Source organism: Vibrio hangzhouensis (assembly GCF_900107935.1).
Taxonomy (GTDB): Bacteria; Pseudomonadota; Gammaproteobacteria; order Enterobacterales; family Vibrionaceae; genus Vibrio; species Vibrio hangzhouensis.
Genome location: NZ_FNVG01000002.1, coordinates 346029 through 403699 on the forward strand (window position 1 = coordinate 346029; position 57671 = coordinate 403699).

Sequence of the window (57671 nt, forward strand, 5' to 3'; positions counted from 1 at the left end):
TCCAACGATTAAGCTCAACAGGAATACACTAGTATTTATACTAGTTATACATTAACACTGAAAATAGGAAAATAACTGTCCTTTAAAACATACTTAAATAGCCTTTATGTCAATCATTAAATTAAACACTTTAAACTCAACTTACTAAATGGAGAGAATATGAATCCTCTTGATATATTTGCACTTATCGTTTTGATTATTCTCGCACTTAGCATAATAGCAGCTCTGATTATCGTTGCGATGATGCCGGGAAGAATAGCCATGCAACGCCTTCACCCTCAAAGCGAAGCCATTGCCGTTTGCGGCTGGATGGGGCTACTTACTATGGGGCTGCTATTGCCCGTTGCCTTTATTTGGGCCTATACATCAAAATCACCGGAGAAATCTCAATGATCGCTTTTCTAACCCTATGTTATATAGCGTTACTCTTTATTCTTTATAAACTGGGAATCATTCGTTTGACGCTATGGTGGAAACTTTCTCCTATTGCCTGGAAATTGCTGCTGGTGATAGCGCTGTTAATACCCATGCAGTGGGGAGCGCCATCTGGCACCGTCAACGTTTACCAGAAAGTATTGGAAGTCGTCCCTGAAGTAACGGGTAGAGTGAATACCATTAACGTTGCGCCCAATCAATTTGTCAGATCTGGTGACACACTGTTCTCTATAGATGATGAGCTTTACCGCTACCGACTAGCCTCATTAGAAGCGCAATTAGAACTCGCGAAATCAAACTTAGCGCGCAGCCAAGAGCTCATGTTGCATAAACACGCTTCGCAGGCGTCTGTTGACCAATATTCCAGTGAAGTAAAAACACTCACAGCTCAAATTGATGAAGCTCGATACAATCTGGAGCATACCAACGTCAAAGCCCCTACTGACGGATATGTGACTGGCTTATCATTGGTTGAAGGGCAGCGAGTGTCTAACCTACCGATGCGCTCGTGGATGAGTTTCGTTGCAGCGGATTCCCATCAGGTCGTTATGGGAGTAAACCAAAATACGCTTAGATATGTTGAACCGGGGCAATCGGTTGAAGCGACATTCAAGCTGTATCCTGGGGTGATTTTTGAGGGTAAGGTTGAATCTATCGTACCAATCACAAATCAAGGTCAGTTGTCGCCAAGCGGCTCCGTCCCGTTTGCTCCGAACGCCCAGTCAGTACCTCAACAGTATGGTGTCGTACTTACACTCGATACGGAACAACTCGCTATTTACAGCCTTGAACAAACCATTCCAAGCAATGCGTTTTCGGGTGCCATCGGTACAGCCAGTATTTATACGGAAACTGGGAAATTCACACATATAGTTAGAAAAGTCATGTTGCGAATGGATGCCTGGTTAAATTTTATATTACCTGCATAAATCGACATTCACTCATCTAACTCAAAACAGTTAGCCACCAAATTTAAATTTATAAAATAAATAACACATAGACAGTTTCTAACCAGACATTTATTTACCTAAAGACTAGTAATAACACTAGGAGATTTTAATAGACGTCAAAGTTACCATAGATAAACCAATTAAATAGAGAGCAACTATATTATGATTTTAAGAAAAATAACTTCACTTACTTTAGTGCTGAGTGTTTTGTCCTTTTCTGCAAATGCTGCAACCATTCACTTAAAAAATGGTCAGCAATTCTCTGGCGATATAAAAGAAAAAGCAGATGGATTCTTAGTTGTCGACATGAATGGTATTAAAACAACCATTCCTTTAGACAAAATTGACCGAATCGATGCTGGCAATACGGCTTCACCTCTCATCACTGAACCAGATCAAAATGTCAGCCAGAAAACAGACTCCGAGAGCAACGTCGCTGTCGTTCCTGAAGGGACCGTTCTTATGATTCGAATGAGTGATTCAATCAATACGCGTCATCACAAAGCTGGTCAACGATTTACGGGCACCCTTGAAACGAACTTAATGTCAGGCAGTCAATTGGTCGCCAAGAGCGGTACTAACGTTTATGGCTCGTTAAGCCAACTTGATAGCGCCGGCCGGGTAGCAGGATCGGCATCCATGACATTAGAGCTTCACTCTATTGCCATTGATGGTACTCCGTTGAACATCGCCACTTACCCTCTTGTTGCTGAGGGAGATAACACGGGTAAATCCAGTGCAGGTCGTACTGGGCGTACAACAGCAGTTGGAGCCATAGCAGGTGGCAGTGATGGTGCTAAGACGGGAGCTAAAGTGGGTCTGGCATCATCTATACTGACCAAAGGAGACGATATTGAGATCAAACAGGGAACATTATTGGATTTCACACTTAAAACGCCTCTTCATGTTCAACTGTGAACCGCTAACAAACCATGTTTAAATTGGGGAAAACATGATTCGTAAATAGGTTAGTGCGGCTACTACACCCAAAGTCCTTCCCCCCATCGCAGGGACAGTAGCCCAACCTTTACTGCAAACGACTTACTAGCCGATTTAAAATATGACACTGGCATATCACTCAGAGCTTCAATGGCTGACCTTGCTGTAAGAACAGAGTTATCAATCTCACCCGAAAGTACCAATTTTTGGATAATGGGAGAACAACCATCTTGAAGCATCGCGTTAGACTACTTCGACTCTGGCTCAAATCTGTCTGTCTGAATAAAGTTAAGTACCAACGACGTTACATAAGGGTCGCGGCGCAGTCGGTCGTGTTTGATATCTACTTCGACAAAGTCCCGCATACCTTCGAGCTTAGTCGACTCTACCGATACCAGGCCATCATTTGTTTTGGCAAACATTCCGCTGAATACAGGGTAAGTTTGGGTACCGGCGATGACACCGAAATCGTAGTTGGGCAAGGGTAAGCTATTCGGGAATGAGTTAGGGTTAGTGGTCAGTGATTCCGCCGTCCCACCCACCAGTGACAACATCCAGGTGTCGGAGAAGAAGTCGGCCACGTCACTGCCGTGATTAGGGGTGCCCACAAAGACCACTTTCCCCATCTCAGGCGAACCGACCAAGTCGGGGTGCTGCGCCAGATAGGAACGAATGACCAACCCCCCTAGAGAGTGCCCTACAAAGTGAATTTTGGGCTGATTGGTGATCTGAGTTTCGGAGGTTTCGAACTCGGTAATACAGCGAGACAACTCTCTGGCACTTTCATGCAGGGTATGATCAATAGACTGACGCAAAGTCGGGTAGTCTACGACGCAGACCTGATAGCCCTGATCCTCAATGCCTTTCGACATGTTCTTCATGGACCAGGCACTTCTTGCCAGTCCATGAACAATCACGACTTGCTCCCCTTTAGGCTGAATTTGCTCTCTATCAACCGTTTCCGCATCTGGTTTGCTGCAACCAGAAAGCGCCACAGCGGCCGTGAGGCCAAGGATCGCCGTCCACTTCATTTTGCTTCTCCGGTACCCAATCACTAATGACAGAATATCAAACTGAACGGACCAGTTCTATATCAACTGTGTAAGACTTTCATTCCATTTCTTCACTTTTGTTCAGTCGTTTTTTCTTTGTATGGCATTAGAAGTTTTATTAATAAAAATCAATAAAATAGCCATGAATATTGACTTTATAAACGTTTAAAAGCATTTAGCTGACAAAGATTGCAATAATAATGGCAAGTTTTGCGGCCTACCACGCATTAAGCCATATTAGACCATTCAATATTTCACTGCCTGCCACCTAAAAGTAATCCACGTTAGTCATCTTGATGCTGTTTCATGGATTACAGTTCAATATTCTTCAATTCGTCAAACAACCTCTTACTAACGACTTCATCCATTCACAATGTCAATATAAAACTTGTTTGATATAGGATTCAAAATTTCTATTGTGTCTAGGAGCGCTGTCAGTGCGTGCTCAAACCTGTTCGTCTATCTACAGGAGTCAACCTTCATTGGCTCCCTTGCTGCGACTCTAAGGAATCGAAATGACTACAAAATCCTTATCCGGACTATTGATATGGTCCACATTAATCAGTCCATCGGTACTGGCAACCACCGACACCGATGGTGACGGCGTCCCTGATGAAACGGATGTCTACCCCTGGGATGCGACAAAGTCTGCTCTCCCGGCTCACATTTTACCTACGATCATTCAAGCCGAAGACTTCGATTTAGGGGGGCAAAATATCGCCTACTTTGATAAGGAAGCTGAAAATCGTGGTGGTCAAAACTATCGTGACGAATACGTCGATTTTTCCAATCATGACGATGGTCAGTTTCACGTAGGCTGGTTCTCCAGAGATGAATGGATGAAGTATACCGTTCAGGTCCCGGAAGAGGGCTACTACGAGTTTTCAGCCTGGCTTGGGTCTACTGCTTCAACTACCAAAACAATCGAATTGCTTAAGGGAGCAGAAGTGGTTGTCACCCTGCCTTTTCTCTCCAGCACTCAAATCGCAAGGGAGTTCGAACAGACCACCCCTAGCACACTCTTCCTTACCAAAGGGGAGCATACGTTCACACTGCGCTCTGTTGATGGCTCAGTGAGGGTAGATAAACTGCAGTTCGACCTCTCACCGCTCTCTAAGGATTCCGATGGTGATGGTGTGGTCGATGCCGAGGATGCGTTTCCTTACGACCCAACGGAATCCGTTGATACCGATGGCGACGGCGTAGGCAACAATCAAGATCCTGATGACGATAATGATGGCTATCCTGACACAGAAGATGACTACCCGTTAGATCCGACACGTTGGGAGAACGTGGTGACGTCCGTTGTACCTGACACGTGTACGGGTTTCGAAGACCAGCAGTTACTTTGCGACGTACTCAGCAATGATGTTGACCCGGAAAACGATCCTCTCGACATCATTTTCACAGGGCAGCCACAGTATGGCTCTGTCGCGATCTCAGCAGGAAAAGTCCTATATACGCCCAATAGCGGATTTGTGGGGCTGGACAGTTTCAGTTATCAGGTTGATGATGGCTTCAATGTATCCGAGTCCACATGGGTAGATGTTCAGATAAACAGAACCACACCGATCGAAAATGCCGCACCTGTCTATACCGCCGGTTGGGAAAACGGCCAGAGTGATTCCGGACTACCGGGCGAGTTGACCCCATCTTTTTCGAGCAGTTACAACTCACTAACCCAAGAACCGACGAGTTATCACTTCTATGAAGTCGAGAATGTGCCATGGGCGAGAACAGGTCATCACGTGATGAAGTTTTATGGTGAACCACCGGCATACAGAAGTGAAACAGCCTTTATGAGCAGCGTTTATCGCTATTCGCCAGGTGATGATTTCTATTTTAGTGCCAGTATTCGTCCTGATGAATCATGGCAAACCATCACCAAATACTCGGTGATTGTAACGCAATGGAAGTCATTCAGTTCTGGCCCACATGCCGCCGTTCGCTTGAGCAATGACGGTCAGTTCAAACTCACCTACCATGCGCCAAACTATCCAGTGGTAGATTTGGGTGTTGCACCGCAAGATACCTGGACTGACATTCGAATCTATTTTAAAAAATCGCTTAATGAAGACGGTCAGGTAAAAGTGTGGGTCAATGGTGAACTCAAACTCGACAGAAGCGGCCCCACACTGTTAATCGGTAATGATGGTTACACCAAGATCGGTATGTACACTGAGATTCGAAGCCCCAAAACCCTCTACTTTGACAATGTCTCGGTGTCCAAAGCCATCAACCGTTCGCTGGATGAATGGGGACAGGCACCCGTCGATGGCATTTACAACGACAGCGATGAAGATGGGGTGAGTAACGGTCTTGACCCTTACCCATTCGATCCAAACCGCTAGCCGTAGTGACTGGATATAAAAAGTAAGGGGAGCAAGCTGTTACATACGGGAGAGTGAAAAATCCCGTCAACGCCTTGAAAAGAGGGTCTCATACTGCGCGCCTTAAAGCTGATTTACGTGACTTAGTCGTTTAATTTCAGTTAAATACGCGCTTTGGGAGACCCTCACTTTTGAGAGGATGACAGCGATTTAGGTAAGTGAACGCTCTGAAAGACCGCAACAAAACGCCCATAACGGAATGAATTAAAAACCCTATTAATCTAAAAACTTAGCCACATACCAACAATCAGCCTCAATGGTATATCCCTGCTCCTTTGCCCAGTTCAGCCCTGCTTCTACCAGTTGTTTGGCGATACCTTGTCCGCGCAACGCGTCTGGAACATAAGTACGCGTGAAGTTGATGTGATCATCCGTTTGACGATATTCCAACACACTTTCGGGTCCTAGGCCTGAAGCCACAAAGCGTTTTCTGTCAGGTTGATGTTCAATCATGCTATTTCCCGTCCTAGTTGATTCAAATATTGTTTCATAAACGCCACTCGCTGCTGTGCCTCCTGCTTCCCTGCCTCCGTCTGCATGGTATCGGCTATGGAAAACAACTTTGTATAAAAATGATCCAGCGTGAACTGAGAGTCGTCAGGTTCTCGATACACACAGAATGGGTCACACTCTGCATATAACTGACGATCTAAACTGGTTGCCACCTGTATACAACGAGTGACCCCTATCGCCCCCAAAGCATCCAACCGATCGGCATCTTGCACGATTTTCGCTTCCAGAGTCTCAGGCGTGACATTGGCAGAATAACTGTGGGCAACGATCGCATGATGTATCGCTTGCAGATGCTCAGATGGATAATTTACCTTGGTCAGGAATTGACACGCTTTCTCTGCGGCAATGTGTGAACTACTTGAACGCTCTGGATGACTTTTGGGAAAGGTAAAGCAGTCATGCAAATATGCAGCAGGCATCACGACCGCCAAATTGGCGCACTCATCCAATGCCAATGCTTCTGCACACTTTACCACTCGCACAACGTGGTTAAGATCGTGTGCGGCGTCGGTTTTCATTTCCTGTTGGATAAAATTAAGGAATGAGGGAGTCCATTGCGTATCAAACACTGATGGTACCTTTTATCAGCGTGACGGCCTGACCACACAATTCAATTCTGTCTTGCTTTAACATCATACCGACATAACCGCCCCGCTCTGAATCCTGATAACCCACAAGCGAACACTTACCTAATTTCTCGGCCCAATAAGGTGCCAAGGCACAGTAAGCAGAGCCCGTCACCGGATCCTCGTTTACCCCAACCCAAGGTGCGAAATAGCGAACAATAAAATCGACGTCGCTTCGGTCAGAACGTGCGGTCAACGCCATGGCTCGACCATCACATTGAATCAAAGCATGAAAGTTTGGAGTCAGGTGATGCAAGCGCTCCTCACTTTTTACCACCAGCAGATCTTTTCCCCCTTCAAACTCCCCCCAATAGTCGATGTCGTCTTCTTTCAACCCAAGGGCAGCGAGTATTTCCTTCGACTTGCGTGCGCTCTCGTTGGCTGGGTAAAGAGGAAAGTCCAATGAAATGCGTTCACCAACTTTGGTCGCGTGAAGCTCACCCGACAAAGTATGAAAACGGCACTGGCCATCGGCATCCAGCAATCCCATTTCATCCATCACTTTGACGGTTGCCAGAGTACCGTGCCCACAGAGCGCCACTTCAACCTGCGGGGTAAACCAACGAAGTCGGTTATCAGTAAGGGACAAAAATGCGGTTTCGGAAATCGCCATTTCCTTGGCAATCGAAAGCATTAATGAAGCGGGTAACGGATCTTGAGTAATGCAGACTCCAGCCGGGTTCCCCTTGAACGGCTCGCTGGTGAATGCATTAACCTGATAAATATCTAACTGCATGACAACTCCTTGTAATCCGCTACTACTTTAAAGGATAGATAATGTCAGCGCGAGTACAGTTTAAATTCTGTGGATGATGATCTCGTATCTCTGTTTATCGTACAGGTTCTCAACTATAAGAATTTATTGGACATTGTGTATGCATCAGAAGCGACACTTACCCCAAAAACACTGCCCTGTCTGTCAGAGACCTTTCACTTGGCGCAAGAAGTGGCGCCACAACTGGAATGAGGTTGTCTATTGCTCTAAACGTTGTGCATCCAGAAGGTCGCCGGCCTCTACCAGTCAATAACCGAACGGTCGTAGGCTAGAAAGTGCCCATTGTCTTCGGGGGTGAGGGATTGAATCACCTCAAACAACAGTCTGGCGGTTTTTGAAGGAGAGAAGAGTTGTTCACAAGGAACATTGGTCTGGAACGGTTGAGATAACGTCGTGTCCGTTGTCCCTGGGTGTAATGCCACAGTACACGATCGCGGCATCAGCCGCCCCCACTCTATGCTGATGTTTTTAAGCGCCATATTCAGTGCTGCTTTGGAGCAACGATAGCTGTACCACCCACCGAGTTGATTATCACCGATGCTGCCCACCCTGGCAGAAAGTGTGACAAAACGAGGTGCAGCAGAATTCCTGAGCGTTGATTGAAAATATTTAGCCAACAACAGTGTTGGTATTGTATTAAGTTGGATACTGTTCAAAACATTGCTCGCATCCACTGACCTCAGACTTTTTTCGGGTGTGTTGCTACCGAGATCAAGCGCACCAACGCAGTTTATCACCCAATCTACTCCGCCGTATTTAGCATCAATAAGCTGCAATAAAAGGCAATAATCCTGCTCTCTGGTTACATCCATCTTGACCCATTCCAGTCTGGGGTGAATCATGGGCACAGTCTCTCGATGATAGGTGGCAATGATGCTGGCCACGCTGTGGTCTAGGATATGACGGCAAAGTGCAGCACCAATGCCACCACTGCCTCCCACCAGAACTATCGTTGTTGGTGCCATGGTCGCCTCACAACTGGTTTATTCTTGCCAGATTCATTTCAGCGGTAGCCAGATGCTCGTCTTGTACATCGGGTGCCATTCGATCCCAGGTTCGGTATATCATGGCCGTTCGTGGGTTGTTCACCAATCGCTCTCGATGTTGGTGCATAAAGCGCCAGTAGAATCCATTGAAGGGGCAAGCTTGCTTACCAGCGCGCTCTTTGACATTGTAAAAGCAACCGCTGCAGTAATCGCTCATTTTGTTAATGTAACCACCACTGGAACCATAAGGTTTAGTCGCAATCAAACCGCCATCGGCGTAAAGTGCCATGCCCCGCGTATTGGGCAGCTCAACCCACTCAATCGCATCGATATAGATCCCCAGATACCATCGTTCTACCTGGTCCGGATCCAACCCTGTCAACAATGCAAAGTTTCCCGTCACCATTAACCTTTGAATATGATGCGCGTAAGCAAACTCCAATGACTGTGTTATCGCCAGTTTCATGCAACGCATTTGGGTCTTACCCGTCCAGTAAAATTCCGGGACAGCCCTGCTCGCATCAAGACGGTTAAGCTCTTTATATTCCGGCATGTTGCTCCAGTACATACCCCTTACATATTCCCGCCATCCTAAAATTTGTCTGACGAACCCCTCAATTTGAGCCAGTGATATCTCCCCTTTCGAGTTCGCGTAACTGTCGATAGCGGCATACAACACCTCTAATGGGCTCAACATCTTGCAATTGAGCGAAAAAGACAACCTACTGTGATATAGGCTCCACATACTCTGATGTTGGTCTGTCATTGCATCCTGAAAACGACCGAACAAAGGCAGGCAAACCTGGCAGAAGTGAGCAAGTAATGTCAGCGATTGAGCCCTGCTTGTGGGCCAGAGCAAGTGAGGGCCAATAGTGCCAATCGATGGGATGCCATGTGCGTTGAGACGTTCCAATACTCGCTCGGTGGGATTGGCGAACAACAGCGGCGAAGGTAGCTGTGCAATATCTTCTTTCTTGAGTTTCTTGCGATTGTCGGCATCATAACTCCACTTCCCTCCCAAGGGTTTGACTTCATTCTCCATTAACATGCCGTGCTTTTTGCGCATTTTGCGGTAGAAGTGATCCATCACTATCGCTTTTCTCGGCGGGAAATGGTGCTCAATTTCATCATAAGGCAACAGAAAGTGTTCCGTTTCTGCCATGGAGACGCAGACCCCAACCAAGTCTAGCGCCTGCAGTTGTACCACCAGGCGAAACTCGTCCGGACGCTGAAATTCGAAATGTGTCACCCCATACTGCTGACACAAAGCTCTAAGCAGTTCAGTCAGTGATGTGTAATTTTGGGTATCGTCGAGAGTAAGGAGAAGCACCTCATGGCCTTGTTGCCGAAGCGTCTTGGCAAAGCTCTCCATCGCCAGAAAAAAAGCCACTAGCTTTTGAACGTGATGGGTAACATATTCAGACTCCTGCTTTAATTCGGCAATCACATACAGGGTGTCGTCATTACTTACAGTAAACCACGAATGTTGTTCATTCAGCTGGTCACCCAAAATGAGTCGAAGTCGGCGGTATCCCATTTCTGTCTCCTAATCCTGAATTGGCCAATCCACCATATCCACAGTGTCCAACGACGCTGAGTCGGCGTTTCCCTTCCATTTACGAACAAAAATACCCTCAGGATCATAGAGTTGGGTCTGCTTACTAAGATCAAACTGACGATGCCCTCTGGGATCAGCACCAACTCCCGCCAGGTACTGCCAGTTGCCCCAATTGGAGCCGACATCATAATCAATCAACATATGCTGGAAGTAGCATGCACCAAAACGCCAGTCGAGACCGAGTTCATGCACAAAACAACTTGCGACAAGTTGTCGTCCACGATTGGACATATAGCCCGTGCGCTTCAATTGGTTCATGCACGCATTAACGACCGGATAGGGCGTCTTCCCCTCGACCCATTGGCGAAATCGAGAGGCGTAGAAGGTCGTCAACGGTGGTGTATCTTTGATCCCTTTGAAAGCAAACAATCGGGCTCCGTATTTGCAGCCGTACCAATAAAAGTATTCCCGCCACAGTAACTCGAACAGAATCCAGTAGGTCGACTCGTTGGCACCGTTTTTACGTTCAAATTTACGCAACTGTTGGACAATGGTTTTCGGCGATACATTTCCGTTGGCAAGCCACAGTGAAAACTTGGTTGAAGCTGTCCAGTCGTCCAGTCGGTTGCGCGTCAATTTGTAACTCAGTGCGGCATCGGTGGCAAAGTAATGGCGAACATGACGAAGTCCTGCCAGTTCCCCCCCTCGAATCCCCTCAAGGGCAAGAGTCGACTCAGCGGTCCCATAGGCCAGAGGAAGCGCGTCGCGGGTGTTCATTGGCGGCGGCAGTTGGGTTGTTGTTTCCGCTACGGAAGGGATGTCGACCTTCTCCATTTTCTTTCTAAAACCAGAGAAGCTCGACGGCAGTGCGTTAACGAGGAAAGGTAAATCATCACGTTGAAACAAAGTACCGTTGTTGCAACGATGTAAGTGCAGGCGTGGGTGCTTTACCTGCGTTTGCCTGACGACATATTCTACGTACCAACTGGAACTGAAACTGATGTACAGGTCCGTCGCCGCGTAATAGTTGACCATCTCAGACAAGGCATTCACCGCTTCATCTATGCTGTTGACCGAGACTTGGTGTAATGTCTGGCCGAGTTGCCAAAGTGACTGGTTCAGTTCTCCCACAGCCTGCATTCTGAACTCTTGCCTGGCATCATCATCAATTTCTATCGGTAAGAATCGGCGATCAAATAATGTTTTTAGCTCTGCAAAATAAAAACAATGAAGAGCTTCCATCTCGACACTGGCGCAACGCAATAATGCGTTGTCGTGTAGACGCAAATCATTGTAAAACCAATACAACCCTCTTTTCACCGACATGATTTCTCCACTCTTCTGTGCGCGGCCACATAATTAATACGCAGTTCATACTTCAATAGCTTAGTCAAAGAGTGGTCATTCTGAGAGCCCGCCTCGTAGGAAAAGAGTCAGCTAAAAAGAGGGTCACAATATGTCGCTCAAAAAGAATCTGGATAAACTGGCTCCCCATTTTGAAGCAGGGGGCAAATATCAAACTTTCTATCCGCTATACGAAGCGGTGGCCACGCTGTTTTACACGCCCGGCCATGTAACTCATGGACGCACTCACATTAGAGACAGTATCGACTTAAAGCGCATCATGATTATGGTTTGGCTCGCCGTGTTTCCAGCGATGTTTTGGGGGATGTACAATATTGGTAATCAAGCCACATTGGCACTCATGGCCAATTATTCTATTCCGGAAGTCACGCAACTCATGAACGACAACTGGCGTTTGGCTCTGGCATTTTCCGGTCTGAATGACTTAAATAGCGCCACTTGGCTCAGCAAGATGCTTTATGGTGCTTGCTACTTCCTTCCAGTGTACGTCACGGTGTTCGTTGTTGGTGGGTTCTGGGAGGTCCTGTTTTCCATTGTTCGCAAACACGAAGTTAACGAGGGCTTTTTCGTCAGCTCAATTCTGTTTTCGCTGATTCTCCCTCCAACCATTCCGTTATGGCAGGCCGCATTGGGCATTACCTTTGGCATTGTGGTGGCTAAGGAAGTGTTTGGCGGGACAGGCCGTAATTTTCTTAACCCCGCTCTGGCTGGCCGGGCCTTCCTCTATTTCGCCTATCCAGCGCATATGTCCGGCGGAGCCGTTTGGGTGGCCGCGGATGGCTACTCCGGTGCGACCCCGCTTAGCCAATGGTATGAAGGCGGCATCAGCAATTTAGTCAGTAATACGACCGGCGAGACCATTACTTGGGGGGATGCTTTTTTAGGTAATATCCCTGGTTCCATGGGTGAGGTCTCCACCCTGCTCATTGCACTAGCGGGCATCTTTCTGATCGCCATCGGCATCGCCTCATGGCGTATTGTTGTAGGTGTTTTGCTCGGACTCACTTTCGCCGCGACACTGTTTAATCTTATTGGCTCTGACAGTAATCCGATGTTCTCCATGCCTGTCTGGTGGCATTTTGTCATTGGCGGCGTCGCTTTTGGTACCTTCTTTATGGCTACCGACCCGGTATCAGCAGCTTTCACAGATACCGGAAAATGGGCTTACGGGATTCTAATTGGCTTAATGACGATTGGCATTCGAGTCCTCAACCCCGCCTATCCGGAAGGCATCATGCTGGCCATTCTGTTTGCTAATTTGTTTGCACCGCTTTTTGACCATATCGTTAAAGAATCGATGGTTAAGCGAAGAGGGCGCCGAATAGTGAAATAAAGTAGTGAAACATAATTCATATAATAGTCATATGGTTTTATAAAGTGCGATAATTTTGAAGCAGAATCACTATTTATTTTGAGTGTATTTTCAAAATCTGAACTTTCGAAAGTGACAAACTACTGAACTCGTTGGATAATTGTAGTTATTAATAACAGACCAGAAGAGTCTGCATAACTACAAGCTCTACCCAAGAAAATCAGAATGAGCCAAGGACAATAGTGAGATCATGAAGAGAAGCGATTTTCAAAAATCGGCGGCAAACTTAAAAAAAGCAGTGCCCTTGATGGTGAAGCATCATGTACCCGCGACTCCGGCCAACTACGCCTTGTGGTACACCTATGTTGATCAAACTATTCCAGAGTTGAATGCCGAAGTTGATGCGATATTAAAAGACTTCGACATTTTGCCTCCCGTCAATATTAACACCCTGTACCGCAACCACATTGCGGGCAAGGCTGAAGTAAGCTTGCACGAACTAAAACACAATATGGAAGCCCTCGTTACCGAAGTTTCCAGCTCTATGACCGATGCCATATCGGACACCTCTCAATTTTCAAAAGTACTCGAACAGAGCTTTGATGGACTGTCGTCCAGCCTGGGTTCCGAACGCAACCCAACCCTTGACGATGTAATGCCAATGATCAAACGACTTGTCGATGAAGCGAGTGACATCCGCCACTCCACCGACTTCATCCACGGTCAGCTGCAAAATGCCAGCGACGAAATCACCCGACTGAAAGCGCAACTTGCCAAAGTGCAATGCAATGCCATGTTTGATAGCCTGACATCGCTCTATAATCGAGGCGCCTTTGATGCCGACATGACAATGTTCTGTGACGCCAAGCAGCCAATGAGTTTAATCCTGCTTGATATCGATCACTTTAAGAAATTCAATGATGAGCTGGGACACCTGTTTGGTGACACCATACTCAAAGGCATTTCACAGCGATTAAAACAAGCGTGCCGCGGAGGCATTACCGCCTACCGATTCGGTGGTGAAGAGTTTGCACTGATTGTTCCAAACAAGTCCCTACGAGTGGCGCGACAAATGGCCGATGCACTGCGTCTGACCATAGAGAAAATGACCATTAAGGATCGTAAAAACGGCACAACGGTAGGCAACATCACCGCGTCGTTCGGTGTCGCAGAGTTTGTCACCGGTGATTCCTATACTTCTCTGGTCGATCGCGCAGACCAACAGTTGTATGACGCGAAACGAAGTGGTCGTAACCGCGTAATGCCATTCTAACTTATACCGTTGAGCTTCTATCTCTGAAAGCTGCAGGATTAAACTTGCAGCTACTGTCTTTTTGAACTCTATAAATACTTTTCTATATCGACGTCATCTAGCTGTTCAGAACTCAGGAAATGGTTGGCAAATTGCATATAGACACCGGACTGCAAAAACAGCCTGAACAGGCTTGAATCCAGATGACCGTCTTTGACCATAAAGCTCATAATCTTTATCGCTTCCGATAGAGTTTTTGCCTTTTTATAAGGACGATCACCGCTCGTCAAGGCTTCGAATACATCAGCAATGGCCATCGCGCGCGCAGGTATTGGCAACTCACTGGCCTTCAGCCCCAATGGATAACCGCTACCATCAGCCTTCTCATGATGGCTTCCCGCCAACATTGGGACATTCTTCATGTGTTTCGGAAACGGCAAACTCTCTAACATTCTTATCGTCTCTATCATATGACTGTTGATGATGTAACGCTCTTCAGCATTGAGCGTGCCTTTCTCTATCGACAAATTATACAGCTCACCCAAGTCGTTCTGATATTCACCCGCCTGCAAAACAAACCGGTCTTCTCTCACCGGTGCTTTATCCCAGGGGATCTTGTGCATCATACTGTCTGACAGCACTGGCACTTGCTCTTGTTGGTTAAATCGCGTGTCCGAACAACGGGACAGTTCTTGCCACGACATGCCCAACCCTGGATCTATCGTTGGTTGCCAGGTACGCCTAGCAATCGCCTTTAAACGTTCAAGCTGATCAGGTTCCAGACTTTCAGTGCCAAGATTGATCCTCGCTAAAAAGCTAAACTCATCATCCAGCGCTTGCTGCTGTTTGTGTACACTTTCCAAATCACTGGCACTGAGCTCACCTGTGTATTTAGTGCGGTAGAACTTCAGCTCCACATCACGCTTTAGCACCTCAAAACGTGTGCGAACTTCGTGTATACGATTATAAATCGTCTCTAGCTTGGTGGACTTATCGATCACATGCTCTGGTGTTGTCACCTTGCCACAGTCATGCAACCAGGCAGCGATATGAAGCTCCTGCCATTGCTCTTTTGACATGGAAAAGTCTGCGAAAGCCGAGTCTTTTGAGTCTTGCGCCGCCTGTGTCAGCATCTCCGTCAATACCGGAACACGCTGACAGTGGTTGCCCGTGTATGGCGATTTGGTGTCGATAGCACCTGCCATCACCTGAATAAACGAATCCAACAAAGCCCTTTGATCCGCTAACATCGTCTGGGTTTCAATGGTGACGGACGCATAGGATGCGAGAGTTTCCAGGTACTCTTTATCATCCATTAACACCTGGGTTTCATGCTCTTCATCAAACCCCAGCCCCAGACCACCGATGACATTTTGTTTACGATCCAGCAAAGGAATGAACAATAAATTGTCTGTGGCGTTTTCCTTGGTGACAAAAGGCCGCTCCTCATAATACTTCGAGTAAACGGGCTGTTTTTTCACAAAAAAGTCATGAACATCGTCAGCAAGTCGAGCGTCATCCAGAGGAATACGGGGCTCTTTTGCCACGTCCAACACCCCCTTTTTACTCAGTTTGACAAATTTGGGTTCCAGATACTTTTCATCACTGCTCAGCAGATAAAGGTAGGCACCATTTGCGCCAGTAGCGTCAACGGTTTCCTCGCACACTAACTCAAGCAGCTTTTCCAGATCATCCTCTTTCGCCATCGAGTTCGTTAGCGACAGAAAACGCCTGATGGTTGACTGCATCACCGACAACGAATCCGACATCGCCTTGATTTCACTCACTCTGGATGCTTCCTGAGAACCATTATGGAACTGGAAATGCTGTATCGAATCTGCTTTTTTTGTTGCCTGACGAATCGGTTTCGCCAGCAACTGCGACAAGAAATAGATACACGGTAAAGCAAACAACAGGGCAAAAAACGAACCGACAAGCGATCGTTTAGCCACCAGATTGGCATTTTTTAGCAATTGCTCCGACTTCACGGCCATCACCATATTGAAGGTTTGATCACGTGTCCCTCTCAGTCTATCGACTTTCACGACCCACTTTTCATCGTTATATGTGATTTCTTTGGCCTCATCACCAAACTCAACCATATTGGCCGTACTGGAAACCAACGGGTGGTCGATATCTCCGAGTTTAAGACTTACCGATTGCCGAAGAGCGTCACGAATCTCGAACAACTCGGGTCTGCTGTAGGCATAAACGTTGAAGCTGTCGTCATAAAGCACCCTCAACGCATCTCGGTTTTCATCACTGTCCTGTAACACCAGTGATACCTGGTCGAGCAATATATCTGCGCCAAAAACTGCACCATTAGTGGCCTTTCGAGAGATAGTGATGCCGGAGCGTGAGATGATCGGCATGTAATACGGCTCCGACACTTTAGCGGCACTGAGTGACGCACTGCGGTACCATTTGGCCTTGCGAGGATCGATGAAAAAATTATGAATCGTTTTTGACTGAAGGAGCCCCAGATGTGCACTGTAGGTTTTGACCAACAAGGTGTTGGTCTCTGAGTTATAATTCAACGCTGCAAATTCGGCATTCGGGCCGAGATTAATTTGGTCTCGCATTCGATTATCCGTAACTCTGGCAACCGACAGCCACTCTCCGTCAGGAAACGCCGCTTTCAGGGCAAAAATATGGCGGTTTGCTCTGAGTTGAGAAACCAGCTCAGGAACAAAATCAAAACGCTTACTCGGGACCACTTCACGGACTAACTCTCCCGCAGAGTATGCATCAACAATGCTAAATGCAGGTCCAAAGTGGAACGACATGTTACTGCGTGTTTCCCCAGCAATCCGCTCAAACAAGTTTTCATTCGCGTTGAGGATGACTTTGTTCAGGCTAGTGTGGGTTATCCAGATTTGTACCCCACAGACGATAATCACCAGAACAACAAATATAGCGGAAATATGGATATGGAGCGGGAAGGTAAGTCTTTTGATACGGTTCTGACTGGTCGGCATAGGCAATAACACTTTGAATTAACAGGATGTATACCCAAAAAACCTAAACATGTAGGCTAGTTGCTATAAGACTAGTCGAAATGACTCAGTGCGAGAAGGTAAATATTGACTAAGGAACAAAAAAACGCCCCATGATTATTCATGAGGCTACACTACCAAAGGAAAATTTGACTCAAATAGTTAAAAGGCTAGCGGAATTAAAATGCAAAGCTAAATCCGAGATTGTAGTCATCTCCATTTTTGGCGATAAATTCTTTATCTTCACTGCACGCTCTCGGACGGCCTTTTTCATCGCCCTGCACTAAACTCACCCAGTGACGAATACCCGATGCGTGGCAGTTCTCAGTTTGCCCAAATGTGGTACAGGTTTCTAACTGGATATCTTCAATCTCAACTAACTCTAAGCTGCCAGTACCTTTACGTCTACCCAGCATCACTTCCACATGCGTGCCGCTCTCATCACGAAATAGGATCGACTCAGGAGCGCATTTGTCACCTAAATAAGCGACAAAATGTTTGGCTCGCTTCAGACCTGTATGCTCACCGTTCTTGAAAAAGACCTGAACATGACGATAGTCAATCTCATAACTCACCACATCTTCGTGTGAGCCAGTTTCAAGTGGAAACAAGGTGTCGAGCAGTTGCTTGGCCATTTTTTGCTTTTCAATTTGCTCATCCGCTTTCACCATTTCCACAGCAAAGACGGCTTCAGCGATAAAGGTTGAATGGTTTCTGTGTAGCTCTGTTTTATCGAATGTCAGCATGTTCATCGTCTTTCCCTCGCACGGCGATAATTCTAATTTAGAGCAAATATCTCAAACGAGCGTTTAAATTAATATTCGTTTTGTGATTTGCATACTTTGTAGACTAGCGCTTTTTTGACTACAATTTCACAACAAAAATTTTACACTGTGAATTTTACAAAATGCCTCTGTCAAAAAGTCTAATCCGTCAGTCCCATTTTTTGGGCACTAAGGTAAGAAACCTTAGAAAGCGCAACCATTTAACGATGGAAGATCTCTCCGCGCGCTGTATTCGCATCAATCCGGAATACGCTCCGTCTGTCTCGTACTTGTCCATGATTGAGCGTGGCAAACGCGTACCCAGTATTGATATGTTGGAAGTCATCGCGGAAGTATTTCAAAAAGATCCGGCCTGGTTTCTCGATAATGAACCTGAGCAGGAAGAGATCACACCAGTGAAGGGCAACCGAGGTGGCATAAGCGGTATGGCTCTTGAGCCCAGCTTTTTGTTCTCCAACGACATCCTGCAAATTGCCATTCCGGAAATGCTGTCGCAAACCGGAATTACCGGAAGACAGTTTGCCCACCTTCTGATCCGCGCACATCAAGAGAGTTTACAAAACCACTTTCCGGATCTGGAGCGTGCTGCTGAGGACGTTGGTTTAAAAAGATTAAACCTTTCCATTGAAGATCTCATCGACATTGCTGCCAATCTCGGACTTCGCGTACAGTGGGTTAATCGCACGCCGAAAGATGTTGTCGACGAATTGGGAGTGAATGCCAAACAACTGGTAACGTCTTTTTTTGAACCACCCGGCACTATTTACCTGAATGAAATTCTCAAAGCTTACCCGACCAGATTAAAGTACGATTTGGCGGTATATATTGGCCACCGCATTCTTCACAGTGAAGAGGGGTTAAAGAGTGTATTAAGTGTAGGACAAAATAACAGCTGGGAAGACGCAACACAGGCTCAATCTGCTTCAGCACTCAACTCACAGGACATTTTGCAGGCCTGGAGAGACTTTGAGTCGAGCTTTTTTGCCGGAGCTCTCTTGTGCCCGAAGGTCCCCTTTCGTCAGCTGCTCGACCGCTGCGGCTATGAAATCGACGTTCACAAGCGAGCTGGCGTGTCACCATCTGTCGCCATGCGCCGAATGACCGTAGTCTCACCCTATCCTCACTGGCATTATTTCGATGCCTATGGTCCAGGAAAACTCAAAGCGGTTTACCGCGGAAACGGCATTCCGCTACCCTGGGGCAATATGAGAATGGTCAACGACCCTTGTCAACACTGGGCAGTATTTCGCCGCTTATCTGAGCCTCAAAACGGTTCCTCGGCTCAAATCTCCATTCTCAACGTGGGTGATGAGCCACGCATTTACTGCTGTGAATCCATCAATATGACGGATCCGGCAGGCAACAACAGAGTACTGTGTGCCGGTATTGACCTGAACCCGGCCATAGATGCTCAGGGCGGTAACGCTCTGGAAATTGCCAGCGAACTCAAGCGCTCGTGTGTTGAAGGCGGAGGAAGCGTCGTCATTCCACATGGCATCAAAAAAGATCTCCAAACCGTCGCTAAAATACTAAATATCAACTGGATAGAGCGCGGTATCGAAGGCGAGGCGAGACTGATTTGTTCACGTGGTGCCGTTTGTCCAAGAAAACCAAGTTGCTATGAGGGTTGTCAGGACGCAGAAAAAGAACAGGTCGGTAATATCGTTTGATTTGAAAAGCACAAGACACAAAAGAAAAAAGGCCAGCCACAATGATCGTGACTGGCCATATACAAGTGTGAACAAATAGAGGTTCACTAACAACGTCAGTTGGCTAGGTGACCCTCGGCTTAAAAAGGGTCGCTTTACTATATGCAGAACCCGTGCCAACTTTTTAAACCGCTGTTTTCTGATAATTCTGGTTAGATAAGTATCAATTTCACGTAAACCACGCTCATATCATCTTTGCATTATGCAAATTACGGTGCAATTTGCAATTTCCGCTCGTTTTATATTGCAAAATACGACCAAACCCAGAAAGACTGTATGAAACCCATTACATCAAATATGCACTGACTTACGCCCATTTGATACATTTCATCAATATACAGACCAACAAAAACTTAACTTATTGAAAGTCGGTACCTTCTAGCTTGAGCAACTGGCGTTTTCGCTCTACTCCACCTGCATATCCGGTCAACTTGCCACTTTTTCCAATGACACGATGACAAGGAACAACCACTGAAATGGGATTTTTGCCATTTGCCGCCCCAACGGCTCTGACAGCTTTCGGTTTTCCAATACGTTCTGCTAACTCCTGATAGCTGATAACCTCGCCATAGGGAATATCACACAATGCTTTCCATACTTGCTTCTGGAATGCGGTACCTTGCGCAGCAAGGGGAAGATCGAACGTCCGGGATTTCCCGGCAAAATAAGCCTCTAGCTGTTGCTGTACTCTGATTAAGATAGGATGTTCAGGAGACAACTGGCCTAGCTCTTCAGGCAACGTGGTATGTTGTTCAAACCACAGGCCCAGTACACCATCATCGCTTGCCTGAATGGTCACATCCCCTAAGGGGGTGCTGGTGATAAGGTAATAATTCATAATGCATGACTCCAGCAATGCAGTGTGGCGTAGCTTCCCCAAGGCGATACACGATCTGCGGTCAATCCTTGTTGAAGCGTACTATATTTTTTAACTATCAAGTCGGTTTCTAAAAACAGGTCAGGATCGGACAAACCACGCATTCGGGCATAGCTGACAGTCCAGGGCCCAACTCCCTTCAGGGTTAACCAGTTCTCCGGAGAGTCATCGGGTGCCTGCGCCACAAAACCAGCTAGTCTCGCCAGAGTTTCTTTTCGACTCTGCGGCATCTTTAAAAAGCTCAGGTCAGATTGAGCCACCAACTCTGCCGTCGGAAATACCTGTTTACCAGAGACACGATGATTAAGCTGCTGTACCAAAAGGTTCAGCTGCCCGATCGCCGCTTTGACCGACACCTGCTGCCCCAATACTGCTCGCACACCAGCCTCCCAAATAGACCATACTCCAGGAAGTCGAATTCCGGACTGACGAATCAAGTGACGGTCTACCCCCTTTAAGTGTTCCTCCACCAAAAACAGGTCTGTGTTGAGGTCAAATACCCGTTTAATATTCGCCATCAGCCAAGGCAATTTGGTGACATCCTCAAGCTCAAACTCCACCCTGACACTTTGTCTCTGCTCCACATCGGCATGTAACCTGAACCAGCCCAGGCGTCCCCCAGCTTCGATATGGCGCGCATAACTGTCGTCTGTCACCTGCTCAACGCCGGAAATCGCTCTGAGTTGATAGAAATCTAGCAGTCTACGCCAGTGGTAACGTCCACGATAAGCAAGATGGAGCACATTTGAGGCCGTTGACGGCGCTTCGGACGCTCGCCCTCTTTTGACATCTGTCGGTGTCAGTTTCAAGTACTTCCTGAAAGCATCATTAAAACGACGAGTGCTATTGAAACCGCAGGCAAAACCGACCTCAGTGACAGATAAAGAGCTGTTGTGTAACAACTGCTTGGCAAACATCAGCTGATGCAGTTGGGCATACACCTTTGGCGACATACCAACATGGGTTCGGAATAGTTGTCTTAGATAACGACTGGTTACCCCCAGCCTTTCAGACAGAACCTCCAGATTAGAGTGATTGAGTTCACCCTCCTCAATAAGCTTTAGTGCCCGTCGAACCGTGGTTTCGGTACCTCTCCAGGCCCAGGAATTGGGGGCACTATCAGGACGGCATCTCAGACAAGGTCGGTAACCTGCATTCAAAGCGAGTATTGCATTAGAAAAATACTCAACGTTGTCTTCTTTGGGCAAATTCGCCGGACAAATTGGGCGGCAAAATATCCCTGTGGTTTTTACGGCAACGAAAAACCGTCCATCAAATCTTGTATCTCTCGACAGGCGAGCGTGCCGACACTGCTCTCTTGATAATAATTCCATAGGTTACTCCATCCCCTGCCTTTTCCTTAGTGTAACCCACAAACCACACCAAACTAGCCACTTTCGGAACAGAATAGCACCACATTAGATTCACCTTTCTGTCATCAATTCGTCAACAGGTAAGGTAAAAGTATTTGCATACCAGTAAGTTAACATTCAAGCGAAAAAGGCGTTAAAAAATTGCCTCTGGAAATTTCTAAAACTCGAAAAGCTCTGTCTATACTGAGGCTGAGTTTGATGATTAATGTCATGTTATGAGGGTGGCTATGTCTAATGTAGATTTTCGTCCTGGAAAAAAACCGTTCTACGACAACAAGCGTTTCCGGCGTGGATTTGCAAAATCCGGAGATTTCACGCTGGCAGAAGAAGATATATTGATTCGATTTGGAGACACCATGACGGCTCTCGAGTCAGGAGAGATCATGCCAGAGTCCGAATCTGAACACCATTTTTTGCAGGTTATCGCCGATGAAAGTCATGCCGAGAGCAAGTTGGAGAAGACTTGGATCAAGTACATCCATTTAGCCCGTGATCGTAAGAAGTTTCATACGCTCAACGGCAAAAAGACCGAAACTGAGGCAAGTAGCGATGACTCAGACTACAGCGATAACGATGATATTGGGGATGATTTAGTGGACGATGAAATAACCTAAAACGAATAGGCTCCTCTGTTTTCGATCTCTCCCTCTAAGTGAAACCACTATGTGTGATAGTCATGCAATCAAACTATCACACAAAATAATTGTATGTTTTTTCAGATCTACTGCTCAACCCTCTCATTCATTCACGCTCTTTATGGGTATGTGTGTTATATTAGTAATTATGCATATATAGAGATATCCAGAACACAATGCTCACGAAGTTGGAACAAGTATACGAAGTGCTGTCTTGTTTGCCGGATCCTGTTTTCATTCTAAGTGAAAAGGGGGATTACATCGACTTACTGGGTGGCACTGATACTCAATCTTATCATGACGGCAAAGCCCTTATAGGCAAGACGCTGCACTCGGTAATGTCGGAAGACAAGGCGAACTGGTTTATAGGTCAGATTATCGACGCCTTAGATCGTAACTGTGTTGTGACAGTAGAATACGATCTGGCCGCTGCAGAGGTAGTTGGACTTGATGAACACGCCGGGCCTGCGGGAATCTTGCGATTTGAAGGCAAAATATTCCCACTCTCATTTATGCATAATGACGACCGCGTTGTGTGTTGGTTAACGCGTAATATATCTCAGCGCCACCAGTTGGAAGTACAATTACGCAAACAGAGCGAGACCGATGGATTAACACAAATAGCAAACCGGAATTACTTTTTCAACAGGCTGTCTTCTATCACGAAGCACGACGTGTTACATAGCCTGCTATTACTGGACGTAGACTTTTTCAAACAAGTAAATGATACCTACGGACACCTCGCTGGCGACCAAACACTGCAGGAAGTGGTCAGTCGGGTACAAAGCCTCATTCGACCGATTGATATTTTCGCCAGAGTGGGCGGAGAAGAGTTTGCCATCATATTGCCACAAAGTGATGATCGCAGTGGCTACGAGGTTGCCGAGAGAATAAGACTCGCCATTGCCAACCACCCCTTCAGCTATAAAGAACACACTTTCGCCATCACCACGAGCCTGGGAGTCACTCAAATTCATCAGGGAGAACAAAATAACGAGGTGTTTTCTCGGGTTGATAACGCGTTATACCTTGCCAAGGAGCAAGGGAGGAACCGCTGTGTAAGCCTGCTCAAGTAAAGGCCGGCCTATATGGAAAGCCAACTTCGCGTCATTAGCATGATCTCATACCTAGCCTTTAATTACCCACAAAGGGGTAGTCAATAAACTGACGGCAAACGAATTATTGACACTTCCTGTTTCAAATTCAAAGTTCTCTTCACCTGACATACCTCGAGCCTATATAACGTGTAAAATCTGAGGTTACGCAGACGTCTACTTTACGTGGTTCAAAATAATGATGAATCTTTTCAGGTTACTCAATATTAAGAATACAATTCTGATCGTATTTTTAATTCCAACAACCTTATTGGTCACTTTGATCGGCACTCAAATTTTCAAAGCTCAACAACACGCCGCTCACGCGCAGACTTCACTGGAAGCAGTCCATCTATTTAAACTTTATGATGAAATAGCACATCAATTTGCCGTAGAGCGCGGCTTGACCGCTGGCGTCCTGGCCGCGAAGGGACAAGGACAGCAAGTGAGTGCACTCAAACAGCAACGCATTAAAGCAGACCAGGCGTTTCGCAACCTAACTTCATTTTCGCCACAATATTTGGAAAGTGAAGTTCTCACTCGACTAAATAAAAATGTACTTCAAGCTCTGGAACAACGAGCGTCTATACGGCAACAAGTTGATACACTGAACATTAAGGACTCGCCTTTCGCGTATTATTCCAACATTAACCGCATGTCTCTTGATAACTTATCGGTGATTCTGACACATGTCGATGCCCCGGAACTTGAACAGAAACTACGGGGCTTACATGCTCTACTTACAATGAAAGAAGAAGCTGGGAAAGCGCGTGGCGCGCTCAATGGTGCCTTTGCGGGTAAACGCTCTTCCCTCGACGGCTATACCAATATCAGCAATTATATCGCAACAGAAACTTATGCTCTGAGACAGGCGGAACTGTTGTTCGCAGCGAATGATCTGCAAACACTCACTGCAATAACGAGTAATGCCATATGGCGTGATGTGGATGCAATTCAACAAAGCTACCGCGCACAAAGAAGTTCTCTGGATCAATTAGAAGGCCCAGATGCGCCCGAGTGGTTTGACCTGGCAACAAAGCGCATTGGCCAGATCAAAGGGCTAGCCGATACCATTGCCAATAATGTATCAGAGCTTGCTAGGCAAAATCAGCAGCAAGCACAGAAAACGGTAATCGCTTATATTGCGGTAACTCTATTTGTTGTACTTCCTCTCTCGGCAATCGCATTCCTGTCGACTAGGCGGCTTCACCGCAGAGTGACCCTATTCGTTGACCAAATCGATACCATGGCCAAGAACAAGGATCTTAGTCTGACTCTCCCGTGTGAACAGCGCGATGAACTCGGCAAAATCGCACTTCATTTCAATCAGCTCACCGCAAGTCTGGCATCCGCATTACAGAAGTCACTAGATGTTGCCCAAAAAACGGAGCAAGAGATGATGGGCATGAGCCAACTTGTGTCTTCGACTCAAACAGTCAGTCAGCAAACGCATTTACGCTGCGACAATATTGCGACCGCAATGACTGAGATGGCGCAAACGAGCCAGGAAGTAGCCAGTATCACAAGCGAAGCTCAGCAAAGTGCTGACAGTGCTCAACACAATGCTATTCAGTGCCAAAGCCATGGTGAGTATTCCTTAGTGACAACGACTCAGTTGATCACCAGCGTCGACAATACATACGCTTGCTTGGAACAGTTAGAAATTAAGATGGCTAGCGTGTCGGAGATTCTAGATAACATCAATTCGATCTCCGAACAAACTAACTTGTTAGCCCTTAATGCCGCCATAGAGGCAGCCCGGGCAGGCGAGCAAGGACGTGGATTTGCAGTCGTTGCCGATGAAGTTCGATCATTGGCTCAGCGCAGCAAAGAGTCAACAGAAGTCATTCGTAATCTGCTGGATGATATTTCTAATAACGCAAAGACATCCTTTGAAAATATGCAGCAAAGTCGTGATGCAAGCTATACCGCTCAGTCCATGGTGTCCGACACCAATACTATGATCGATGGTCTAATTGCGACGACAAAGCAAATCACCGACTACAACACCAGCATTGCAACGGCGACAGAAGAGCAGTCACAGACGACTCAATCTGTTGAATCTGATATCGATACGCTTCTGTCCATGGTCGAAACGACCGATAAAAATATCCAGCAGATGAATAGCGAAATGCATAGGGTTAAACAGCGGATGGAAGAGTTGGTTGCCGATGTGTCTCTGTTTAAACTGACATCATAGACTAGCTGACTCGCTTGGCGGTAAAGCTTAAGAGCCTCGGTAATCGATTACCGAGGCTTTTTGTTTCGCCATCTGCTTGGCACATGGTGAAACAAAAACTCATAGCGTTAGTACAATATAAGCCGCGAACCATCCTCAAAGATTTCTCCTCATAACGATATTAAGCTCAGCCCAACTACCAAACAAGCCAGGGATAAGACTGTTCAAATGATATACAAATTGGATATCCATCACAATTGAGCTAAAGAAGTGATGATGAGGTCTACTATTGTCACTCAGTTCCTGATAAATTAAAAAACAAAACGTCGTTTTAAAAATTAAATCTTGAAACGTGCTTTTCTGAACGGTGACAGGTTTCTCTTTAAGACTCCAGCTTCTAACTCATGAAACTACGGGTACCTTCTGGTCAGTTAATCATTCCAAATTGAGATCGCAAACAATGAACCAATACAAAATTGCAGTCATCGGCGAATGCATGGTCGAACTGCAGCGAAACGGTGAACTGCTCAAACAAAGTTTTGGTGGTGACACTCTTAACACTGCTCTCTATCTCTCCCGTCTAACGCAAAATCACGATGTACATGTGAGCTATGTAACAGCGTTAGGTAATGACCCGTTCTCAGATGAGATGATAGATACATGGACTCAAGAAGGCATCGACACCAGTTTGATCCTCCGACTAAGCGATAAAATGCCTGGACTGTACCATATCGAAACAGACGAAACGGGTGAGCGCACCTTCTTCTACTGGCGCAATGATGCGGCTGCAAAGTTTGTTCTTGACCAAAGCGAATCAACAAAGTTACTGGAAGAGCTACTCACGTACAATGCGGTATACCTGAGTGGTATTACCCTCGCTATTCTGACCGACAACGGGCGTGACAAACTGTTCAGTTTCCTCAAAGCATTCAAAGATAGAGGCGGCAACGTTTTCTTCGACAATAACTTTCGCCCCAAATTATGGGAAAGCCGTGAACTTGCGATCAACACATACAGGGCAATGCTAAGTTATACCGATACCGCCTTACTGACCTTCGAAGATGAACAGGCACTATTTGGTGATATGTTTGTTGAACAATGTATCGAACGTACGAGCCAGGCTGGCGTCTCCGAAATTGCGATCAAACGCGGAGCGAAAGATTGCCTGATTGTCACGGGCAGTAAGGCAAGCTACGTGCCTCCTAAACCGGTGAACAAGGTAATAGATACGACAGCGGCTGGGGATTCATTTAGTGCTGGCTACCTGGCGAAACGCCTGACTGGCGGCAGCGCACTGGAAGCGGCGGCGGCAGGGCATAAAGTGGCAGGAGCCGTAATTCAACACCGCGGCGCAATAATACCCAGAATTGAAACACCAACACTCTAATTAGTAGGACAAATGAGATGACAACACTGAATGAAAAGCTAGCAGACTTGAAAGTAATTCCTGTAATTGCAATCAACAGAGTAGAGGATGCCCTTCCTTTAGGTAACGCGTTGGTGAATAACGGAATGCCATGTGCGGAGATCACTTTCCGCACAGAATGTGCTGCAGATGCGATCGCTGCTATGCGCAAAGAATTCCCAGACATGTTAATTGGTGCCGGTACTGTACTGACCAACAAGCAAGTGGATCAGGCCATCGAAGCCGGTGTCGACTTCATTGTCAGCCCTGGATTTAATCCCCGCACAGTACAGTATTGCCTGGATAAGAATGTACCTATCGTACCAGGGGTCAATAACCCAAGTCTGGTTGAACAAGCGATGGAAATGGGTCTTCGTACATTGAAATTCTTCCCTGCAGAACCTTCTGGCGGCGTCGCTATGCTCAAGGCACTTACGGCGGTCTACCCTGTCAAATTTATGCCTACGGGCGGTGTGAGCCTCAACAACGTAGATGATTACCTTTCTATTAACTCCGTACTTGCTTGTGGCGGTACCTGGATGGTTCCAACTAACCTGATTGATGACGGTCGTTGGGATGAACTAGGTCAATTGGTTAAAGACGCTGTTGCGCACGTAAACCAGTAAAGTGAATTTCTTACCGCACAGTGCACTCTGTGCGGTTTTCTATTACTGTGAACTTACCCAAGCGTGAAAACGGTCAAGCCAATTCCGCGCATCATGAGCCTTATTGACATAAGCACCAAATCCATGTCCCCCTTGTTCGAACAGTTCAAGCTTTGATGACACGCCATGCTCATTCAGAGCACTATGCAGTCGCTGACTATGTTCTGGAACTACACTGAGATCATCTTTGGCGTGCATAATCAACATAGGTGGAGTATCCGAAGTAATGCGGTGTTCTATTGAAAGCTCGGAAATCAGAGTCGGGTCGTTCAATTCGCTTTTTAAGGTCTGATACGATCCCAAATGAGTGATATCTAGATTCATCGAAACCACGGGATACATCAGACAAACAAACTTGGGCTTGTCGGATACTGGCAAGGTACTTAACCAAGCAGCTAAATGCCCTCCGGCAGAAAATCCCAACACCCCTACTTCATGGCCAATACAAAGAGTTTTGACCACATGCAATGCTTGCTGAGCATCCTGTATTGAAGCTATGTCTTGGTTTTTTTGGGTACAATCCGGTAATCGATAGTTGAGACAGAATGCGTGATAACCCATCTTAGCGAGACAACGACCAACTTCGATACCCTCATTGTCGATGGAGACAAACTGGTACCCCCCTCCCGGAATAATGAGTACGGCTTTACCGTTAGATACTTCTGGCACACACTCTACAAGCTCTGGAGCCGAGATATTGGAAATCAGCCTATGTGGCTGACGTAACGGATTCTCTGGTTGCTCGACTGTCATCGGCTTGAGGTCATTCACCTCGCTTACTGGCCAAAGTGCATGAACTTTTTCATCCTTTACAATCTCTGCCAACGAGTAAATAGATTCCATGACTACTTCAACCTTCCATCTGATTTCCCTGAATGGTTCATTCTATGTTAAGCAAAGCAATTACAGATCATCCTGACCTCACAAAATGAAAAAGCCAGCTATCAAATGTAGCTGGCTTTCAATCAACCTTGTTGCCGACAATCAATCGATGAGTGAACGAACGTATTCTGCAATTTCCGACACTTGGCAATTTGCAAAGAAGCACTCTTGGAACTGCGCGCTGCCCACCGCTTGCTTAACCAACTCTTGATCGATAGCCTTTAGTGACTCGACAACATCTTTACAAACAGCAGCTTTAACTTCGCTAAGAATCGCCGCGTTACGTTGCTGAGGTTCTGCACGTTCGATTGGGTAACCTTCACCACGTGCACCTGTAAATGCTTTCTCGAAGATGTAACGCACGTTGAGGTCACCTGCCCAACCAAAGCCTTTTGCAAACGCCAATGAGATAGCATTGCCATTGTTAATTTGGTTGAAAAGGAATGCATCGGATGGCTCTAGGCAGTAACCGCACACGACACCTGGGTGAAGATTGCTTGCCATCAACGCGCCTTGGCCGGTGCCACAGCCAGTCACGACAAAGTCCACAGCTTTTGAGTTCAAAAGAATGCTCGCCATGATACCAAGGTGAATGTAAGTCAGGTGGTGGTCATTTTCATCTGTCATGCCTACATTGAAAACGTCGTGACCTAAGTTGCCTGCCACAAGGTTTAGCTCTGAAGCAACCATCGCATTTTTCGGTGCTTGGCTGTTTTCCATCATTAGTGCAATTTTCATAACGTATCTCCAGCGACTTTTGTCGCCCAAATTCCAAATTTCTTACCAAATAACTGATTCGTTCTCAGTCGCCACGCTCATCTTTTACTGTGACGACTGCGTTTGACTCACTACCATTTTGTCATCGATATACATTCTATAAATAGTCACCGAATTAGTGACGATCAATGTCGCTTCTAACAACGTCCCGCCAATCGAACCTACAATGATATTGTTAATTAACCAACATGTCGCACCTATCAAAAAGCCCACTCGCATTTCAATACCTTTCAGCATGAATACACAGTAAGTACCGATAGCAGTACCAAGTATCGGCCAGATGTGAATAGCGCCCTCAGAGACAAAGAGGCCAAATACCACTGCAACTACAATGAATGCCCAAGCGACGAGTCTTGATTGAGTAAATATCGATGCCAGCGTTCGACTTGCGGACAACGCCGATGCAACCACTGACACCAACGAACCTAGTAAAAAGTAGTGAATCAGATGATTGATGTTGAAAACCACCATTAAGATTTTCAGTTGCTTGTCGTCCTTTTGGTAAAAGGTCGCCATGCCCAAACCAAAACTCAGAAAACCGAGTAGTTGACCGACAAACAACCAATCAATCATCGTTCTTTTATTCCTACTAGCGAGCTAGCCAACCACCATCAACAGCGATGGTGTAACCATTAATGTAATCAGACGCTTTCGACGCGAGGAATACACATGGACCCGCGAGATCTTCTGGCGTACCCCAACGGTCGGCTGGAATGCGCTCTAAGATTTCTGCATTGCGTTTTTCATCAGCACGTAGCGCTGCAGTATTGTTAGTCGCCATGTAGCCAGGTGCAATTGCATTAACATTGATGCCTTCTTTTGCCCACTCATTTGCCATAAGGCGAGTCACACCCATTACACCGCTTTTTGATGCTGTATAAGAAGGAACGCGAATGCCACCTTGGAATGACAGCATAGACGCCACGTTGATGATCTTGCCGCCTTCTCCTTGGGCAATAAACTGCTTGGCAACCGCTTGAGACATAAAGAACACCGACTTAATGTTAATGTTCATTACGTCATCCCAATCTTGCTCAGAGAAATCAATCGCGTCATTACGACGGATAATACCGGCATTGTTCACCAGGATATCGATACGACCTAGTTCAGTCACTGCGCGGTCTACGATGCCAGGAATGTCGTCTAACTTCATCAAGTTAGCACGAATATCGATAAACTTGCGGCCTGTTTCTTCCATTAGAGCGATGGTTTCTGTCGGCTCAACAATGTTAACACCGACAATGTCGCAGCCGGCTTTCGCTAGCCCTAATGCCATGCCTTGACCTAGACCAGTATCACATCCAGTGACGACCGCTACTTTGCCCTCAAGACTAAATGAATCAAGAATCATAATCCGTTCCTTTATTGGTGATGAAGTGGTGAACAAATCGGCATGCTCACTAAGTTGAAACTACATTACACAAAAAACATCAATGCTGAAAGAATTTTTTAAAACGATGTTTCAAAAAATCACTATAAATCATCATAGAGGTGACACAGGTCTCATAATTTTGGTTCTAAAATAATGAAATGGCTTTTCGAAATTGCTGACTGACCGTGGTATGTCCGCTATAATCATTTGAATTAAAAATTGATTTCAGAGAGTGAAATGGAAAGATCAAATCAACCAGAAGCGGTGTCTTCTGTATTAAAAGTGTTTAACATCCTGTCAGCACTCGCCGAGCAAAAAGAGATTGGAGTGTCTGAACTGTCTCAGCGATTAATGATGTCTAAGGCTACGACCTATCGTTTCTTGCAAACAATGAAAACACTGGGTTACGTGGAGCAAGAAGGCGAAGCGGACAAGTATGCGTTAACTCTCAAGCTATTCGAAGTCGGAGCAAAAGCCCTAGAGCATGTTGATTTGATCAAACTGGCCAACCGTGAAATGGAGACGGTACACAAAGTTACTCAGGAGACACTTCACCTTGGCTCACTAGAAGAAAATGCCATCATTTATCTGCACAAAATCGACTCCAGCTACCAGCTTCGCATGTATTCTCGCATAGGTAGACGCAATCCACTCTACAGTACGGCCATCGGTAAAGTGCTGATGAGTGACCTTCCAAAACAAGAAGTTTATGAGTTGCTTAAAGATGTCGAGTTTGTCAAACATACCGAACGCACCCACGCCAACATTGATGAACTGTGGGATGAACTCTGTATTGTTCGTGAACAACACTTTGGTGAAGATAACGAAGAGCAAGAACCGGGCCTAAGGTGTATCGCTGTACCTGTTTATGATCGCTTTGACAAAGCCATCGCAGCGGTATCAATGTCATTCCCTGTTATTCGCTTTGATGAAAAGAAAAAGTCTGAATATGTGGCGCTGCTGCATACCGCAGGACGTAATATTTCCTTGGCGCTGGGCTGCAAGAATTACCCTGTGTGAACCACATTATTGTATTAAAAGGAGCCAACCAAGTATTGGCTGGCTCCTTTTTCGACTCAATAATTCAAATCGTTCTAATACACATCAGTGCAGCGGTGCGCCAAATAGACTCCAACTATCACCATTGTCACGGCTTCGTAGTATCACACCATTATGAGCTTTAATACCATTGTAGAGATTCACCTCGGCACTGCCGCCCGTCTCAATAAGTTCTAACGGCCAACGCTCACGATACTGCTTCGCATGTTCATTATTTAAGAAGTGATGATAGAACCAATAGTTTAGGTACAGCTCATTGTCAGGCCCTACCGACAACTTGTGATAGTAGACGCTGTATCTGCCCTCTGCCGGGATGACTAGACTTCCCATGTCTTGCCAATCTTGGCCAAACGGTTTGCGCATATAATGCAAACTGTAGCGATCCTTTTCATCCACTTTACGAAACACCATATGAATCGTGTCATGACCATCTATGACCAATCCTGGGTACGTGTTGAAAGGGTCACCGTCACCATTAAGCGAAACAAGATCAATGGCATCACTCCACTCACCGGTAAGCTCTCCCCCCGAATCGGTCTCAGCCGTTAAGTACCTAAACGGTGCTTGGTGGCTGCCCGCAATCACGTGAAGACGCCCATCACTATCAAGCAAAATGAACGGGATATTGTGATTATCTGGAGACAAGCAACAGCTTCCCGTTGTTGTAAGGTACTTAGGTAGTGTCACCTCTCCTGTTAGATGGTTGTAACTGGCATAGTAAATGTCCGTATCGGTGGTATTGTTACCAAGGTTGCTGTCTAAACGAGCGAACACGAAGTGGGTCATATGACCGATCGTTGCGGTGCTGTTCATGCCTCCAGAGTGGGTATAACCCGCTATGTACTCCGTGATGCCACTTTCATCTCGAATCAGCGAGGTTGCTTGACCAATTTGCAAACCTTCTCCCGTTTTCTCGATCGGCACAAGCTGCGATTGATCGTATATCAGCACAGGCGGCACATCTCGATTAATGTTCCCTGTTGCCGCTTGGAAATTGTAGTGCCCATTCTGGTAGTGGCACTTGTCTGCTCTGGATGGCAACGAATAAGCTTGCCACTCTTTGAACTGACGTTTTCCTTGCTTTGAATAAAGTAAATTCCAAACCGTACCACCAGTAAGCGGCTTATCTACACAGGTAAGAAGGTAGGCATCGCCGTCATTATCAAACTCTACACGTTCATGGATAAGCTTAGCGCCTGACCACACCTTTCCATCCCAATCCGGCTGCTTCCACGCACTGCGAAGCGCATCATTTACCGAGTAGGCTTTCCAACCCTTGCGAGTTTTTACTTGAACAAACTGTTCAGTCGGAAAACCATAAGATGGATAAATCGTGCTGTTGTCACCTTTGGCTTCATAAGCGCCAGCTACCATGACTTCTCTCCCTTTGCTATCAAAGGTCACCATATTGGCAAGGTAGCGGGGATTGTAATCAAACATCTCACGCTCACGCTGGTAAAGGTCACGATACTTAAGCGGGGCACTACCTGGCACTACATCGTTCTGCCACTTGTCTGTATCCCATTCTAATTGTCCTTCATCCCAAGGAGATTGATGCAACATCTCCGCCGAACGGGCATAAAGTTCAGCCGCTTGCTCGTTGTCCAACGCGTGTGCATATACGGAGAGTTCATCCATTAGCCCAGAGTAATACTGCCCTTCCACATCGGAAGACATACCGATATAAACTGGCGCAGCATCTAAATTCGCCATTGTGACGTTGTTAGTTTCTGCGATACGAACTCCATCGACATAAAGCGTTGCAGTGCCGACAACATCTTGTTCTTGACCGAGCCATTTTTCAGGTTGGAAACTGGCGACAAAATGGGTCCACTGTTGATTGGTCACCACAGAGCCAACAACAGGTTCACCGTTACCGACTTGCAAAGACCAACGCCCTTGTTCATCAATAGCGATCACTCGTTGACTACTCAATTCACCGGCTTGCCAAATAGTCTGTTTATCGCCACCGACTCGTCTTGGTGATACCCATCCAGAGACACTCCAAGACAAAGCCTGCAACGCTTCACTTGCTGGCACTTCTATCCCCTGTCCCCGCTTAAACAGCAAGCCACGTCCTTTGGTGCCATCACGTTGGTGCTTTTTCCACTGCCCTTGCGTTTCTAATTTGCCATTGTGGTTGTTTTCTTCATCAAACAGCAGTTCACCCGACACTTCCGAGAATGACCAGTGCGCCTGGCGGCTCCATGTTTTGCGCTCCACTTGCTGTTGAGTTAGCGCGCCCGCAATGACTTCGACTTTGTCGATATTGCCTTGGAAGAAGTACTGCGCATCACTGCCGCGATAACCGATGCCCATTTTGGACTCAAGATTGGGTTGATACGGCACGCCACTAACCTGCTCAACAAGATGACCATCAAGGTACATACTGGCAGTTCCCAAATAACGGTTTTCACCAGTAAGTTCATCCGCGTTATAAGTGGCAATCACATGTTGCCAGCGGTCTGTTTGTGCCAATGCGTTACCTACTTTTTGCCAGGCTCCACCGCTATTAAGCCAGAATTGCCAGCGTTTCTCTGGCGTGAGATAGACTTGAAAACCTCCCTGTTCACCTCTCGAAGAGAGCCCAGCCTGATAGCCTGTTAGCTCACCAGTTGGCTTAACCAGCATAGAAACACTAAAGCTGCTTAAGTTCAGCTCTGGGTTAGAATCAACCCAAACGCCATCACCATAGCCATCGAAAGATAACGAACGCCCCTGACCCGTTTTACTATCTGTCTCCCAAGTTGGGGAACCGTATAAGTAGCCAGGGTGGTTGTATGCCAACTTGTCTTCAGGGTTAGGAGTCTGAGAAAGCGGCTCAACCACTTTAGTACCTTCGCCTTCATTCATCGGCCACATCGCCATAACAGAGTCCGGCTTGATATTGGAGGAATACAAAGAGGAAATTTGATACGTCGAGAGCGCAAGCGGGTAGTAATCGGCCTGTGAGACTAAGCCGTTAAAGAAATATTGATTGTTGCTACCACGATAGCCAATACCGGTCTTTGATAAGCCATCCGGTTGGTACTTGGCATCCACACTCGCAATTTGCTCGCCATTGATATGGATCGCGGCGCTGCCTTGGTAGATATTATCTTCGAGCTCTGATTGTTTATCAAAAGACACGGCGATGTGTGTCCACTGGCCGACAACAACCTTCGCCCCCTTCACCTTTGACCAGCCTTTTGGACTTTGTAGCCAAAACTCCCAGTATCCCTGCGGAGTGATATAGAGCACATAGCCTTGGGCAGCGCCACGTGTCGAGTATACCGCTTGATACTGATTCGATACGCCACTTGGTTTGACCCACAATGCGGTACTAAAGCTTGATGTCGCCATCTTCTTGCTAGCAGGAATAGTCAGGCCAGCACTCAATCCATTAAACTTGAGTGAATAGCCAGACAGAGAGTCAGGGGTATCCGACGACCACGCTGGAGGACTACCATAAGTCAAAAAGTTCGCAGAGAGATTCTCCGCTCGATAGAAGGTGTTTACGCTATCCTCAACAATGGATTGGTGAGGGGTGTCCATAGTCCAATGCGCGACAGTAGTGGTTGAAACTGGTGCTGCATAAGCCGTCGATACGCTGAGTGCACTGCACACTAATAACGCCATCGGCTTTGTTGATTCCATCATGTGCTTCTCCAATATAAGAGAGCCCTCACTAAGCCTAACAATGACCCAAAATAGTTATCCAATCAGACAGAAAAATAGTTCAAATCTAAATTTCAGATAGATCTATCCCATCAACTCTTTTGGAGTCATATTATAGTTCGTCGTTGTTACACAATATTGAGGGCTATTAAGGAGCTTATATAACTCGGTCTAGCTCCATACGTACCCAAATCCAATCACAATCGCATTATTCACTGCGCTGCTTCCATCTGGATTTTTTAGTCCATTCGCTTGATTTCGCCATTCAATAAATGGCTGGACGCCATCTCGAGTCCAGGTCATTCTTACTTCGTGATCCATTGTATTGACTTTATTATTCCCATAGAAATCTTGGTCTCCCTTTAATACATAGATATTTTTGTACCAAACGGAGATATCACTATCTTGGAATTGGTAGGCTATCTGATTATCAAAACGAAAATCCGTGTCTGATCCTTGCAGTTGATCATCTCGGTCAGCGAAGATATGTGCGCGTGTTCGATGGTATAGCGATACCCCGATTTCAAAGTTGTATCCTAACTTAACCAATGGACGATACTGAACTGTTTCCCCAGCTTGAACCAAGTTGTGGTAACCAACCGATGCCCAGAATCGGCTCTCTAGGTTAAGGTTCTGCTCCACCCCTAACGTCACCACAGGTAAAGGAGAGGCGTTGCCTTGTATTTGACCAATCGGTATACCATCTATCTCCATTAATAACCGAGTACCAGTATCAAAATTGTGTCCAGCCTCTACAGTCGAGGTCGATTTAGAACCAAGCAAGTACGTATCGTGGAATTGGACATTGGCATTTACGTAGCTATTTGCAGCCAAAGCGGGGCCGGTGGTTGCTGCCGCAACCACTGTAAGTAACGCTATTTTTTTCATTGTTTTTCTCTTCAGTTAAACATCAAGTTATTTCCTACCAATAACCTCTGAACTTAATTAACGCCAAACAGTTCAGGCAGATACATGGTAAAGAATGGGAAATAAGTTATTAACATCAATCCGATAAATTGCAGTGCAAAAATAGGTAATAAAGGTTTAATTATATTTGTTATTTTTTCTCCAGTGACGCTACAAGAAACAAACAGTACTGTGCCCACTGGTGGCGTAATTAATCCCATACAGAGGTTATAAACAATTACTACGCCAAACTGAACCGGGTCAATACCCAACATCATCGCGACAGGATAGAAAATAGGGGTAAAGATCAACAGCGCAGGTGCCATATCCATAAAGATACCAACAGCCAACAAAGTTAGGTTCATCAGCAATAACAGCAGCAGTTTATTTTCAGTCACACCGATGAGTATCTCACCAATTGCATCAGGAATACTTGCGAACGTCATGCTCCAGCTCATTAGCCCAGAGCAGGCAATCAAGAACAAAATGACAGAGGATGTCAGCGCCGAATCAAACAGCACCTTTGGCAATGTCTTCAAATTCATGGTTCGATAAGCAAACGACAATACCAAGCTGTACAGCACCGCAATACCACCAGCTTCAATCGCCGTAAATACGCCAGACAAAATGCCACCGATGATGACGAATATCATCGTAAGACTTGGTAGCGTTTTCCACACGGTTAGCGCTATCTGCTTCCAGTGATAATGGGTATTGTCGACGGGATATTTCAGTTTCTTGGCGTAGAAATACGCCACAATCATCACAGACAACCCCATCATGATCCCAGGGAGATAGCCCGCCAAGAACATAGCGGCGATCGACGCGCTACCACCCGTGATCATTGAATAGATAATGAAAATGCCTGTCGGTGGGATCATCATCCCTGTTGGCGCTGATGCCGCATTGATTGCTGTTGAGATAGGCATGTCATAACCTTTCTCTTTCGCCATAGGAGAAATAATGCCACCTATCGCGGTTGAGGCAGCGATGCCGGAACTGGATAGACAACCAAACAACATATTTGACAACACATTCGCCTGCCAGAGACTACCAGGGATACGTCGGCCAAGTAGCATCGCTAAATCAATCAAGCGTCTGGCAATCCCACCTTGGTTCATGATATTGCCCGCTAGGATGAAGAATGGCAGTGCCAAGAATCCAAAGCTCTCTAACCCGCCGAACAGTTTTTCACTCGCGGTCACCATCAACACATCGGCATCAATTTGCAAAGACAACACCCACAAGCCTGAGAATGCGAGTCCAACAGAGATGGGGATATTCATGGCCAGCAAAAAGAAGAATGCGCTAAACAACAAAACGGTTGAAGTGACCTCTAAGTGCTCATCCACTAAATATTCATACCACTGTGTTTGTTGCAGTGCACCCCACATCCAGTAGCTGCACAAACCAATAGCGATCATCACCGCTGCCGTGATCACAGTTGAGCGGTTTAACCCAACGAGCTCGATTACCCTTTTGAGCTGCATCAACACGAAGAACACACCAGAGATCACCAGAATACTTTGCAGTACCGACATGGATATCTGCAACATCGGTGAGGTAAACGCAGCGTTCTTTTGCATCGCGTTATAGCCACCGTAGATGATGATTGCCGCCAACAACACGATCAGTAGCGCGCTAAAAATGGTCAGCCATTTCTGATGGCGCTCAGAAAGCGCGTCGTAAATAATCGGCAGACTTAAATGAAACCCTTTAGAGAAACAAATGGATGAACCAATAAAGCTCAGCCAAATCATCAGATAGATCAGCATCTCCTGTGACAAACCACTTGGGTCATTGAGTACATAACGAGTAAACACCTGATAGACAATCAGAACGCTCATGATCCCCAGTATCACTGTGACCGTTTTTGACAACGCCACTTCACAGACGTGACACAGTTGATAGAGCGCACGCTCAATTCGAGCTAACGCAGACTCATTTGGGTTGTCGTTTAATCTCATGAGCTTTTCACGCATAACAGACTCCTAGATTGCGCAAAGAGAGAAAAAAGGTGAGGCCAAAGAGGACGATGACCCCACCCTAGGGGGTTAAAGAGAGCGATCTTGAAGCTCAAACATCTCTTTCAAGAATGGGCCTTTGTTGGGGTCCGCAAAAGCTCTTTCATAGATAGGCTTCATTGAGTCGATCATTGGCTGTTTATCAATTTCGACAAACTTGACCCCCAAATTTTTCTCAGCAAGATCCATGGACTCTTGTGCATCAGCCATGATGACTTCTAGCGATTTATCACTGGTCGCTTGCATGATGCGTTTAACAATCGCAGCGTCTTCCTCAGACATTTTGCCAAGCGCCTTCTCATTGATCACGATGAGATCGACCATACGAGTTTGCTCTGTTAGCACACCGTATTTCGCATATTCACCAAACTTGATGTCCCAAAGCGTACCAAGACCACCTTCACCTCCATCAATCATGCCTTGCTGCATTGCTGAATAGATTTCCGTAAAGTCGAGCGGCGTTGGAGATGCACCCATCAGCTTAAGCATTTCCATATAAGTCGGGCTTGCCATGCTTCTTAGTTTCAGGCCTTTGATATCTTCGACACTGTTAACTGGCTTAGTGGAGTAAATGCTACGTGGGCCAGTGTCCATAAACCCAACCACCTCAAAACCTTTTGAGTTAGTGGTCTGGAACAACTCTTTTTGCACCAATTCACTGTTCATTACCTGCTTAAACTCATCAAAACTGCGGAAGATAAACGGCAGATTAAGCACGCCAAATTTAGGTTCGATGTTTTCCATCATCGCACTGTTCACTAGCCCCATATCCACCACACCACTTTGGATCTGTTGCAAATACTGCGCTTGCCCGCCGAGTGTGCCATTAGCAAATACTTTAATTTTGACGCGCTTGTCAGTCTCAGCCGTTACATTTTGCGCAAACTCCTGCAGCAATTTGCCGGTTGCACTGTCCGCAGGCACGTTAGACGCAAGCTTGTACGTTTTCGCCATTACGCTTGGTGCGGATACCACCAGTAGAGTCGACATAATGACGGTCGCTAAATTCTTAAATTTCATAGTAATGTTCCTTATTGGATGTAAGTGATTGTACTATCACCAAAAAAAGTTAGTGTGCCCCATCGCACGCAATACAGCTTCGTAGTAGTAGTAATCGCCGTATGGCAACATTGAGTTGGCCAGATAATCGAGGTCAAGATCGTGCGCGACATGAACAAACGACGCCGCTTGATTGAGTAGCCCCTGAGCTTCTGGAATATTGGTCAGATCGCACTCTTCTCTGAGTGCGCCGAGCATCTTGAGTCCAAACTGATGGTATTGCTGCGCTCGCTCGCCTTCGCCGAATTTCTCCAACACTTGGCTCAGCAATAGTGCTCCAGCAGAGGTCACCGAGCCTGCAGAACTGTCTTTGTAAGGTACTTCATGCTCTGGTAAGCGGTAGTCCCAAATAGGGATATAGTCATCGCTAATATGTTCCATGACAAAATCCAGCAACTTGGCACTGATGTCGGCGTAACGCTTTTCACCCGACATTAACGCCAACTGAGCAAAGCCGTGGATTGCCCAAGCCTGTCCTCTGGCCCAGCAAGACTCGTCAGCGTAGCCTTGATAATTGCAGCCGCGGATAGGTTCATTGGTCGTGGTATCAAAATCGAAGGTGTGGAACGAACTCCAGTCGTCGCGAATAATGTGCTTGATCGTGGTTTCTGCTTGCTCAATCGCTACAGTCTTAAATGACTCGATATTGGTCTCGGAGTAGGCCCACATCAAAAGAGGCAGATTCTCCATACAATCAATAATGATCTTGCCTTGGATTTGCTCAGCGTGCTCTTTCCCTTCCGAGCCAGCCGTCCACGCCACCAAGTATTTTCCATTCCAGTTGAAACGGTTTCTCAGTGCCTCTGCGGCACGCAGTGCCAAAGCACGAGATTCTTGATTTCCTGTTAGCTTGTAATCAGCAACCGCACTTAAACTAAATTGAAAGCCCAAGTCATGATTCATTTGAATAGGCGTCGCAAGAATGCGCTCTAGATGGCCGTAACGCATTCTTGCTAGATTGCGATATTTGCTTTCACCAGACACCATGTAGGCCAGCCAAAGTTGCCCAGTCCAAAAAGAATCAGTCCAAAAGATGTCTTTGTGATAGCGCCACTGATACTCCGTTGGGCTCATACCCACCATAGGGTTACGCAGTCCAATACGCGGTGCGTTGCGCTCTATGCTCGCCAAAATATCTTGGCTCATTGTTTCGTATAAAGAACTCATGATTTACTGCTTCCTAATCGATTCATTGATTGATTATTAGGTTAGTGAGTTCGTTATCGACAAACCGTGACTACAAGTAAATTTGAAACACAGAGATCCAATGAAACGTTTCATGAATTGTTTCAGTTAAAACCTCGTGTTCACGCTCTGTTTCACGATTTTGTAGCCGTTATTATGGGTACCAAGCAGAAAGGTGACGTAACTACATACCTAACCGACTCAAACTTAATGAAATTTCTCATTTAGAGAATAACGTAAGGTTGGGTGAGCAAGAGAAAGCAAACTATGGCAAGAAAAAACAAAACCACTCTAGCCGATATCGCAAAAATGTGTGGTGTCTCCAAAGCCACGGTATCGCGGGTGATCAACCAGAGTGAATTGGTCAGTGATGAGGTTGTCAAACGAGTGCGCGAAGCGCTGCACGCCAATGACTACCGACGCAAGCAGCCTAAAATCAATATCCCGATGCCAGTGAATAAGATATTGGTATTAGGGGAGCAGGATCTCAACTCGCCCCACAGTTTCTTTGGCTCGATACTTCGTGACTTGAAGCAGCAGTGTATGGATCTCGATATTAGCATCGAGCTACTATTTCGGTCACAGCTCCTCATCAGCAATACAGAACAGGTGCTAACCCGAGCGCAAGCCATCATCGTATTAGGTATGGATGACGATGAACTGCTGGAAAGACTGCGGTCAGCCCACTTACCAGTACTGCTTATTAATGGCTATGACCCTAAAATGCAGTTCCCTAGTGTCACACCAGATTACTATTTAGGAGGACAACTGGCAGCGGATTATCTATTCTCACTCGGACACAAAAAGATTAAGTGTATTACCGCTAACATCAAACCCACGCTTTACCAACGCACAGAAGGCTTCAAACGCAGTCTTTGGAGCCGTGGCATCACTTCTCCCGACTCTTCCATCATAGATTTAGCGCCCTATATTCTCGAAACAGGTAACTTAAGCGAAGACGTCAAACACTTAGGCACCGACTTTGGGGCACATAAATGGATCCCTGACATGATAAGAGACGGGGTATTTTCAGACTGTACGGCGATATTCTGTATTTGCGACATGGTCGCAATGACACTGATTGAAGCTCTGAGAACACAAGGCATCCGCGTCCCTGATGATATTTCGGTATTGGGCTTTGATGACGTCGATATTGCCGAGCTCTCCACTCCACCACTGACCACTATACGCACCGACCACAAGCGCATTGCAAAAGTGGCTATTCACAACCTGATCCAATCGATAAACGAAGGGGGAGATACCGTAACACGCACCTGCGTATCAGTCTCACTGGTCAAACGCTTGACGTGCCGAGAATATAAAAATGCTTAAACATCTCTCCTAGGCAATGATCGGCGAGAGAGGTCGCGAGCCAATATCAACGCCAGTCCGAATATCTGCAGGAATACGGCGATGTTTTTGTAGTACGCCATATCCTCTTCAACTCTGGCGAGGGTCTCAGACAATCCCAGGTTATCTAGGTATAACTCATCTATCAGCTCACGCTGTGCATCTTGTGCAGCGTCAATCACACCCATTAACTCAGGGAGATATTTTATGTCGATAGGAGGTAGCTCAGTGCCCACCCATTGATACAGTTGGCCTGTAAGCATGTCCACAACTTCCGGTTTTATGGCAGCGCCATCAAGGTGCAGCAGCAAAGCCTCTCGCTTTCTTTCCAGCGTCTCCACCTGATTCCAGGCAAGTTGCATCGAATATACGTTGGCTTCTTTACGCTCCTGAAGCATGGCAATACCACTGGACATTTTATCCAGCACCTGGCTTGTTAGCACAATGGCCATGACATTTAGAATCAGGCCAATTGTGACCATTACCCAAGCAGGTGGGAATCTCAATTTCATCGCTGGCCACAACTTGTTGAACAAGATTTGCAGAAGCGGAACATCATTAGATCAGGACACGCTGAATCAAAGAACAGAATTCCCATAATTGAGCCTTATTTTCTATCAAGTTAGATTTATTGAGTGTAGATCAGAGCTCCATTTTCTTCAGGCAAAACAAAGCCCGGCTTGTGCCGGGCTTAATACTTTCGAGAGTTTACTAGCCAACGTATTTGTAGAAGACCGTAGACAATGGTGGCAGACGCAACGCCAGTGACTGAGGTTGTGCTTCACTCTCCACCGACTCAGTTACTGCCGTTTGCACAGTCCCAAAATCACTGCCCGCATATTGACGATCGTCGGTATTGAGCAGCAGCTCATACTTGCCCGCTAATGGCACACCCAAACGAAATGCCTCATGAGGTACTGGCGTAAAGTTACTGATGATTAGAATGCGTTCACCCGTTTCGCTGATTCGCTCATGAGCAAGGATACTCGCCTCTGCTGCATCTTGAAGACGCCACTCGAAACCTTTCGGCTCTGAGTCCAACTCGTAAAGTGCTTTTTCATCACGGTACAGTAAGTTGAGATCTTTAGTCAGTGCTTTCACACCTTGATGACGCTCAAAGTCCAGTAAGAACCATTGCAATTGATCGTCATGGTTCCACTCTCCTGTCTGACCAAATTCCGCCCCCATGAAGTTCAGCTTCTTACCCGGCTGCGCGTACATGTAACCAAGATATGCGCGAAGGTTGGCCGTTTGCTGCCACTCATCACCTGGCATCTTGTTATGAATTGAGTGCTTTCCGTATACCACTTCGTCGTGAGACAAAGAAAGGACATAATTCTCACTATGCGCATAAACAAGCGGGAATGTGATGGTATCGTGATGGTATTTTCGGTTAATAGGATCTTCTTGAATATAAGAAAGGCTGTCGTGCATCCAACCCATATTCCACTTGAAACCAAAACCTAATCCACCCATAAAGGTCGGTGCAGAGACGCCCGGGAAAGCGGTGGACTCTTCTGCAATGGTCATCGCATTAGGGAAGTGTTTATACACTTCTTCATTCATCCACTTCAGAGTCGCAATGGCGTCATAATTCTCACGGCCACCATCCGCATTTGGGATCCACTGATCGTGACTACGCGAGTAATCAAGATAGAGCATAGATGCCACCGCATCCACACGAATACCATCGATATGGAATTGTTCAAACCAGTAAAGTGCATTTGATACTAAGAAACGACGAACATGCTCACGACCGAGGTCATAGATGTACGAGTTCCAATCTTGATGCCAGCCACGACGCGGGTCTGGATCATGGAACAGCGGCGTACCATCAAAGTTGGCAAGGCCATGGTCATCCGACGGGAAATGTGCAGGAACCCAGTCTAATACAACACCCAACCCAGCTTGGTGACATTGATCGACGAAGTATTTGAAGTCATCGGGTGAGCCAAAACGGCTGGTCGGTGCAAATAAACCAACAGGTTGGTAGCCCCATGAGCCGTAAAACGGATGTTCTGAAACCGGCATCAACTCAACATGGGTATAGCCCATATCCGTCAAGTAAGGGATAAGTTGCTCGGCCAGTTCACGGTAGTTAAGGAAGTCACCATTGTCGTTGCGCTTCCATGAACCAGCATGCAACTCATAAAATGACAGGGCCTCCTTACGCTTTTGTGTCACAGGTCTTGATTGCCACTTTTGGTCTTGCCACTGGTAACGATCGTGATTATACGTCACGGAAGCGAACGACGGATATTGCTCCGCGTAGAAGCCCCAAGGGTCGGCTTTGTGTGGCAAACCCTCCCCATCAGGCCCTTTCATTTCAAACTTATACTGTTCACCTTCTGGCAAATTAGGTATAAAGATACCCCAAACACCATAATCAAGGCGCTGCATTGGATTTCGACGACCATCCCACGCATTAAAACTACCGACTAAACTCACCGCCGTTGCATGTGGCGCATAAACCAGAAAGCGAGTGCCTTCAATCATCTCACCATCACGCTCTAATGAGATAAACTGGGAACCCATCTGGTGATACATCTCTTTGGGTGTATGCAATTCATCATATTCAGCATACAAAGCGTGGTACTGGTACGGATCATCAAGCAATTGCTCGGTACCGTTCCAGTCGACAGCCAGTTGATAATGAGAAAATCTCAAATCCAAATCTGATTTCAAAACAAACCCGGAATCTTCATCTCTCTCTAACGGCAACCTGTCCCCCGATGCAAGTTGTACCGAGACAGCATCTGCACCTGGCATCCATACTCGCAGCGACACTTCGTCTTCCTGCAGGTATGGACCTAAAAATGAGAATGGGTCAGCAAACGATGCACTCGAGAGTCGATCGTACGCCTGTTTTTGTCTTCTAAGCCCTTTTTTATTCAACGTTCATCTCCCTCGACCTAAAGCCTCTTGTTTATTTTTGTTAAAACCAATCATTGGTTTCACTGACGTTTGAGGCACGATAAAAAAGCCCGCACAGCGCGGGCTACCAGCAAGTTTTCATTGTACTGGATTAGCACAATACAGGAAGTGATTTAACCCTGATTTTCGGGTGCAATACGGTAATTTAGACATTAATTTACAATATAAATCGCACTATCTATCAGGCAGAAAAAAAAGCACGACCCTCGGAAATGACAGAACAAATTTCCGAAAGAGTCGTGCTTTGTTAGCGATATTGAGAAGTGTTATTTACTGGCTTCTGCGCGCACTTCTGTTAGTCGTCTGGCGATGCGATTTACACCTTCTTGAGAGAAAATTTGCTCAAGATTCATCGATAGCTTGCGGCGCCAGTTTGGATACTCATTGACAGTTCCCGGAATGTTAACCGGCTTATCCATCTCCAGCCAATCTTCCAGCTGTACGCTCAGCAATGTTGATGCACCGGCAGCAACATGCAACTGAAGTGCTTCACTAAGGTAGGAATCCATTGGAACCAGACTCGCGTCACGTCCTACACCCTCAGGTAAATAACCATGCCACGCTACGCTATCAAGAATGCCTTGTTTGCATTCCAGACGGTCGTCAAATAAACCTTCTAGCTGCTCTGCATCCGGGTACAGACCAATCTCTTGCCCCATTTTCAAGTCATCACAGTGCCAGAAACCGCGTAGGGTTGGCATATCGTGAGTACACAGTGCTGACATCGATTGCTCAGCATAATGTTCAGGTGAGATAAAACCGCCATCTTCCGCTGTTTCGAAGAAGAATACCTTGTAAGAGTGAACGCCAGCGTCACGCAGGATTTCAACAATCTCATCAGGTACGGTTCCCAAGTCTTCACCTATCACGCTACACTCATGACGGTGTGACTCCAACGCCAGGATGGCTAACATGTCTTCTACCGGGTAGTAAATGTACGCCCCTTTGGTCGCATTTTCACCTTTTGGAATCCACCAAAGACGTAGTAAGCCCAATACGTGGTCAATGCGCAATGAACCACAGTGCTTCATGTTGGCACGCAGCAGTTGAATGTACGCATCGTAAGACGTTGCTTGCAGCACTTGTGGGTTTAGTGGCGGAAGGCCCCAGTTTTGACCTAGAGGACCAAGAATGTCCGGTGGCGCACCGATGCTGGCATCCATAACCAGATTGCCGTTGTCGGCCCAGGTTTCAGAGCCAGAATCTGCAACGCCAACCGCTAGATCACGATAAAGACCCACGGCCATGCCTTTCTCTTCTGCAAGCGCCTGAGCTTCATTGATTTGCGTGTCAGCAATCCATTGCAAGTACATGTAAAGCTGAACTTTATTCTGGTTGTCTGCAATGTACTTCTGAGTTGCTGTGTTTTCAAAACGACGGTACTTCTCTGGGAATACCGGCCAGCCCCACATGCTCGAATCTTCCGCATGCAGTTCCCCATGAATCGCGTCAAACGCGGCTTGATGCAGCAAGCTTTCGCCACCTTCCTCAACAAAATCGAGGAACAGACGAGCGCGTTCAGATTGCTTGTCCAGATGTCGAGCCTTGAACTCTTCAAACAGCAGTGGCAATACACTCATTTTAAGCTCGGCCACTTCACTGTAATTTACCCAGTGTGAGTCACGCGCTTTTTGCAGGCGCGTCTGGAATTCTGAGCTACCCACTTTTTGCTGGGCATCAGCACTTAAAGCGAACTCGGCCACAGAGCTTACATCGATGTACAAAATGTTGAGCCAACGGCGCGATGACGGACTATACGGGCTTGCGCCTTCCGGATTCGCCGGGAACAGTGAATGGATAGGGTTCAGGCCAACAAAATCACCGCCACGAGCCGCAATGTCTGCCACTAACTGTTTAAGGTCTCCAAAATCACCGATACCCCAGTTGTGCTGAGTGCGTAACGTATAAAGTTGTACACTTGGGCCCCATAGCTTTTTGCCCTCGTTAATCGCACTTTGCTTGTAACAAGCACGAGGGGTACGAATAAGCGTCATCTCATACGGTGCTTTACGACGCTTACGCTCTAAGTAAAGCTTGTGATAGCCCCATGGAAGGTTGTTTGGTAACGCAAATACTAAAGGGCCACCCTCAGCACGTTCATCACGAACGATCTGAGATTGAAGATAGCCTTCAAGTACTTCTCCTTGCTCAGTCACCAGACGCCAGCTGAAATCGCTTTCTCTAGCACTCACACCTAGATGAAGTTCTACTTCAACCGCATCGCCATCTTTCACGACAAGCACCGGGTCAAGCACTTCTTTCTTGTGCTTTTTCTCCGCAGATTTCAGTAAAGTGTCATCATTTGTGGTGTCATAGCCTAAAGACGCAAGCAGATGAAGAATGGTTTCGTCTTCTACTTTGGCTTCATCGCCCCACGCACTGACGTAGCTGTCGGCTATTCTTGCCATTTCAGCAACTTGTTTTAATGCTGTTTGTTCTGTCATCGCTCTCTCCGAAGGACTTCTTTACCTTCAAATCGGTAGGGTTATTTATTCTTTAAGGAAAAGCCAAGGTACCCCTATCCCTTTAGAAATCGAGGTACCTTGGTCTGATTTATTAGCGAGAAACCGCTTCTAGTTTCCAGATGTTATTCACATAGTCGCGAATAGAGCGGTCTGATGTGAACTTACCAACCAATGCTGTGTTAAGAATCGCTTTCTTAGCCCAACCAGCTTGGTCTTGGTATTGTTTGCCCATGTCTTCATGCGCTTTCACATACGACGCGAAGTCCGCCAGACATAGGTACGGGTCGCCACCGTCAAGTAGGCTGTCGTAGGTTGCACGCAGTAGACCTGGTTGACCTGGAGTGAATTCTTCACCTACAAGTAGGTCTAGAGACGCTTTCAATAGTGGATCTGCATTGTAGTAGTCGTAAGGGTTGTAGCCTGCAGCTTTAACACGCTTAACGCCTTCAACATCTAGACCGAAGATGTAGATGTTTTCATCGCCAACTTCTTCGCGGATTTCAACGTTCGCACCATCCATCGTACCGATAGTCAGAGCGCCGTTTAGAGCCATCTTCATGTTACCTGTACCAGATGCCTCTTTACCCGCTAGCGAGATTTGCTGAGAAACGTCTGCTGCTGGGATGATGATCTCAGCCATGCTTACACGGTAATCAGGGATGAATACCACTTTAAGCTTGTTACCTACGCGAGGATCGTTGTTGATCTTGTCTGCAATTTTGTTCACCGCGAAGATGATCTCTTTCGCTAGGTGGTAACCCGGTGCTGCTTTCGCTGCGAAGAAGCAAACACGTGGCACACAGTCGAAACCAGGTTCGTTGATGATGCGGTGGTATAGAGACAAGATGTGTAGCAGATCTAGGTGCTGACGCTTGTACTCGTGCAGACGCTTGATTTGAACGTCGAAGATAGCGTTAGTATCTAGCTCGATGCCCATGTTTGCAGAAACCCAATCAGCTAGACGCTGTTTGTTTTCTTTCTTAACAGCCATGAACTCTTTCTGGAACTTCGCGTCAGTTGCGTACTTCGCAATACCTTCTAGCTGCTCAAGTTTAGCTGGCCACTCTGCACCGATTTTTTCAGTGATAAGCGCTGACAGACCTGGGTTACAGAACTTCAACCAACGACGTGGCGTGATACCGTTCGTTACGTTGTGTAAACGAGTTGGGTACATTGCGTGGAACTCTGGGAACAAGTCTTTTTTAACCAACTCAGAGTGAAGGGCAGCTACACCGTTAACCGCGTATGAACCGATAACACATAGGTTAGCCATACGAACCATGCGGTGGAAACCTTCCTGGATGATAGAAAGCTTCGCTTGCTTCTCACCATCACCAGGCCACATTGCGCGTACTTCTTGTAGGAAGCGGTGGTTGATTTCGAAAATGATTTCCATGTGACGTGGAAGTAGACGCTGGATTAGCGACTCAGACCAAGTCTCTAGTGCTTCTGGAAGTAGTGTGTGGTTGGTGTATGCAAAAGTCTTAGAAGAAATCGCCCACGCCTCATCCCAGCTCATGCCTTTCTCATCAAGAAGGATGCGCATTAGTTCAGGAATCGCAATTGTTGGGTGCGTATCGTTAAGCTGAATCGTTTCTTGTTTAGGAAGATCCGCTAGCGAATAACCTGCTGCTTCGTGACGACGTAGAATATCGCGTACAGAAGCTGCTGAGTGGAAGTACTGCTGCATTAGACGCAGAGTCTTACCTTTCTCGTGGTTGTCATTCGGGTATAGCACTTTAGTGATGTTGCCCGCGTCGATTAACGCGTGCTGTGCTTCGAAGTAGTCACCGTTGTTAAAGCTCTCTAGAGAGAATGGTGCGATCGCCTGGCATTCCCAAAGACGCAGTGGGTATACAGTGTCTGACTCATAACCAACAATTGGCAGATCCCAAGGCATTGCTTTTACCGTCATGCCCGGAACCCATTTGCGTACTTCTTTACCGTTCTCGTTTACAACTTCAACGTGACCGTAGAATCCGATTTCCTGCGCAAGTTCTGGACGCGCTACTTCCCATGGGTAGCCTTCCACACCACACCATGCGTCTGGTGCTTCTTGTTGACGACCATCTTTAAATGATTGCTTAAATAGACCGTACTCATAGTGCAGACCGTAGCCTACCGTTGGATATTCTTGTGCGGCACATGAATCCATGAAACATGCCGCCAGGCGACCCAAACCACCATTACCTAATGATGGATCACGCTCTTCTTCTAACAGGTCAGTCAGGTTATGACCAAGTTCAGCCATCGCTTCTGTAATTTGCTCATACAGACCCATGCTGATTAGGTTGTTGCCCGTTAAACGGCCGATTAAGAATTCAAGCGATAGGTAGTTCACACTCTTCGCTTTCTTGATGCGTTCGTCCGCCTCTGTTGCCAATAGGTCAAAAGTGGTTAGCTCAGCAAGAGCACGACCCATTGCCAGATACCATTGACGCTCAGTCGCTGTCTCGACTGTTGTTGCGTAAGTAGCAGATAGGTGCTTTTTGACACTTTCTTGGAAAGAAGCTTTATCGAATTTTTTCTGTTGCGCAGGCTTCATTACGAAATCTCACTTTAAGTTTTATCCATCTGTCCCATATCGTGCATGGTGACGTTTCCATAAACATCCTCCTAGTTCCCACTCCGTGGAGGATGAGTGAAGAGGGCGTAGGGGGCGTACTCCCCTCCGCTTAGTGATCGATCTCCCATTCTTCTTACTGATTGTGTTTATTCTGGTGATAGCGATCACGCCAAGCTCACTTTTCACTCTAAGCGCTAAATAAGAAACAATTGCTATGCAATGAGCAAGCAAATACAAATTCTGCAATTCAGATCACAATTAGCCATGAAAAAATACCCGCACAGGGGTATTTTTTTGTATACATGCGCAACCAAACCGCGACTCAAACCGTCATTAAAAGTGACATACTTCACACTTATGAGGCGTAGTCCCGGTCATAGAGGCTAAAAAAATCAAAATATCGCCCTCGATCAAAAAATGTAGAGCTAACTCTCTCATACCATCGGGATGGCAAATACGCTGTGGTTACCCGCTCCCTACTCTTTGCAGAGTAGAAAAATTATAATTGGTAGGAAATATCTATGTGGATTCCTTCAAAACTGACTCGTCCCGGACGCTTACACAACGCAATTGTCCGTCCTCGAGTTTTGGACCTGTTAGCGCAGGCTCCTTTTTATAAACTGGTACTGTTTCGCTCCCCTGCTGGTTACGGCAAAACAACGATGGCGGCTCAATGGTTGTCTGATAAACCTCATGTCGGCTGGTACAGTATTGATGAAAGTGATAATGACCCATTCCGCTTCGTCAACTATCTGCTGCAAGCCATCAATAAGGCGACCAACAACACCTGCCCAAATGCCCAGACTCTGGCAGAACGTCGACAATTTTCTTCGCTTCACTCACTATTCAGTGAAGTGTTTGCCGAACTGACGAGTTACCACAACGAATGTTACATCGTTCTGGACGACTATCATCTGATCACTGATGAAGACATTCACGAGGCGATGCGCTTCTTCCTGAAGCATATGCCAGATAACGTAACCCTTGTCGTCACCAGTCGTGGCAATCCACCGCTGGGCACCGCTAACCTGCGCGTACGCGATCTTATGATTGAAATAGGCAATGAACTGCTTGCCTTCGATACTGAAGAAACCACTCGCTTCTTTAGTCAGCGTCTTGCTAGCGAAATCGACAACGAAACGGCAAACTCACTGCGTAGCTATGTCGAAGGCTGGCCTTCCGCATTGCAACTCTTTGCGTTGCAGGCACAACATCAAAAACGCACTCTGGCCCAATCGGTAGAAACCATATCCCAGTTTAACCATGTTCATTTATGGGACTATCTGGTCGAGGAAGTGTTTGATCTTCTTGATAAAGACACACGAAAATTCTTGATGCAGTGCTCAGTCCTTGACCACTTCAATGACAGCCTGGTAACGGCACTAACCAAGCGAGATGATGCGCTGAGCATGATCGAGTCCCTGAATCGTTTTGGTCTGTTTATCTATCCATTGGAAGGCGAGAACAACTGGTTCAGATTCCACAACCTGTTCGCTGAGTTCCTGTCTCATGAACGTAAAGCCCGAATTCCACAGCAGGAGATTGAACTGCACCTTGCCGCAGCCGAAGCCTGGCTGGAGCAGAAAGTACCGCATCAGGCACTGCGCCATGCCCAATCTGCAAGCAACAGCGCATTGGTCGCCAAGATTCTCACGGAGTTTGGCTGGAAGATGTTCAACCAGGGGGAACTCTCCACCCTTGAATCTGCCATCTCTGTGCTCAGTGAAGATCAACTCTACAGCCAACCTAAGCTCTGTATGCTTCAGGCCTGGCTTGCACAAAGTCAGCATCGTTATAACGATGTGGGTGAGCTTATCGCCAAAGCCGACAAAGAGATGGCCGCACGCAATGTTGAACGTACCAAGAAACAAGAAGGCGAGTTCCATTCTCTTCTCGCTCAGGTAGCGATAAATCAGAACTCACCTCAACAAGCGCTGGAGCTTGCGGAACAGGCGCTGAGTGAACTGGATCATTCGGTCTATCGTAGTCGCATTGTGGCAACTTCAGTCGTAGGTGAAGTGAACCATGTTATCGGCCAGCTCAGCCGTGCGCTGTCTATGATGCAGCAAACAGAAAAACTGGCCCGACAATATCACGTCTACCATCAGGCTTTGTGGGCTCAGTTGCAACAAAGTGAAATCCTGATTGCTCAAGGCTATGTTCAGGCAGCCTTTGAGATTCAAGACAGCGCGTTCAAACTGATTGAAGAACAGCAGCTTCATCAGGTGCCCCTGCATGAATTCCTGCTGCGGGTTCGCGCTCAGGTTTTATGGTGCTGGAACCGTCTGGATGAAGCAGAAGAATGTGCATACAAAGGTCTTGATGTCCTTGGCAATCATTCGCCTAGCAAACATCTTCACAGTTACTCCATGATTGCCCGTATCGCGATCGGACGTGGCGAGCTTGATAAAGCCGCAAAGTTTATCGAGCAAATCCAACATTTGATGAAGCAGTCCACCTACCATGTCGACTGGACGGCCAACGCCTCATTGTCACTGCTACTTTACTGGCAGGCACGCGGAGATGTAGAAGCAATCGAGCAGTGGCTTGAAACAGCGATTCGCCCAGAGGATGCATGCAACCACTTCCTGCAACTTCAGTGGCGTAACATCGCCCGTGCCCAAATTAATCTCGGGCAGTTTGAACAGGCTCAAGCCACGCTGGATTTCCTCAACGGTGAAGCCACGAAACACCAGTTAATCACAGACCGCAACCGAAATCTGATCGTTGAGGCCGTGCTTAACGTTCAGAACAAAGATGAAGAGACGGCAAAAGTCCTGCTCAAAGAGGCGCTAGTACTGACCAATCAGACTGGGATGATCGGTAACTTCCTGGTGGACGGTGCGACCATTGGCCACCTACTGGAGAAGCTGGTCTCGAAATCTGAGCTGGGTGATCTGGAACGTCACCGTGCGCAGCTGTTAATGAAAGACATCAACACGACTCAGCGCAGTCGTTCGGTACACTTCAACGAAGAGTTTGTCGAGAAATTGGTGAATCACCCGAACATCCCTGAGTTAGTACGTACTAGCCCACTAACTCAGCGTGAATGGCAGGTACTCGGATTGATTTATTCCGGCTTCAGCAATGAGCAGATTGCACAGGAGCTGGATGTCGCAGGGACAACCATCAAAACGCACATTCGTAACCTGTATCAAAAGCTGAATATTGCTAACCGCAAAGAGGCAATCAGTACTGCGGAAAACTTACTTCAATTGATGGGGTATTAGACTCCAGAAACTAAGCCTCGGCAAAGCTGCCGGGGCTTTTTTTATATAAGACGCCTTTTGTACTTCTTGAGTATCCTGCCTTACCAACAATTCACGGCTCGATTCGACGACATAACGTCTGCCGACCATCGCTCTCAAGCAAATGCATTTCTTGCGCGTAAAGTGCTGATACGGTCGTTACAAGCCACTTCGTTTGCCTCAATTCTTCTGCTACAGGCTCCGATAATTCATGACCACTGGCATTAGTCGAATCCAGCTCCAGTAAAGTGAATGTTTCTGTTAACCGGGTCCCCGTTAAGGTCCAACTTCCGCCAGTGACCAGCTCAAACCTAACCGCTCCCTTACCAGTTGTCACCGGATAGTTCAGGAACACTCTGCCATCAAAACTGCCATTCTCATGGTATTTAACCTGCACTCTGGACTTAATGCCGGAAAGCTTATAGTTGCACTGCCAGTGTCCAACCAGATTACTCTCAGTAATAACCAAGGGTTGAAGCGACTTTTCTTCGGTTGGGTTGCACCCAAAAAGAATCAGCCCCCAAAGAACGGCAAACACCTCCCTTTTCATTTTGAATCCCATTACATTCGTCTACCACACCATTAAGTGTAGGTAACCGTTTGTTTAAGAGTGATAAAATTGTGGCTTGTTAGCTCGGCATCACAACCAACCCCATTGAATCCAATAACTGACCCTGCTGCCAGTCACAAATTTTTACGCCGGTTAAATCGACTCTTCTTGGATCCAAGCCTTCAAGATCAACATGACACAAGTCAGCCCCCTGAAAACAGAACTGTGACCAAGCCTCCGCAGAAAAGACACCTCGACTGAGATCAGACTCTTTGAGTGATGCCCCCATCAAATTGGCTCCAATCCAACGATTCTCAAACAGCTCACATTTTTCCAGTACTAAGCGCTCTAGATTGGCATAAGAGAGGTTGCACCCGGTGATAAATGCCGAACAGAAATACACGCTATGACTGACCTGATTGGCAAATCGCGCCCGTTGAAAGTTCGCTCCTTTTAGGTCACAGTCACGTAACTCAATTCCAAAGCAATCCGCACCTTCAAAGTTGCACATCGCTAACTGACAGTTGCTGAAACTGGCATCTTTCAGGGTGGCGTAATCAAACTGACACCCTTCCAGATCCGAAGTTTCAATAAACTTACAACGGTCAAATTTCGCATCAGTAAGGTCAGCCCGAGAAAAGTCACACAGGATAAACTGGCAGTTTTCAAATATTGCCTGTTGTAGCTCTTGATTAGAAAAATCGTGGTGACGATACACGGTATCTTTAACATTCATAACCTTACTCCTTCGTAGCGGCTGACAGACTAACACCTACACTGTCAATATTCGAGAGTTATAATCCTTTTAAAAACAACACTTTAAAACATGCCTAAATGGCCAATTTAAGGCGTCTAGAAGGCGTCAGGAGCCCGAATATATTCTATTGAGAACGCTCAGTCGTTGAAAAAAGTTTTGTGGCATGTAGAGGCAAATAGAAACAACACCTACAAACTTAAATGAACGCATATACAAATATGATTATGACCACTAAACAAATGAGGTAAAGATTGAATTTAAACTTGAAAGGCTAGCCCAGACTGACCAGCCTTCACAGTTCTGCTAACGCTTTTCATACAAGGGGACATTCTCACCCAAAATGTATTTCTGCCTTAGAATACTCGATACCTTATCCAGTCCCATGATGATGGCGACAAGAACGAGCGTAATAAACATCACCACATCCCAGTTCCATAAGCGCATGTTTTCCGCATAAACCAGGCCGATACCGCCAGCGCCGACAAAACCCAGTACCGCTGCAGAACGAGTATTTGACTCTAATTGATACAAGGTCAATGCAAGGAAGGTCGGAAACGACTGAGTAAAGATAGCAAAACGATGTTTTTGTAAATTGTTTGCTCCCAACGCGGTTAGGCCACGTGATGGCTTTTTATCTGCCGATTCGTGACTCTCGGCATACAGTTTGCCAAACAGTCCTAAATCTTGAACGAATACCGCCATAACACCAGCAAGTGGCCCTAAGCCCACCGCACGAACAAAGATCATACCCCAAATCGCCATATCAATTCCGCGCAAAACATCAAACACACGACGCATAAAAGTTGCGATAATACGAAACGGTCCGGACATCACGTTGCGAGCGGCCATAAAAGATAAAGGCAATGCCACAAGGGATGCCGTTAACGTGCCGCCGAAAACAATCGCCAGAGTAATCGCTATCTGCTTAAAGTAATAGGCAAACGGCCAATCCCAGAAATCTCGCCATACAAACATATGTAGGAAATAACTCATGATTTTGCTATTGCCCATTTCAAACTGCTTTGAAGACACACCAAAGAAAGCAAAAAATAGGAAGTAATACACCACAACGCTGCTCGCGAGCACTGCAACGACGGTCAGATAGCGTTTTTGCTGCGAGAAGATCGCTTTATTTTCTTGTTTGATTTGCTCTAAGGTTAGCTCTGTCATTTTACATCTCCACTAATGACTTTTTTGCGCAGCACGCCCGACGCCATATCTATTAGTGCGACGACAATGATGATCAGCAACAGCGTAATACTGACCTGATCGTGTCGACCCAAGCTGATGTTAGTCATCAGTTCTTGACCAATACCACCCGCTCCGACTAGACCTAGAATGGTCGACGAGCGAAAGTTAATTTCAAATCGTAAGAACATATACGACAGCACTGTCGGCTTAATTTGCGGCCAGAATGCAAAACGAAGTCTCTGCACTGGTGTTGAGGCACACGCTGTTAAACCTCGCACAGGTTTATCTGAAATAGTTTCGATGGATTCATAAAACAGCTTGGTGAGACTGCCAATGGTATGCAGCGTTAACGCCACGAAACCAGGAAAGGTTCCGACACCATAAGCCATCACAAACATCACCGCCCACGCCAGCTCAGGCATGGTGCGCAAGAAAGCAACAAAGGATCGTACAGCCACTCTAACAGGTGCAGTAGCATAACCATTACTAGCGGCTAAGAATGCCAGGATGATCGCAATGACTGATGACACTAAAGTCGCGGCAATCGCAACATTAATGGTTTCCCACAACAGAGGGATTTGAATATGTAGGCGATAGCCCCAGTAAATCAGAGAACCGGGAACCGCACGACCACTCTCATCACGACTGGCGAATAAGACATCCCATGACAGCTGGGGAAGTGTGTCGTAGATATAATCGAAAAGTGCAGGCGCGTTATGTAAAATGGTTGAAAGGCTAAACTCTGCATAGTGCCCAGAAAGCAAATAAAGCAGCATAAACATGGATGACCACATAAGTGCATCCATCTTCTGCTTACGACGAGCCTGTTGGTAATATTGTTCAAACTGCATGAAATTGACCGTAGAAGTAATAAGCTGGCAGCAACCTGCCAGCCTTTAATTAGGAGGAGTGATTAACGCTGAGCGAATTTGGTCGCTTTAACTAAGTCGATGATTGACTGGTATTCAGCAACACTGGTCTCTTCTAAGTGAAGTGAGCCACCCGCCGCTTTGCTAAAGCAAGCGTTATCTTCACGGTCCAGCTTCTTCACAGCGGCAATAAGCTTATCTTTGAACTCAGGATCTAGACGGTTGCTTACAATAGTTGGGCCATTAGCAATAAGTGGCGACTGCCAAATAATGCGTACTTTTTTCATTAAGTCAGCGTCATGGTTCATATAACGTAGCAACGCGCCAGCGCTATACCCTTTATAAACGTCGCCAACCATCGATGACCACGTTACTGCGGCATCAAACTGACCGTTAAGAACACCGACGATGTCTTGTTCATGACCACCAGAGAAGTTGACCGATTTGAAGAAACCATCAAATTGGTTATCCATGTTTCCACCCAGTGTATTTTCTAACTGGTTGTTTGGAATAAGAAAGCCCGATGTCGAGTTTGGATCAGCGAAGGAGAACACCTTGCCTTTCAAGTCTTCAATTGACTGATATGGACTATCTTCTTTAACCAAAATAACCGAGTGATAGCCGCGAGAGTTATCGGTGTTATCCACAGTGATACCGACCAAATCCACCGCTTTAGGGTCATTCAGGTACACTTCAGCGTATGACTTGGGTGACATGTTGATGACCAGGTCGATTTTTTCACCCAGCAAGCCTTGAATAACTGCGTTGTAGTCGCTGGAGTTACGAATGTTGGTTTTCACACCCAACTCAGCGTTTAAGAAATTAGCCACACACTGGTTGTCACCAATTTGGGCTGCTGCATTTTGACCACCTAAAATACCTAGGTTGATTTCACTTGGAGCAGCCGCATTCGCGTTAAAAGTCATTGCAGACGCAACGGCGATACCAA

Annotated in this window: 45 protein-coding genes (1 of these 45 only partly in view); 16 read left to right on the plus strand and 29 right to left on the minus strand. The window is 46.5% G+C overall.

Annotated elements, in window-relative coordinates; genetic code table 11:
• Positions 1 to 159 precede the first annotated feature (159 nt).
• The 3 genes from C4S60_RS03395 to C4S60_RS03405 all read left to right on the plus strand — a co-directional run bounded on the left by C4S60_RS03395 (position 160) and on the right by C4S60_RS03405 (position 2303).
• Positions 160 to 393 carry a DUF3302 domain-containing protein gene (locus tag C4S60_RS03395; protein WP_103878917.1) on the plus strand — a complete coding sequence of 78 codons (234 nt, stop codon included), beginning with the start codon at positions 160 to 162 and terminating at the stop codon, positions 391 to 393.
• Positions 390 to 1364 carry an efflux RND transporter periplasmic adaptor subunit gene (locus C4S60_RS03400; RefSeq protein ID WP_103878918.1) on the plus strand — a complete coding sequence of 325 codons (975 nt, stop codon included), beginning with the start codon at positions 390 to 392 and terminating at the stop codon, positions 1362 to 1364. Before C4S60_RS03395 ends, C4S60_RS03400 begins: the two co-directional genes overlap by 4 nt.
• Positions 1365 to 1547: 183 nt before the next feature.
• On the plus strand, positions 1548 to 2303 hold the full coding sequence (locus C4S60_RS03405) for a hypothetical protein (RefSeq protein ID WP_103878919.1): 756 nt from the start codon (positions 1548 to 1550) through the stop codon (positions 2301 to 2303).
• Positions 2304 to 2572: 269 nt separating this feature from the next.
• On the opposite strand, the gene C4S60_RS03410 is transcribed toward C4S60_RS03405, so the two are convergent.
• Positions 2573 to 3355, minus strand: a complete 783-nt coding sequence (locus C4S60_RS03410) for an alpha/beta fold hydrolase (RefSeq protein ID WP_103878920.1) — start codon at positions 3353 to 3355, stop codon at positions 2573 to 2575.
• 536 nt (positions 3356 to 3891) lie between these two features.
• On the opposite strand from C4S60_RS03410, the gene C4S60_RS03415 reads away from it, so the two are divergent.
• Positions 3892 to 5727, plus strand: a complete 1836-nt coding sequence (locus C4S60_RS03415) for a heparin lyase I family protein (protein WP_103878921.1) — start codon at positions 3892 to 3894, stop codon at positions 5725 to 5727.
• 255 nt (positions 5728 to 5982) lie between these two features.
• On the opposite strand, the gene C4S60_RS03420 is transcribed toward C4S60_RS03415, so the two are convergent.
• The 3 genes from C4S60_RS03420 to C4S60_RS03430 are packed head-to-tail and all read right to left on the minus strand — an operon-like array spanning position 5983 to position 7641.
• Positions 5983 to 6219 carry a GNAT family N-acetyltransferase gene (locus C4S60_RS03420; RefSeq protein ID WP_103878922.1) on the minus strand — a complete coding sequence of 79 codons (237 nt, stop codon included), beginning with the start codon at positions 6217 to 6219 and terminating at the stop codon, positions 5983 to 5985.
• Entirely contained in the window at positions 6216 to 6797 is a 582-nt protein-coding gene (locus tag C4S60_RS03425) for an HD domain-containing protein (RefSeq protein WP_103878985.1), read from the minus strand. The genes C4S60_RS03420 and C4S60_RS03425 overlap by 4 nt, the downstream gene beginning before the upstream one ends.
• A gap of 43 nt (positions 6798 to 6840) precedes the next feature.
• Positions 6841 to 7641: a PhzF family phenazine biosynthesis protein gene (locus tag C4S60_RS03430; protein ID WP_103878923.1), complete on the minus strand. Its 801-nt coding sequence runs from the start codon at positions 7639 to 7641 to the stop codon at positions 6841 to 6843.
• 139 nt (positions 7642 to 7780) lie between these two features.
• Between C4S60_RS03430 and C4S60_RS03435 the strand changes: the two genes are divergently transcribed.
• Positions 7781 to 7933, plus strand: a complete 153-nt coding sequence (locus C4S60_RS03435) for a DUF2256 domain-containing protein (RefSeq protein WP_425275104.1) — start codon at positions 7781 to 7783, stop codon at positions 7931 to 7933.
• On the opposite strand, the gene C4S60_RS03440 is transcribed toward C4S60_RS03435, so the two are convergent.
• The 3 genes from C4S60_RS03440 to C4S60_RS03450 are packed head-to-tail and all read right to left on the minus strand — an operon-like array spanning position 7920 to position 11550.
• The gene (locus C4S60_RS03440; protein ID WP_103878924.1) at positions 7920 to 8645 is read right to left on the minus strand and encodes an SDR family NAD(P)-dependent oxidoreductase; all 726 of its coding nucleotides are present in this window, start codon (positions 8643 to 8645) and stop codon (positions 7920 to 7922) included. The two genes, C4S60_RS03435 and C4S60_RS03440, sit on opposite strands and share 14 nt — an antisense overlap.
• Positions 8646 to 8652: 7 nt before the next feature.
• Positions 8653 to 10203, minus strand: coding sequence for a cryptochrome/photolyase family protein (locus C4S60_RS03445; protein WP_103878925.1), 1551 nt, complete (start codon positions 10201 to 10203; stop codon positions 8653 to 8655).
• 9 nt (positions 10204 to 10212) lie between these two features.
• The gene (locus C4S60_RS03450) at positions 10213 to 11550 is read right to left on the minus strand and encodes a DASH family cryptochrome (protein WP_103878926.1); all 1338 of its coding nucleotides are present in this window, start codon (positions 11548 to 11550) and stop codon (positions 10213 to 10215) included.
• A 130-nt stretch (positions 11551 to 11680) separates the two neighbouring features.
• Here C4S60_RS03450 and C4S60_RS03455 point away from each other — a divergent pair, with 130 nt between their 5' ends.
• Positions 11681 to 12922, plus strand: coding sequence for an NADH:ubiquinone reductase (Na(+)-transporting) subunit B (locus C4S60_RS03455; RefSeq protein ID WP_103878927.1), 1242 nt, complete (start codon positions 11681 to 11683; stop codon positions 12920 to 12922).
• A gap of 229 nt (positions 12923 to 13151) precedes the next feature.
• Positions 13152 to 14174 (plus strand): GGDEF domain-containing protein, encoded by a 1023-nt coding sequence (locus C4S60_RS03460; RefSeq protein WP_103878928.1) that lies wholly within the window; start codon positions 13152 to 13154, stop codon positions 14172 to 14174.
• A 68-nt stretch (positions 14175 to 14242) separates the two neighbouring features.
• Here C4S60_RS03460 and C4S60_RS03465 read toward each other — a convergent pair whose 3' ends face one another.
• On the minus strand, positions 14243 to 17131 hold the full coding sequence (locus tag C4S60_RS03465; RefSeq protein ID WP_103878929.1) for an HD-GYP domain-containing protein: 2889 nt from the start codon (positions 17129 to 17131) through the stop codon (positions 14243 to 14245).
• A 197-nt stretch (positions 17132 to 17328) separates the two neighbouring features.
• Entirely contained in the window at positions 17329 to 17901 is a 573-nt protein-coding gene (locus C4S60_RS03470) for an aldolase/citrate lyase/malate synthase family protein (RefSeq protein WP_103878930.1), read from the minus strand.
• A 155-nt stretch (positions 17902 to 18056) separates the two neighbouring features.
• On the opposite strand from C4S60_RS03470, the gene C4S60_RS03475 reads away from it, so the two are divergent.
• Complete coding sequence (locus tag C4S60_RS03475; RefSeq protein WP_103878931.1) at positions 18057 to 19604, plus strand: DUF3612 domain-containing protein; 1548 nt, start codon at positions 18057 to 18059, stop codon at positions 19602 to 19604.
• A 397-nt stretch (positions 19605 to 20001) separates the two neighbouring features.
• Here C4S60_RS03475 and C4S60_RS03480 read toward each other — a convergent pair whose 3' ends face one another.
• On the minus strand, positions 20002 to 20481 hold the full coding sequence (locus tag C4S60_RS03480) for a methylated-DNA--[protein]-cysteine S-methyltransferase (RefSeq protein ID WP_103878932.1): 480 nt from the start codon (positions 20479 to 20481) through the stop codon (positions 20002 to 20004).
• Positions 20478 to 21854, minus strand: coding sequence for a DNA-3-methyladenine glycosylase 2 family protein (locus C4S60_RS03485; RefSeq protein WP_103878933.1), 1377 nt, complete (start codon positions 21852 to 21854; stop codon positions 20478 to 20480). Before C4S60_RS03485 ends, C4S60_RS03480 begins: the two co-directional genes overlap by 4 nt.
• A gap of 266 nt (positions 21855 to 22120) precedes the next feature.
• On the opposite strand from C4S60_RS03485, the gene C4S60_RS03490 reads away from it, so the two are divergent.
• The 5 genes from C4S60_RS03490 to C4S60_RS03510 all read left to right on the plus strand — a co-directional run bounded on the left by C4S60_RS03490 (position 22121) and on the right by C4S60_RS03510 (position 27832).
• Positions 22121 to 22507, plus strand: a complete 387-nt coding sequence (locus tag C4S60_RS03490; RefSeq protein WP_103878934.1) for a MaoP family protein — start codon at positions 22121 to 22123, stop codon at positions 22505 to 22507.
• Positions 22508 to 22704: 197 nt separating this feature from the next.
• A complete protein-coding gene (locus C4S60_RS03495; protein WP_103878935.1) occupies positions 22705 to 23604 on the plus strand; it encodes a GGDEF domain-containing protein in 900 nt (299 codons plus the stop codon).
• A gap of 217 nt (positions 23605 to 23821) precedes the next feature.
• The gene (locus C4S60_RS03500) at positions 23822 to 25822 is read left to right on the plus strand and encodes a methyl-accepting chemotaxis protein (RefSeq protein WP_103878936.1); all 2001 of its coding nucleotides are present in this window, start codon (positions 23822 to 23824) and stop codon (positions 25820 to 25822) included.
• Between the two features lie 439 nt (positions 25823 to 26261).
• A complete protein-coding gene (kdgK, locus tag C4S60_RS03505) occupies positions 26262 to 27188 on the plus strand; it encodes a 2-dehydro-3-deoxygluconokinase (protein WP_103878937.1) in 927 nt (308 codons plus the stop codon).
• A gap of 17 nt (positions 27189 to 27205) precedes the next feature.
• Positions 27206 to 27832, plus strand: a complete 627-nt coding sequence (locus tag C4S60_RS03510; protein ID WP_103878938.1) for a bifunctional 4-hydroxy-2-oxoglutarate aldolase/2-dehydro-3-deoxy-phosphogluconate aldolase — start codon at positions 27206 to 27208, stop codon at positions 27830 to 27832.
• 42 nt (positions 27833 to 27874) lie between these two features.
• Here the strand turns inward: C4S60_RS03510 and C4S60_RS03515 are convergent, their stop codons facing one another.
• The 4 genes from C4S60_RS03515 to kduD all read right to left on the minus strand — a co-directional run bounded on the left by C4S60_RS03515 (position 27875) and on the right by kduD (position 30881).
• Positions 27875 to 28714: an alpha/beta hydrolase gene (locus C4S60_RS03515; RefSeq protein WP_103878939.1), complete on the minus strand. Its 840-nt coding sequence runs from the start codon at positions 28712 to 28714 to the stop codon at positions 27875 to 27877.
• Positions 28715 to 28855: 141 nt separating this feature from the next.
• Positions 28856 to 29491, minus strand: a complete 636-nt coding sequence (locus C4S60_RS03520; protein ID WP_103878940.1) for an RpiB/LacA/LacB family sugar-phosphate isomerase — start codon at positions 29489 to 29491, stop codon at positions 28856 to 28858.
• Between the two features lie 84 nt (positions 29492 to 29575).
• A complete protein-coding gene (locus tag C4S60_RS03525) occupies positions 29576 to 30103 on the minus strand; it encodes a YgjV family protein (RefSeq protein ID WP_103878941.1) in 528 nt (175 codons plus the stop codon).
• A 16-nt stretch (positions 30104 to 30119) separates the two neighbouring features.
• Complete coding sequence (gene kduD, locus C4S60_RS03530) at positions 30120 to 30881, minus strand: 2-dehydro-3-deoxy-D-gluconate 5-dehydrogenase KduD (RefSeq protein WP_103878942.1); 762 nt, start codon at positions 30879 to 30881, stop codon at positions 30120 to 30122.
• A gap of 258 nt (positions 30882 to 31139) precedes the next feature.
• Between kduD and kdgR the strand changes: the two genes are divergently transcribed.
• Positions 31140 to 31922, plus strand: coding sequence for a DNA-binding transcriptional regulator KdgR (gene kdgR, locus C4S60_RS03535; protein WP_103878943.1), 783 nt, complete (start codon positions 31140 to 31142; stop codon positions 31920 to 31922).
• A gap of 84 nt (positions 31923 to 32006) precedes the next feature.
• Here kdgR and C4S60_RS03540 read toward each other — a convergent pair whose 3' ends face one another.
• The 5 genes from C4S60_RS03540 to C4S60_RS03560 form a co-directional block, all read right to left on the minus strand.
• Positions 32007 to 35600 (minus strand): LamG-like jellyroll fold domain-containing protein, encoded by a 3594-nt coding sequence (locus C4S60_RS03540; RefSeq protein ID WP_103878944.1) that lies wholly within the window; start codon positions 35598 to 35600, stop codon positions 32007 to 32009.
• A gap of 189 nt (positions 35601 to 35789) precedes the next feature.
• Positions 35790 to 36506, minus strand: a complete 717-nt coding sequence (locus C4S60_RS03545; RefSeq protein WP_103878945.1) for a porin — start codon at positions 36504 to 36506, stop codon at positions 35790 to 35792.
• A 53-nt stretch (positions 36507 to 36559) separates the two neighbouring features.
• Entirely contained in the window at positions 36560 to 38506 is a 1947-nt protein-coding gene (locus C4S60_RS03550; protein WP_103878946.1) for a TRAP transporter large permease, read from the minus strand.
• Between the two features lie 72 nt (positions 38507 to 38578).
• Positions 38579 to 39568 carry a TRAP transporter substrate-binding protein DctP gene (gene dctP / locus C4S60_RS03555; RefSeq protein WP_103878947.1) on the minus strand — a complete coding sequence of 330 codons (990 nt, stop codon included), beginning with the start codon at positions 39566 to 39568 and terminating at the stop codon, positions 38579 to 38581.
• Positions 39569 to 39604: 36 nt separating this feature from the next.
• Positions 39605 to 40774, minus strand: coding sequence for a glycoside hydrolase family 88 protein (locus C4S60_RS03560; protein WP_103878948.1), 1170 nt, complete (start codon positions 40772 to 40774; stop codon positions 39605 to 39607).
• A gap of 285 nt (positions 40775 to 41059) precedes the next feature.
• Here C4S60_RS03560 and C4S60_RS03570 point away from each other — a divergent pair, with 285 nt between their 5' ends.
• On the plus strand, positions 41060 to 42124 hold the full coding sequence (locus C4S60_RS03570; protein ID WP_103878950.1) for a LacI family DNA-binding transcriptional regulator: 1065 nt from the start codon (positions 41060 to 41062) through the stop codon (positions 42122 to 42124).
• Here C4S60_RS03570 and C4S60_RS03575 read toward each other — a convergent pair.
• The 4 genes from C4S60_RS03575 to C4S60_RS03590 all read right to left on the minus strand — a co-directional run bounded on the left by C4S60_RS03575 (position 42121) and on the right by C4S60_RS03590 (position 50086).
• Positions 42121 to 42654, minus strand: a complete 534-nt coding sequence (locus C4S60_RS03575) for a DNA mismatch repair protein (RefSeq protein WP_103878951.1) — start codon at positions 42652 to 42654, stop codon at positions 42121 to 42123. The genes C4S60_RS03570 and C4S60_RS03575 overlap by 4 nt on opposite strands.
• A gap of 199 nt (positions 42655 to 42853) precedes the next feature.
• The gene (gene glgB, locus C4S60_RS03580; RefSeq protein ID WP_103878952.1) at positions 42854 to 45037 is read right to left on the minus strand and encodes a 1,4-alpha-glucan branching protein GlgB; all 2184 of its coding nucleotides are present in this window, start codon (positions 45035 to 45037) and stop codon (positions 42854 to 42856) included.
• A gap of 305 nt (positions 45038 to 45342) precedes the next feature.
• Positions 45343 to 47520 carry a 4-alpha-glucanotransferase gene (gene malQ / locus C4S60_RS03585; protein WP_103878953.1) on the minus strand — a complete coding sequence of 726 codons (2178 nt, stop codon included), beginning with the start codon at positions 47518 to 47520 and terminating at the stop codon, positions 45343 to 45345.
• 112 nt (positions 47521 to 47632) lie between these two features.
• The gene (locus tag C4S60_RS03590) at positions 47633 to 50086 is read right to left on the minus strand and encodes a glycogen/starch/alpha-glucan phosphorylase (RefSeq protein ID WP_103878954.1); all 2454 of its coding nucleotides are present in this window, start codon (positions 50084 to 50086) and stop codon (positions 47633 to 47635) included.
• A gap of 542 nt (positions 50087 to 50628) precedes the next feature.
• On the opposite strand from C4S60_RS03590, the gene malT reads away from it, so the two are divergent.
• Positions 50629 to 53337 carry an HTH-type transcriptional regulator MalT gene (gene malT / locus C4S60_RS03595; RefSeq protein ID WP_103878955.1) on the plus strand — a complete coding sequence of 903 codons (2709 nt, stop codon included), beginning with the start codon at positions 50629 to 50631 and terminating at the stop codon, positions 53335 to 53337.
• Between the two features lie 91 nt (positions 53338 to 53428).
• Here malT and C4S60_RS03600 read toward each other — a convergent pair whose 3' ends face one another.
• From C4S60_RS03600 to phnD, 5 genes are all read right to left on the minus strand, one after another.
• Positions 53429 to 53905 carry a hypothetical protein gene (locus C4S60_RS03600; RefSeq protein WP_146060845.1) on the minus strand — a complete coding sequence of 159 codons (477 nt, stop codon included), beginning with the start codon at positions 53903 to 53905 and terminating at the stop codon, positions 53429 to 53431.
• Between the two features lie 79 nt (positions 53906 to 53984).
• Complete coding sequence (locus C4S60_RS03605; protein WP_103878957.1) at positions 53985 to 54641, minus strand: Qnr family pentapeptide repeat protein; 657 nt, start codon at positions 54639 to 54641, stop codon at positions 53985 to 53987.
• Positions 54642 to 54965: 324 nt separating this feature from the next.
• Positions 54966 to 55832, minus strand: a complete 867-nt coding sequence (phnE, locus tag C4S60_RS03610; RefSeq protein ID WP_103878958.1) for a phosphonate ABC transporter, permease protein PhnE — start codon at positions 55830 to 55832, stop codon at positions 54966 to 54968.
• Complete coding sequence (gene phnE / locus C4S60_RS03615) at positions 55829 to 56704, minus strand: phosphonate ABC transporter, permease protein PhnE (RefSeq protein WP_103878959.1); 876 nt, start codon at positions 56702 to 56704, stop codon at positions 55829 to 55831. The genes phnE (C4S60_RS03610) and phnE (C4S60_RS03615) overlap by 4 nt, the downstream gene beginning before the upstream one ends.
• A 62-nt stretch (positions 56705 to 56766) precedes the next feature.
• A protein-coding gene (phnD, locus tag C4S60_RS03620) for a phosphonate ABC transporter substrate-binding protein (RefSeq protein WP_103878960.1) crosses the window boundary here: on the minus strand, positions 56767 to 57671 show its 3' portion. Its footprint extends 19 nt past the window's final position; the window shows 905 of its 924 coding nt (coding positions 20–924); its start codon lies off the right edge, out of view; the stop codon is at positions 56767 to 56769.

Coding starts and splice junctions, on each gene's coding strand:
- C4S60_RS03395 (WP_103878917.1), top strand. CDS start 160: ATGAATCCTCTTGATATATTTGCACTTATCGTTTTGATTATTCTCGCA.
- C4S60_RS03400 (WP_103878918.1), top strand. CDS start 390: ATGATCGCTTTTCTAACCCTATGTTATATAGCGTTACTCTTTATTCTT.
- C4S60_RS03405 (WP_103878919.1), top strand. CDS start 1,548: ATGATTTTAAGAAAAATAACTTCACTTACTTTAGTGCTGAGTGTTTTG.
- C4S60_RS03410 (WP_103878920.1), bottom strand. CDS start 3,355: ATGAAGTGGACGGCGATCCTTGGCCTCACGGCCGCTGTGGCGCTTTCT.
- C4S60_RS03415 (WP_103878921.1), top strand. CDS start 3,892: ATGACTACAAAATCCTTATCCGGACTATTGATATGGTCCACATTAATC.
- C4S60_RS03420 (WP_103878922.1), bottom strand. CDS start 6,219: ATGATTGAACATCAACCTGACAGAAAACGCTTTGTGGCTTCAGGCCTA.
- C4S60_RS03425 (WP_103878985.1), bottom strand. CDS start 6,797: ATGAAAACCGACGCCGCACACGATCTTAACCACGTTGTGCGAGTGGTA.
- C4S60_RS03430 (WP_103878923.1), bottom strand. CDS start 7,641: ATGCAGTTAGATATTTATCAGGTTAATGCATTCACCAGCGAGCCGTTC.
- C4S60_RS03435 (WP_425275104.1), top strand. CDS start 7,781: ATGCATCAGAAGCGACACTTACCCCAAAAACACTGCCCTGTCTGTCAG.
- C4S60_RS03440 (WP_103878924.1), bottom strand. CDS start 8,645: ATGGCACCAACAACGATAGTTCTGGTGGGAGGCAGTGGTGGCATTGGT.
- C4S60_RS03445 (WP_103878925.1), bottom strand. CDS start 10,203: ATGGGATACCGCCGACTTCGACTCATTTTGGGTGACCAGCTGAATGAA.
- C4S60_RS03450 (WP_103878926.1), bottom strand. CDS start 11,550: ATGTCGGTGAAAAGAGGGTTGTATTGGTTTTACAATGATTTGCGTCTA.
- C4S60_RS03455 (WP_103878927.1), top strand. CDS start 11,681: ATGTCGCTCAAAAAGAATCTGGATAAACTGGCTCCCCATTTTGAAGCA.
- C4S60_RS03460 (WP_103878928.1), top strand. CDS start 13,152: ATGAAGAGAAGCGATTTTCAAAAATCGGCGGCAAACTTAAAAAAAGCA.
- C4S60_RS03465 (WP_103878929.1), bottom strand. CDS start 17,131: ATGCCGACCAGTCAGAACCGTATCAAAAGACTTACCTTCCCGCTCCAT.
- C4S60_RS03470 (WP_103878930.1), bottom strand. CDS start 17,901: ATGAACATGCTGACATTCGATAAAACAGAGCTACACAGAAACCATTCA.
- C4S60_RS03475 (WP_103878931.1), top strand. CDS start 18,057: ATGCCTCTGTCAAAAAGTCTAATCCGTCAGTCCCATTTTTTGGGCACT.
- C4S60_RS03480 (WP_103878932.1), bottom strand. CDS start 20,481: ATGAATTATTACCTTATCACCAGCACCCCCTTAGGGGATGTGACCATT.
- C4S60_RS03485 (WP_103878933.1), bottom strand. CDS start 21,854: ATGGAATTATTATCAAGAGAGCAGTGTCGGCACGCTCGCCTGTCGAGA.
- C4S60_RS03490 (WP_103878934.1), top strand. CDS start 22,121: ATGTCTAATGTAGATTTTCGTCCTGGAAAAAAACCGTTCTACGACAAC.
- C4S60_RS03495 (WP_103878935.1), top strand. CDS start 22,705: ATGCTCACGAAGTTGGAACAAGTATACGAAGTGCTGTCTTGTTTGCCG.
- C4S60_RS03500 (WP_103878936.1), top strand. CDS start 23,822: ATGATGAATCTTTTCAGGTTACTCAATATTAAGAATACAATTCTGATC.
- kdgK (WP_103878937.1), top strand. CDS start 26,262: ATGAACCAATACAAAATTGCAGTCATCGGCGAATGCATGGTCGAACTG.
- C4S60_RS03510 (WP_103878938.1), top strand. CDS start 27,206: ATGACAACACTGAATGAAAAGCTAGCAGACTTGAAAGTAATTCCTGTA.
- C4S60_RS03515 (WP_103878939.1), bottom strand. CDS start 28,714: ATGGAATCTATTTACTCGTTGGCAGAGATTGTAAAGGATGAAAAAGTT.
- C4S60_RS03520 (WP_103878940.1), bottom strand. CDS start 29,491: ATGAAAATTGCACTAATGATGGAAAACAGCCAAGCACCGAAAAATGCG.
- C4S60_RS03525 (WP_103878941.1), bottom strand. CDS start 30,103: ATGATTGATTGGTTGTTTGTCGGTCAACTACTCGGTTTTCTGAGTTTT.
- kduD (WP_103878942.1), bottom strand. CDS start 30,881: ATGATTCTTGATTCATTTAGTCTTGAGGGCAAAGTAGCGGTCGTCACT.
- kdgR (WP_103878943.1), top strand. CDS start 31,140: ATGGAAAGATCAAATCAACCAGAAGCGGTGTCTTCTGTATTAAAAGTG.
- C4S60_RS03540 (WP_103878944.1), bottom strand. CDS start 35,600: ATGATGGAATCAACAAAGCCGATGGCGTTATTAGTGTGCAGTGCACTC.
- C4S60_RS03545 (WP_103878945.1), bottom strand. CDS start 36,506: ATGAAAAAAATAGCGTTACTTACAGTGGTTGCGGCAGCAACCACCGGC.
- C4S60_RS03550 (WP_103878946.1), bottom strand. CDS start 38,506: ATGCGTGAAAAGCTCATGAGATTAAACGACAACCCAAATGAGTCTGCG.
- dctP (WP_103878947.1), bottom strand. CDS start 39,568: ATGAAATTTAAGAATTTAGCGACCGTCATTATGTCGACTCTACTGGTG.
- C4S60_RS03560 (WP_103878948.1), bottom strand. CDS start 40,774: ATGAGTTCTTTATACGAAACAATGAGCCAAGATATTTTGGCGAGCATA.
- C4S60_RS03570 (WP_103878950.1), top strand. CDS start 41,060: ATGGCAAGAAAAAACAAAACCACTCTAGCCGATATCGCAAAAATGTGT.
- C4S60_RS03575 (WP_103878951.1), bottom strand. CDS start 42,654: ATGAAATTGAGATTCCCACCTGCTTGGGTAATGGTCACAATTGGCCTG.
- malQ (WP_103878953.1), bottom strand. CDS start 47,520: ATGACAGAACAAACAGCATTAAAACAAGTTGCTGAAATGGCAAGAATA.
- C4S60_RS03590 (WP_103878954.1), bottom strand. CDS start 50,086: ATGAAGCCTGCGCAACAGAAAAAATTCGATAAAGCTTCTTTCCAAGAA.
- malT (WP_103878955.1), top strand. CDS start 50,629: ATGTGGATTCCTTCAAAACTGACTCGTCCCGGACGCTTACACAACGCA.
- C4S60_RS03600 (WP_146060845.1), bottom strand. CDS start 53,905: ATGAAAAGGGAGGTGTTTGCCGTTCTTTGGGGGCTGATTCTTTTTGGG.
- C4S60_RS03605 (WP_103878957.1), bottom strand. CDS start 54,641: ATGAATGTTAAAGATACCGTGTATCGTCACCACGATTTTTCTAATCAA.
- phnE (WP_103878958.1), bottom strand. CDS start 55,832: ATGACAGAGCTAACCTTAGAGCAAATCAAACAAGAAAATAAAGCGATC.
- phnE (WP_103878959.1), bottom strand. CDS start 56,704: ATGCAGTTTGAACAATATTACCAACAGGCTCGTCGTAAGCAGAAGATG.